At 45.1% G+C, this 57671-nt stretch carries 53 protein-coding genes and 1 tRNA gene (1 of these 54 running past the window's edge); 16 read left to right on the forward strand and 38 right to left on the reverse strand.

Annotated elements, in window-relative coordinates:
- The first annotated feature begins 116 nt into the window (after nucleotides 1-116).
- The 8 genes from BACSA_RS16860 to BACSA_RS16895 all read left to right on the forward strand — a co-directional run bounded on the left by BACSA_RS16860 (nucleotide 117) and on the right by BACSA_RS16895 (nucleotide 5358).
- Nucleotides 117-806, forward strand: a complete 690-nt coding sequence (locus tag BACSA_RS16860; RefSeq protein WP_013619224.1) for an energy transducer TonB — start codon at nucleotides 117-119, stop codon at nucleotides 804-806.
- Between the two features lie 79 nt (nucleotides 807-885).
- On the forward strand, nucleotides 886-1869 hold the full coding sequence (locus tag BACSA_RS16865) for a polyprenyl synthetase family protein (RefSeq protein WP_013619225.1): 984 nt from the start codon (nucleotides 886-888) through the stop codon (nucleotides 1867-1869).
- A gap of 16 nt (nucleotides 1870-1885) precedes the next feature.
- The gene (locus BACSA_RS16870; RefSeq protein ID WP_013619226.1) at nucleotides 1886-2677 is read left to right on the forward strand and encodes a TatD family hydrolase; all 792 of its coding nucleotides are present in this window, start codon (nucleotides 1886-1888) and stop codon (nucleotides 2675-2677) included.
- A 137-nt stretch (nucleotides 2678-2814) separates the two neighbouring features.
- Nucleotides 2815-2902: transfer RNA gene (locus tag BACSA_RS16875), tRNA-Ser, on the forward strand.
- A gap of 72 nt (nucleotides 2903-2974) precedes the next feature.
- A complete protein-coding gene (locus BACSA_RS16880) occupies nucleotides 2975-3778 on the forward strand; it encodes a MotA/TolQ/ExbB proton channel family protein (RefSeq protein WP_013619227.1) in 804 nt (267 codons plus the stop codon).
- Nucleotides 3779-3789: 11 nt separating this feature from the next.
- The gene (locus tag BACSA_RS16885; protein WP_013619228.1) at nucleotides 3790-4257 is read left to right on the forward strand and encodes a hypothetical protein; all 468 of its coding nucleotides are present in this window, start codon (nucleotides 3790-3792) and stop codon (nucleotides 4255-4257) included.
- Between the two features lie 46 nt (nucleotides 4258-4303).
- Nucleotides 4304-4891 carry an ExbD/TolR family protein gene (locus BACSA_RS16890; RefSeq protein ID WP_013619229.1) on the forward strand — a complete coding sequence of 196 codons (588 nt, stop codon included), beginning with the start codon at nucleotides 4304-4306 and terminating at the stop codon, nucleotides 4889-4891.
- A 2-nt stretch (nucleotides 4892-4893) separates the two neighbouring features.
- On the forward strand, nucleotides 4894-5358 hold the full coding sequence (locus tag BACSA_RS16895) for an ExbD/TolR family protein (protein ID WP_013619230.1): 465 nt from the start codon (nucleotides 4894-4896) through the stop codon (nucleotides 5356-5358).
- Between the two features lie 87 nt (nucleotides 5359-5445).
- Here BACSA_RS16895 and BACSA_RS16900 read toward each other — a convergent pair whose 3' ends face one another.
- Nucleotides 5446-6006 carry a GNAT family N-acetyltransferase gene (locus tag BACSA_RS16900; RefSeq protein ID WP_013619231.1) on the reverse strand — a complete coding sequence of 187 codons (561 nt, stop codon included), beginning with the start codon at nucleotides 6004-6006 and terminating at the stop codon, nucleotides 5446-5448.
- A gap of 12 nt (nucleotides 6007-6018) precedes the next feature.
- The gene (locus BACSA_RS16905; protein ID WP_013619232.1) at nucleotides 6019-7308 is read right to left on the reverse strand and encodes a M64 family metallopeptidase; all 1290 of its coding nucleotides are present in this window, start codon (nucleotides 7306-7308) and stop codon (nucleotides 6019-6021) included.
- A 131-nt stretch (nucleotides 7309-7439) separates the two neighbouring features.
- Here BACSA_RS16905 and BACSA_RS16910 point away from each other — a divergent pair, with 131 nt between their 5' ends.
- A complete protein-coding gene (locus BACSA_RS16910) occupies nucleotides 7440-7919 on the forward strand; it encodes an Lrp/AsnC family transcriptional regulator (protein WP_013619233.1) in 480 nt (159 codons plus the stop codon).
- 83 nt (nucleotides 7920-8002) lie between these two features.
- Here BACSA_RS16910 and BACSA_RS16915 read toward each other — a convergent pair whose 3' ends face one another.
- The 3 genes from BACSA_RS16915 to BACSA_RS16925 are packed head-to-tail and all read right to left on the reverse strand — an operon-like array spanning nucleotide 8003 to nucleotide 9709.
- Nucleotides 8003-8263 (reverse strand): DUF4834 family protein, encoded by a 261-nt coding sequence (locus tag BACSA_RS16915; RefSeq protein WP_013619234.1) that lies wholly within the window; start codon nucleotides 8261-8263, stop codon nucleotides 8003-8005.
- A gap of 18 nt (nucleotides 8264-8281) precedes the next feature.
- Nucleotides 8282-8989, reverse strand: a complete 708-nt coding sequence (locus BACSA_RS16920) for a CDP-alcohol phosphatidyltransferase family protein (protein WP_013619235.1) — start codon at nucleotides 8987-8989, stop codon at nucleotides 8282-8284.
- Between the two features lie 30 nt (nucleotides 8990-9019).
- A complete protein-coding gene (locus tag BACSA_RS16925; RefSeq protein WP_013619236.1) occupies nucleotides 9020-9709 on the reverse strand; it encodes a phosphatidylserine decarboxylase family protein in 690 nt (229 codons plus the stop codon).
- 198 nt (nucleotides 9710-9907) lie between these two features.
- Between BACSA_RS16925 and dnaE the strand changes: the two genes are divergently transcribed.
- The 3 genes from dnaE (at nucleotide 9908) to BACSA_RS16940 (ending at nucleotide 14547) form a co-directional block, all read left to right on the forward strand.
- On the forward strand, nucleotides 9908-13705 hold the full coding sequence (gene dnaE, locus BACSA_RS16930; RefSeq protein WP_013619237.1) for a DNA polymerase III subunit alpha: 3798 nt from the start codon (nucleotides 9908-9910) through the stop codon (nucleotides 13703-13705).
- Between the two features lie 44 nt (nucleotides 13706-13749).
- A complete protein-coding gene (gene trxA, locus BACSA_RS16935) occupies nucleotides 13750-14064 on the forward strand; it encodes a thioredoxin (protein ID WP_013619238.1) in 315 nt (104 codons plus the stop codon).
- A 147-nt stretch (nucleotides 14065-14211) separates the two neighbouring features.
- Nucleotides 14212-14547 carry a hypothetical protein gene (locus BACSA_RS16940; protein WP_013619239.1) on the forward strand — a complete coding sequence of 112 codons (336 nt, stop codon included), beginning with the start codon at nucleotides 14212-14214 and terminating at the stop codon, nucleotides 14545-14547.
- Between the two features lie 157 nt (nucleotides 14548-14704).
- On the opposite strand, the gene BACSA_RS16945 is transcribed toward BACSA_RS16940, so the two are convergent.
- The 7 genes from BACSA_RS16945 to BACSA_RS16975 all read right to left on the reverse strand — a co-directional run bounded on the left by BACSA_RS16945 (nucleotide 14705) and on the right by BACSA_RS16975 (nucleotide 20283).
- Entirely contained in the window at nucleotides 14705-15211 is a 507-nt protein-coding gene (locus tag BACSA_RS16945; protein ID WP_013619240.1) for an outer membrane beta-barrel protein, read from the reverse strand.
- A 447-nt stretch (nucleotides 15212-15658) separates the two neighbouring features.
- Nucleotides 15659-16771, reverse strand: a complete 1113-nt coding sequence (locus tag BACSA_RS16950) for an AraC family transcriptional regulator (RefSeq protein WP_013619242.1) — start codon at nucleotides 16769-16771, stop codon at nucleotides 15659-15661.
- Between the two features lie 2 nt (nucleotides 16772-16773).
- Entirely contained in the window at nucleotides 16774-16995 is a 222-nt protein-coding gene (locus BACSA_RS16955) for an immunity 17 family protein (RefSeq protein WP_013619243.1), read from the reverse strand.
- A gap of 116 nt (nucleotides 16996-17111) precedes the next feature.
- Nucleotides 17112-17537: a tRNA (adenosine(37)-N6)-threonylcarbamoyltransferase complex ATPase subunit type 1 TsaE gene (gene tsaE, locus BACSA_RS16960; RefSeq protein ID WP_013619244.1), complete on the reverse strand. Its 426-nt coding sequence runs from the start codon at nucleotides 17535-17537 to the stop codon at nucleotides 17112-17114.
- A gap of 16 nt (nucleotides 17538-17553) precedes the next feature.
- A complete protein-coding gene (locus BACSA_RS16965) occupies nucleotides 17554-18387 on the reverse strand; it encodes a metal ABC transporter permease (protein ID WP_013619245.1) in 834 nt (277 codons plus the stop codon).
- A 232-nt stretch (nucleotides 18388-18619) separates the two neighbouring features.
- On the reverse strand, nucleotides 18620-19045 hold the full coding sequence (locus BACSA_RS16970) for a hypothetical protein (RefSeq protein ID WP_013619246.1): 426 nt from the start codon (nucleotides 19043-19045) through the stop codon (nucleotides 18620-18622).
- 2 nt (nucleotides 19046-19047) lie between these two features.
- Entirely contained in the window at nucleotides 19048-20283 is a 1236-nt protein-coding gene (locus BACSA_RS16975) for a 3-phosphoshikimate 1-carboxyvinyltransferase (protein WP_041584489.1), read from the reverse strand.
- A 244-nt stretch (nucleotides 20284-20527) separates the two neighbouring features.
- Between BACSA_RS16975 and BACSA_RS16980 the strand changes: the two genes are divergently transcribed.
- Nucleotides 20528-21529 carry an aldo/keto reductase gene (locus BACSA_RS16980; RefSeq protein ID WP_013619248.1) on the forward strand — a complete coding sequence of 334 codons (1002 nt, stop codon included), beginning with the start codon at nucleotides 20528-20530 and terminating at the stop codon, nucleotides 21527-21529.
- Nucleotides 21530-21557: 28 nt separating this feature from the next.
- On the opposite strand, the gene BACSA_RS20770 is transcribed toward BACSA_RS16980, so the two are convergent.
- The 5 genes from BACSA_RS20770 to rlmH all read right to left on the reverse strand — a co-directional run bounded on the left by BACSA_RS20770 (nucleotide 21558) and on the right by rlmH (nucleotide 27383).
- Nucleotides 21558-21689 (reverse strand): hypothetical protein, encoded by a 132-nt coding sequence (locus tag BACSA_RS20770; RefSeq protein WP_262501221.1) that lies wholly within the window; start codon nucleotides 21687-21689, stop codon nucleotides 21558-21560.
- A 24-nt stretch (nucleotides 21690-21713) separates the two neighbouring features.
- Complete coding sequence (locus tag BACSA_RS16985; protein WP_013619249.1) at nucleotides 21714-22649, reverse strand: PepSY-associated TM helix domain-containing protein; 936 nt, start codon at nucleotides 22647-22649, stop codon at nucleotides 21714-21716.
- A 201-nt stretch (nucleotides 22650-22850) separates the two neighbouring features.
- Nucleotides 22851-24305 carry a DUF4374 domain-containing protein gene (locus tag BACSA_RS16990; RefSeq protein WP_013619250.1) on the reverse strand — a complete coding sequence of 485 codons (1455 nt, stop codon included), beginning with the start codon at nucleotides 24303-24305 and terminating at the stop codon, nucleotides 22851-22853.
- Nucleotides 24306-24356: 51 nt separating this feature from the next.
- On the reverse strand, nucleotides 24357-26750 hold the full coding sequence (locus BACSA_RS16995) for a TonB-dependent receptor (protein WP_013619251.1): 2394 nt from the start codon (nucleotides 26748-26750) through the stop codon (nucleotides 24357-24359).
- Nucleotides 26751-26912: 162 nt separating this feature from the next.
- Nucleotides 26913-27383 (reverse strand): 23S rRNA (pseudouridine(1915)-N(3))-methyltransferase RlmH, encoded by a 471-nt coding sequence (gene rlmH / locus BACSA_RS17000; RefSeq protein WP_013619252.1) that lies wholly within the window; start codon nucleotides 27381-27383, stop codon nucleotides 26913-26915.
- 92 nt (nucleotides 27384-27475) lie between these two features.
- Here rlmH and nadC point away from each other — a divergent pair, with 92 nt between their 5' ends.
- Entirely contained in the window at nucleotides 27476-28330 is an 855-nt protein-coding gene (gene nadC, locus BACSA_RS17005) for a carboxylating nicotinate-nucleotide diphosphorylase (protein WP_013619253.1), read from the forward strand.
- A gap of 7 nt (nucleotides 28331-28337) precedes the next feature.
- On the forward strand, nucleotides 28338-28958 hold the full coding sequence (locus tag BACSA_RS17010) for a DUF4923 family protein (RefSeq protein ID WP_013619254.1): 621 nt from the start codon (nucleotides 28338-28340) through the stop codon (nucleotides 28956-28958).
- Between the two features lie 181 nt (nucleotides 28959-29139).
- Here the strand turns inward: BACSA_RS17010 and BACSA_RS17015 are convergent, their stop codons facing one another.
- The 21 genes from BACSA_RS17015 to BACSA_RS17110 all read right to left on the reverse strand — a co-directional run bounded on the left by BACSA_RS17015 (nucleotide 29140) and on the right by BACSA_RS17110 (nucleotide 57041).
- Nucleotides 29140-29328: a DUF1016 N-terminal domain-containing protein gene (locus BACSA_RS17015; protein WP_013619255.1), complete on the reverse strand. Its 189-nt coding sequence runs from the start codon at nucleotides 29326-29328 to the stop codon at nucleotides 29140-29142.
- 130 nt (nucleotides 29329-29458) lie between these two features.
- On the reverse strand, nucleotides 29459-30379 hold the full coding sequence (locus BACSA_RS17020; protein WP_013619256.1) for a DUF2971 domain-containing protein: 921 nt from the start codon (nucleotides 30377-30379) through the stop codon (nucleotides 29459-29461).
- Entirely contained in the window at nucleotides 30369-33758 is a 3390-nt protein-coding gene (locus BACSA_RS17025) for an Eco57I restriction-modification methylase domain-containing protein (RefSeq protein ID WP_013619257.1), read from the reverse strand. The genes BACSA_RS17020 and BACSA_RS17025 overlap by 11 nt, the downstream gene beginning before the upstream one ends.
- 13 nt (nucleotides 33759-33771) lie before the next feature.
- Complete coding sequence (locus BACSA_RS17030; protein ID WP_245546558.1) at nucleotides 33772-36981, reverse strand: helicase-related protein; 3210 nt, start codon at nucleotides 36979-36981, stop codon at nucleotides 33772-33774.
- A 454-nt stretch (nucleotides 36982-37435) separates the two neighbouring features.
- Complete coding sequence (rhuM, locus tag BACSA_RS17035) at nucleotides 37436-38425, reverse strand: virulence protein RhuM/Fic/DOC family protein (protein WP_013619259.1); 990 nt, start codon at nucleotides 38423-38425, stop codon at nucleotides 37436-37438.
- Nucleotides 38426-38450: 25 nt separating this feature from the next.
- Nucleotides 38451-40460 (reverse strand): AAA family ATPase, encoded by a 2010-nt coding sequence (locus BACSA_RS17040; protein ID WP_013619260.1) that lies wholly within the window; start codon nucleotides 40458-40460, stop codon nucleotides 38451-38453.
- A 17-nt stretch (nucleotides 40461-40477) separates the two neighbouring features.
- Entirely contained in the window at nucleotides 40478-41818 is a 1341-nt protein-coding gene (locus tag BACSA_RS17045; protein ID WP_013619261.1) for a cytidylate kinase family protein, read from the reverse strand.
- A 70-nt stretch (nucleotides 41819-41888) separates the two neighbouring features.
- Nucleotides 41889-42641, reverse strand: a complete 753-nt coding sequence (locus tag BACSA_RS17050; protein WP_013619262.1) for an MBL fold metallo-hydrolase — start codon at nucleotides 42639-42641, stop codon at nucleotides 41889-41891.
- 12 nt (nucleotides 42642-42653) lie between these two features.
- The gene (locus BACSA_RS17055; protein WP_013619263.1) at nucleotides 42654-43520 is read right to left on the reverse strand and encodes an AraC family transcriptional regulator; all 867 of its coding nucleotides are present in this window, start codon (nucleotides 43518-43520) and stop codon (nucleotides 42654-42656) included.
- An 836-nt stretch (nucleotides 43521-44356) separates the two neighbouring features.
- A complete protein-coding gene (miaA, locus tag BACSA_RS17060) occupies nucleotides 44357-45256 on the reverse strand; it encodes a tRNA (adenosine(37)-N6)-dimethylallyltransferase MiaA (RefSeq protein WP_013619265.1) in 900 nt (299 codons plus the stop codon).
- A 90-nt stretch (nucleotides 45257-45346) separates the two neighbouring features.
- On the reverse strand, nucleotides 45347-45904 hold the full coding sequence (locus BACSA_RS17065; RefSeq protein WP_013619266.1) for an IS1096 element passenger TnpR family protein: 558 nt from the start codon (nucleotides 45902-45904) through the stop codon (nucleotides 45347-45349).
- A 47-nt stretch (nucleotides 45905-45951) separates the two neighbouring features.
- A complete protein-coding gene (lpxA, locus tag BACSA_RS17070) occupies nucleotides 45952-46719 on the reverse strand; it encodes an acyl-ACP--UDP-N-acetylglucosamine O-acyltransferase (RefSeq protein WP_013619267.1) in 768 nt (255 codons plus the stop codon).
- A gap of 1 nt (nucleotide 46720) precedes the next feature.
- Nucleotides 46721-48106 (reverse strand): bifunctional UDP-3-O-[3-hydroxymyristoyl] N-acetylglucosamine deacetylase/3-hydroxyacyl-ACP dehydratase, encoded by a 1386-nt coding sequence (locus tag BACSA_RS17075; RefSeq protein WP_013619268.1) that lies wholly within the window; start codon nucleotides 48104-48106, stop codon nucleotides 46721-46723.
- A 5-nt stretch (nucleotides 48107-48111) separates the two neighbouring features.
- Nucleotides 48112-49152, reverse strand: a complete 1041-nt coding sequence (gene lpxD, locus BACSA_RS17080) for a UDP-3-O-(3-hydroxymyristoyl)glucosamine N-acyltransferase (RefSeq protein ID WP_013619269.1) — start codon at nucleotides 49150-49152, stop codon at nucleotides 48112-48114.
- 305 nt (nucleotides 49153-49457) lie between these two features.
- A complete protein-coding gene (gene pyrF, locus BACSA_RS17085) occupies nucleotides 49458-50288 on the reverse strand; it encodes an orotidine-5'-phosphate decarboxylase (protein WP_013619270.1) in 831 nt (276 codons plus the stop codon).
- An 18-nt stretch (nucleotides 50289-50306) separates the two neighbouring features.
- Nucleotides 50307-52046 carry a DUF4153 domain-containing protein gene (locus BACSA_RS17090; protein WP_013619271.1) on the reverse strand — a complete coding sequence of 580 codons (1740 nt, stop codon included), beginning with the start codon at nucleotides 52044-52046 and terminating at the stop codon, nucleotides 50307-50309.
- Nucleotides 52047-52065: 19 nt separating this feature from the next.
- Nucleotides 52066-53178, reverse strand: coding sequence for a peptide chain release factor 1 (gene prfA / locus BACSA_RS17095; RefSeq protein WP_013619272.1), 1113 nt, complete (start codon nucleotides 53176-53178; stop codon nucleotides 52066-52068).
- Nucleotides 53179-53184: 6 nt separating this feature from the next.
- Nucleotides 53185-53949, reverse strand: a complete 765-nt coding sequence (locus BACSA_RS17100) for a Fic family protein (protein WP_041584101.1) — start codon at nucleotides 53947-53949, stop codon at nucleotides 53185-53187.
- A 49-nt stretch (nucleotides 53950-53998) separates the two neighbouring features.
- Nucleotides 53999-54292, reverse strand: coding sequence for a hypothetical protein (locus tag BACSA_RS19980; protein ID WP_013619274.1), 294 nt, complete (start codon nucleotides 54290-54292; stop codon nucleotides 53999-54001).
- A gap of 1 nt (nucleotide 54293) precedes the next feature.
- Entirely contained in the window at nucleotides 54294-55463 is a 1170-nt protein-coding gene (locus BACSA_RS17105; protein WP_013619275.1) for an AIR synthase-related protein, read from the reverse strand.
- A 99-nt stretch (nucleotides 55464-55562) separates the two neighbouring features.
- The gene (locus tag BACSA_RS17110) at nucleotides 55563-57041 is read right to left on the reverse strand and encodes a glycoside hydrolase family 10 protein (protein ID WP_013619276.1); all 1479 of its coding nucleotides are present in this window, start codon (nucleotides 57039-57041) and stop codon (nucleotides 55563-55565) included.
- 465 nt (nucleotides 57042-57506) lie between these two features.
- Here BACSA_RS17110 and BACSA_RS17115 point away from each other — a divergent pair, with 465 nt between their 5' ends.
- Nucleotides 57507-57671, forward strand: partial view of a DcaP family trimeric outer membrane transporter gene (locus BACSA_RS17115; RefSeq protein WP_013619278.1) — the beginning only. 1083 nt of this gene lie beyond the right edge of the window; 165 of the gene's 1248 nt are visible here — the first part of the coding sequence; its start codon is at nucleotides 57507-57509; its stop codon lies beyond the right edge, outside the window.

Genomic DNA, 57671 nt, shown 5'->3' on the forward strand with positions numbered 1-57671 from the left:
CCTTTATTGGAAAATTTAAACAGGCTCTTATTTTTTTCTTTGGAAAATAGTTGTTTATTAAAACTTTTGTTTATATTTGCCCGATATAGAGAATCATTAACCAATAAAAGTTTTTTATGGAAATTAAAAAATCACCGAAAGCCGACCTGGAAGGCAAGAAGTCTACATGGACTTTGGTCGGGTTCGTGCTGATATTGGCAGCAATGTTCGTGGCGTTCGAATGGACCGAGCGTGACGTTGTGATTACTGCCGATAGTGGCATCGTAGAAGTCGCCTTCGAAGAAGAGATGGTTCCTATTACGGAACAGGAAGAGCCTAAACAGGCTCCGCCTCCCCCTGAAGCTCCGAAGGTGGAGGAAGTGTTGCAAATCGCTGAAAATGATGCGGATATCGAGGAATCGACTATCCAGTCGAGTGAAGCGAGCGAGAATCAGGCAGTGGAAATCAAGTATGTGCCTGAAGTCGTAGAAGAAGAGGAAGTGGAAGAACAGCAAATCTTCCAGGTTGTAGAAGAAATGCCTGAGTTCCCCGGCGGTATGGCAGAGTGTCTGAAATTCTTGTCACAGAATATCCGATACCCGACCATCTCGCAGGAAAACGGTGTGCAAGGACGTGTTATCGTGCAGTTCGTTGTGAATCAGGACGGTTCTATCGTTGATCCGGTTGTAGTCCGGAGTGTAGACCCGTACTTGGACAAAGAAGCGCTCCGGGTAATCAGCATGATGCCGAAATGGAAACCGGGTAAGCAGCGCGGTAAGGCGGTACGTGTGAAATATACTGTGCCTGTAACGTTTAAGTTGCAATAATGTTTGTATAATTCAGGATGGGGTGTGTCGGAACGAATCTTGAACACACCCCTCGTTTTTTATAAAAGAATGAAGGATGATGAAACAGCAGAATGCAAAAGCATTGCAAGAGTTGTTCCAGACTTATTTGGAAAACTTGTCCTACGCGCGTGAGCCGATGGGATTGTATAAGCCGGTTGAATATGTGTTGGGCATAGGCGGAAAACGGATTCGCCCTACGCTTATGTTGTTGGCGTATAACCTGTTCAAGGAAGATGTACATGCTGTCTTGTCGCAAGCCATGGCATTGGAGACTTATCATAATTTTACGCTTTTGCATGATGACTTGATGGATAAGGCGGACCGGCGCCGCGGGAAGCCTACGGTACATAAGCAATGGGATGAAAATGCCGCCATTCTTTCAGGAGACGCGATGGTGATGCTTTCTTATCAGTTTATGATGAAGGATTGCCCGGCAATGTACGTACGTCCTGTGATGGAAGTCTTTTCGCAGACAGCTCTTGAGATATGCGAAGGGCAGCAATGGGATATGGAGTTCGAGCGCCGGCAGGATGTGACGGCAGGAGAATATATGGAGATGATACGTCTCAAGACATCGGTGTTGCTTGCCGGTGCGTTGAAAATCGGTGCTATTCTGGGAGGAGCTTCGGAGGCGGACGCGCAGAAGTTGTATGATTTGGGTATCCGCATAGGGCTGGCATTCCAGCTGCAGGACGATTATCTGGATGTGTATGGCGATCCGAAAGTCTTCGGCAAGAATATTGGCGGGGATATCCTTTGCAATAAAAAGACCTTTATGCTGATTACAGCTTTCGAGCGTGCCGGTGAGGAAACAAAAGCTGAATTGCAAGGCTGGATGACGGCAGAACAGTACGACCCTGCCCGCAAGATTGAGGCTGTAACGGCTATATATAATAAGGAGAAGATTGGGGATATTTGCTTGGCAAAAATAGAGGATTATTATAAAGAAGGCATGGGCTTGCTGGAAGAGGTAGGCGTCGCTTCTGAATATAAACGGCATCTGTCGGATTTTATACAAGGCTGGATGCACCGTAAGCTATAAGGAGGAAAAGGGTGTTATGGTTGGTTTGGTAGATACGCATACCCATTTGTTTGTGGAAGAATATGACGAAGACCGGGAGTTGGCGTTGATTCGTGCAAGGCAAGCTGGCGTAACGCGCTTTTTCATGCCCAATATTGATGATGATTCGGTAGAGCGGATGTTGGCGTTGTGTGGGGCGCATGACGATTGTTTTCCGATGATTGGTCTGCATCCCACTTCGGTAGACGCGGATTGGAAAGCCCGTTTGGAGCGGGTGGAACACTGGTTGCGTTCAGATAAAGTCTTTTATGGGATAGGCGAAGTGGGGATGGACTTGTATTGGGATGTTGCTTATCGGACTGAGCAGATGGAAGTGTTCGATAAGCAAGTGGGCTGGGCATTAGAGTTTGTCTTGCCGCTGGTCATACATTGCCGTTCGGCTTATCCGGAATTGTTGGACGTGTTAAAGCATTACCGGCATGAACCATTGACAGGGATTTTCCATAGTTTCGGAGGGACGGAAGAAGAGGCAAGCCGGTTATTGGAATATGAAGGATTTATGTTGGGCATTAACGGAATTGTGACTTTTAAGAAGAGTACCTTGCCCGAAGTCTTGAAAAAGGCTGTCCCATTGGAGCGTGTGGTTTTGGAAACCGATTCTCCTTATCTGGCACCGGTGCCTTATCGGGGAAAGCGGAACGAGAGTGCTTATATTGTAAAAGTGGCTGAAAGGTTGAGTGATGTTTATGGAAAGTCTTTTGAGGAGATTGCGGGTATAACGACCTCAAACGCTTTGAATGTTTTTAAAAAAAGCCGTGAAACCTTTTAAAATATATTAATTTTCGGCTTTGGGATGAATTTTGCGGAAAGAAATACGGCGCAAAATGAAAAAAAAGAATACATTTGTGAATAAAATCGTGTGGGGATTGCACAAAAGGATGTAATTCATCAATTAATTAAGATGAAGGAGAGATGCTCGAGTGGTTGAAGAGGCACGCCTGGAAAGCGTGTATACGCCTAAAGCGTATCACGGGTTCGAATCCCGTTCTCTCCGCAAAGTCGAAGGAAGAATATAGTGAACAATTAAAATAAATTATAACTATTAATCTTAAAAATTAAACACACAATGAAAAAGTTATTTGCAATTCTTGCGATGGTGGGAGTTCTCTCATTCGGAATGACTCAGACAATTATGGCTCAGGATTCAACGGCTGCGGCTGCACCGGAACAATCAGAACAAGTTGCTCCTGCAACGGCAGATGAAGCTGCGCCTGTAGTAGTGGAAGAAGGAAGTATGCACAAAGAACTGAAGACGAAGTTCATTGAAGGTGATGCCGGCTTCATGTCTTTGGTTGCGATTGCGTTGGTACTTGGCTTGGCTTTCTGTATCGAACGTATTATTTATTTGAGCTTGGCAGAAGTTGACGTAAAGAAGTTGATGGCTAAAATTGAAGCTGCTTTGGAAAAAGGTGATGTGGAAGGCGCAAAGACTGTATGCCGTAACACACGTGGTCCGGTCGCTTCTATTTGTTATCAGGGCTTGATGAGAATTGATGAAGGTTTGGATGTAGTAGAACGTTCTGTAGTTTCTTACGGTGGCGTTCAATCAGGTTATTTGGAAAAAGGATGTTCATGGATTACCTTGTTTATCGCAATGGCTCCGTCATTGGGATTCTTGGGAACTGTGATTGGTATGGTTATGGCGTTCGATAATATCCAACGTGCAGGTGATATCTCTCCGACAGTCGTTGCGGGTGGTATGAAAGTGGCGTTGATTACGACTATCTTCGGTTTGATCGTTGCTATGATTCTGCAGGTATTCTATAACTATATCTTGGCTAAGATTGAAGCTATAACAAGTCAGATGGAAGATTCTTCCATTACGTTGCTCGACTTGATTATGAAATATAACTTGAAGTACAAAAAATAAGATTTGAAACAATGGCTAAATTATCATATAAGGTATCTTACTACGTATTTTATGTCTGCGTCGCATTGATTGTGATTGTGCTGGCATTATTCTTCGGAGTAGGGTATGGCGAAGTAAATGCTGCAGGTCTGACTGAACCTGCCTACACCGATACATTGATTTACTTGATGTACGGGTTGTTTGCGGTAGCGGTAATCGCTACATTGGTTGCTGCTATTATGCAGTTTGGCGGTGCGCTGAAAGAGAATCCGAAAGGAGCGCTTAAGTCTTTATTTGGACTTATCTTGATGGTCGTGTTGCTTATCGTAACTTACAGCATGGGTTCTGCAGCTCCGGTTGCTATGGGCGACGGAACTATTTACGATGATGCTGTAATGTTGAGAGTGACGGATATGTTCCTTTATTCAACTTATGCCTTGTTGGTTATAGCAGCTGTGGGAACGCTGTTGAATTTGACAGGTATCTTTAAGCAAAGATGATAATATCATTCATTGAGTTTTAAATTAAAAAAGGAGATAATTAAAAATGGCAAGAAAGAAAAGAAAAGTGCCTGGAATTAATGCCAGTTCAACGGCAGATATTTCTTTTATATTGCTTATTTTCTTCCTTATTACAACATCAATGGATACCGACCGCGGATTGGCGAGACGTTTGCCACCTCCACCGGAAAACAAGGATCAGAAAGATGATATTATTGTAAAGGAAAGAAACGTTCTCCAGGTTCGTTTGAACAAGGATGACCAGTTGATGGTTGGAGGAGAATGGTCTGACATTAAGCAATTAAGAGAAAAGGCAAAAGAATTTATAGCAAATCCGACTGATGACCCGAATTTGCCGGAAAAGCACGAGAAGAACATTCCGTTCTTTGGTACGGTAATGATAACGGAGAATCATGTGATTTCTGTACAGAATGACGTAGGTACCAGTTATGATGCTTATATTCAGGTACAGAACGAATTGGTAGCCGCTTATAATGAGTTGCGTAACGAATTGGCTGAATCTAAATTCGGAAAGTCATTTGCAGAATGTTCGGAAGATGAAAAGGATGCGATAACACAATATTATCCGCAGAAGATTTCTGAAGCTGAACCTAAAAAATATGGAGGAAAATAAGTATGGGAAAATTTAATAAGACGGGTAAACGCGAAATGCCGGAGTTGAATACCTCTTCTCTGCCTGACTTGATCTTTACCATTTTGTTCTTCTTCATGATCGTAACAAGTATGCGTGAAGTTACATTAAAGGTTCAGTTCCGTGTTCCGGCTGCTACTGAATTGGAAAAACTGGAAAAGAAGTCTTTGGTTTCCTTTATTTACATAGGAAAGCCCTTGGCTGAATTTCAGAAAAAAATGGGTACTACTGACCGTATTCAGTTGAATGATAAATTTGCTGAGTCTTCAGAAGTACAGGATTATATTTATCAGGAACGTGAAAACATGAAAGAGTCTGATAAGCCTTTTATGACTGTATCGTTAAAGGTAGATGCAAAAACAAAGATGGGTATTGTGACCGAAGTTAAGCAGGCTTTGCGTCAAGCGTATGCTTTGAAGATTAATTACTCAGCAATACAGCGTCAATAACACATTTCTGATAGGTTTTATAAAAAAGGGATATTCCGCTTTGGTAATATCCCTTTTTTATTTTTATGTGTGTAATGAATGATTCTTTTATTGGAGTTTGTTTACGCCATATACGTGTCTATATATTTCATCCCTTATTTGAGAAAAGCAAGTGTCAATTTCTTCTCTTCCTGCATACATAAGGTAAAGGGGGACTTCTTTTCCTCCTTTTCTGTAGGCAGGTTGAATGTAGTCTTGCAAGCAGAGAGAAAAACCGCATCGCTGGTAGAAGCCAATCCGGCGTTTGCTCATTTCATTTTCAGGTCTTTCTACTTCTAAGACGATGGGATTGTCGGCAAACTGCTTTTTCAATTCTTCCATGATGTGTTTGCCATATCCCTTGTTGCGGACTTCAGGAGAAGTTGCCAAGTGTTCTGCATAATAAAATCCATTTAGTTTCCATAGAGTGATGAATCCGATAAGTTGATTCTCTTCTGTTTCATTTTTATTTTCTTCAATGAGATAACAAAAGAATGAAGCGTTATGGTCTGTATTGTTGCGTTGCTCCGCATCGTCTCTTCTTTCCTCTAACGGAAAGGATTGATGAAGCAGCTTTTCGACAAAAACGTATTGCGGATGTCTGGTGTTAATACGGGTAAATGTAAGCATAATGATATGTTTTTATTCGGTGTAAAAAAGAATTAATTTCTCAAGTGCTCTTTCGCATACGGGACAGAAACGAGGTGCTTCGTTTATTTTCATTCTGCACTCGCTGGCAGGACGGTAGATGCCTTTTAAGGTATAACCTCCTCCTTCGTATACGCCGACTTTTGTGTAAATGGTGGTTGAATCAGTTTCTACAGGCGTCGGTATGGGAGTGTTTTCGGGAACTAAATCTTTCCATTTGCTGTCAAAATTCACTAAAGTTGTGATGTTAGGTTCCCAAGGTTCTACGGAATACGGATAGAGTGGGCTGGGGGCTGTATCATAAGCATACTCATCGGCAAGGCCGCCAAAACTGTGCCCAAACTCGTGTACAACCACAGGCTTGAACATTTGGTGGTGAGCTGTTGTCAATAAGTAGGCATTGAATATGCCTCCGCCTCCGTATGTATCGGTATTTGCCAATATAATGATGTGTTCGTAAGGAATGCCAGCCAGCCAATTATGCATGGCTTTCACTGAGCGGGTTGTCAGGTAGCGGTCGGAGTAAAACGTGTCGAAATGGGAATTTACAGCTGTGTTTTTCCAGTCTTTGTTTCTTGGGATGCTCACTCCGCTATCTTGTGATACGGACTCTACTGCTACGATATTAAATCGGTTTTTCATGTGCTTAAATGGTTCATGATTGAAAATTGCGTCACAAGCATCTTGGGCATCTTGGTAAAAAAGAGGCATTTCATTGGCGGTGTATCCCTCTGCCATGATGGCTATGTCGATGCATTCTTCGGGTGTGCCGCTCCGTAGCAGGTATTTGTGCGGCGTTATTCGGGTTATTCCCCGTTGGTGGATCAAGATATCTTGTGGGTCAATTTCGTGAGTAAGCGAAGCGCACGGCTTATGGTACGCATTCATCAATTGGATAGTGACAACGGCTGTTTTTTTCGGGTAAGGCAATAAGAATGTATTCTCGAAGCCGCGTGTTACGTGTTGCGCTTCTTTTTCTCCTAACCATTCCTGAAATAAGCTGGAAAAGCTGGTACGGTAAATTACCTTGCCGCTTGCTTTGTCTTTCATTACAATGTTCCCGTTTCCGGCTAAAGGGAACTGGTCAAGTGAATGCCTGCGTCCTGCCCAGCCTGGAAGCGAAACCAATTCGTCTAAACTGACTGTTTGTTGCTGCGCGTTTCCGTTGAATAAATAATCAATCCGAAGTGTCTGGTCCATGAAGTAATCATCGAAGTTTTGTGCATTTGCACTTCCGGAAATAAAGATGAAAGCCAATAGGGTTGTTATAATTGTTTTTTTCATAATAGAGTATATTTTTCCTGCAAAGATAAGATTATCTATCAAATTAATGGTATGTGGACGATAAAAGTTCTATTTTCTATGTGAGTATGGAATAAATATTACTATATTTGTATCAAATAAAAATGAAATAAATGGGACATCATCAATTAGACAAATTAGACGAACAGATTCTGCGTTTGATAGCAGACAATGCGCGTATTCCGTTTTTGGAAGTTGCACGTGCTTGTAATGTATCGGGGGCTGCGATTCATCAGCGCATTCAAAAGCTGACAAATTTAGGCATATTGAAAGGTTCTGAATTTATTGTCGACCCTGAAAAAATCGGTTATGAGACATGTGCTTATATTGGCTTGTATTTGAAGGACCCAGAACAATTTGATTCTGTTACGGAAGCTTTAAAGGGTATACCGGAAGTCGTGGAATGTCATTTTACAACCGGACAATACGATTTGTTTATTAAGATTTATGCTAAAAACAATCATCATTTGCTGAATATTATTCATGATAAACTTCAGCCATTGGGACTTTCTCGCTCAGAAACAATTATCTCATTCCGTGAGGCAATAAAGCGTCAAATGCCGATACAAGATTTGGTGGATGCCGATGACTGATTTATAGCATGCAGATGACACAGGTTAAACGGGTTTTATATCTGTGTCATTTGTGTGCAATTTTATATCTTGATAAGCCCTTTTTATTCATTGATTTCTTCAAAGTCAACGTACTCTCCTTCGTCTTTATCGAAAATTTTTTTCTTTTTTTGAGATGCACGAGGCTGGTTTTGGAAATCTTCGGAATAGGCAGAATTTTGTGATTGGGTTTCAGAAGTGGTTGTATGGTTTGTCATTTTGCGTCCGAATCCGAAGATGGAGCGGGCTATTTTAGCCAATAACGCAAAGCCGATAATCAGGATTATCAGAATGAAGAAAAGTAAGAATCCCAGAATGTGAAACATAGTGTTTGGCTTTTGGAGTTATGCTTTTTTTCGGGTTATAAACGACAGTAAGATATACCATATTATTACAGCTGCAAATCCGCTTAACCGGAAAATCAGGAACAAGGGGATGCAGACGATTAAAAATATATAGGTAATCCGGTTATGTTTCCATGACAAATCTTTGAATTTTAATGAAAACATAGGAAATTCCGCCACTAATAACAAGGACATGATAATTACCAGAACGAGCAGATAAAGTGCATTGAAATAGGAAGAGGTCAGGAATGCATGTCCGCCTGTTACCAACGAACCCCAAAATAAGGCATTCGCCGGAGTAGGCATTCCGATAAAAGAACTGGTTTGTCGTTCGTCAAGGTTGAATTTAGCCAAACGTAATCCGGAGAATACAGCGATAAGGAAGGCTGAATAGGGCAATATCGGGCGCAGGCTTTCCATAAACTCCGGGTAATGCACTTCTTTAAACAAAGCGAATGCGATGGCAGACGGGGCAAGCCCGAATGTAATGTCGTCTGCCAATGAGTCTAATTCTTTGCCGATAGGTGAAGATACATGGAGCATTCTCGCAGTCATGCCATCAAAAAAATCAAAGATGGCACCGATTATAATAAAAGTTAAAGCCCATTCGTATTTCCCTTGAAATGCCATGTATGAGGCGATGCAGCCTGAAAATAGGTTGCAACAAGTAAGTGTGTTCGGAATATTCCGGATAATTGCGTTTGCCATTTGCCTATCCTCCTTTTTCTTCCCTGATTGTTATTTCAATTTGGCTATAATGGTCTGGTTGCCAACGGTCTTCTGTCCCATACGTACACATACTTCTGTACCTAAAGGCAGATATACGTCAACGCGTGAACCGAATTTAATGAAACCCATGTGTTCGTCAATGTAGCATTCTTCGCCTGCTTCGGCATAAGTCACGATTCGCCGTGCAACGGCGCCTGCTATTTGACGTGCCATGACGGTATGTCCTTCCGGAGTTTCAATTACGATGGTAGAACGTTCGTTTTCAGTGCTGGCTTTCGGAAGCCATGCTTTCAGAAAACGTCCGTTTTGGTGCGATACGTGTTTTATTTCTCCGTCTACGGGATACCAGTTGGCATGCACATTGGTTATGCTCATAAAAATGGAAATCATTAATCGGCGGTCGTGGAAGTATTCGTGTTCGTCTACTTCCTCAATTACTACAATCTTACCGTCTGCCGGCGCTACGACTATTTTTTCGGTGTCTTTATTGAATAACCGGATGGGGCAGCGGAAAAAATTGACCATGAGCGAATACAAAATGATACTGCCAAGTGCTATGATGTAAAAAGGTATTTTGCATTCTACTCCCCAATACAATGCCGTATTAATAATAAGGAGTAAAATCGCAGCGGTAATCAAGATATGCGTGCCCTCTTGATGCAGTCTTATCTTTTTTATTTTCTTTCTTATTTTATTCATCTTGCCAATAATGTAGTCCGCATTTTTTTATCATGCAAAAATATAGTTAATTTGTCTACCCTGCAAGTAAACAGGGTTCAGAAATTAAGGTCTCCAATCTTTTTTATGAAAAAAACAACTTTTCTTTTGCTTAAAAGCCTTGTTTCTTCCCGTAAACCTCGGTATCTTTGATGCCTGATTAAAAATCATAACCGAATTATGCAAGATTTTGTTCATTTACATGTTCATACGCAATATTCCATTTTGGATGGTCAGGCTTCCATATCCCGCTTGGTAGACAAAGCCATGGCAAACGGGATGAAGGGGATAGCCATAACCGACCATGGAGATATGTTTGGCATTAAGGAATTCTTCAATTATGTGAATAAGAAGAATGGAGGTACAAACGGCGAAATTAAAGATTTGAAGAAAAAGGTTGCTGCTTTGGAAAGTGGCAAGGTAGAATCAGAAAATCCGGAAGCGGACATCGCTGCTTGTAAGGAGCAAATAGAAGTTGCCAAAAAGAAATTGTTTAAGCCGATTATAGGATGCGAAATGTACGTTGCCCGTAATCGTTTGACAGATAAAAACGGGAAACCGGACCAAGGCGGATACCATTTAATTGTGTTGGCTAAAAACCTGAAGGGATATCACAACCTGATAAAGTTGGTTTCAAAAGCTTGGACACAAGGATTCTATATGCGTCCGCGTACCGATCGGGCAGAGTTGGAAAAATATCATGAAGGCTTGATTGTCTGTTCGGCATGTTTGGGAGGAGAGGTGCCGAGACGCATTACGGCAGGGCAGTTTGCTGAGGCGGAAGAAGCGATTCAATGGTATAAGAATTTGTTTGGCGAAGATTATTATCTGGAGCTTCAACGCCATAAGGCTACGGTGCCGCGTGCGAATCACGAGACATATAAGTTGCAGGAAGTGGTGAATAAGAAGTTGATTGAATATGCGCGGAAATATGATATCAAGCTGGTTTGCACGAACGATGTACATTTTGTAGACGAAGAAAATGCGGAAGCGCATGACCGTCTGATTTGTTTGAGTACAAGTAAGGATTTGGATGATCCGAACCGTATGTTGTACACAAAGCAAGAATGGATGAAGACGCGTGAGGAAATGAACGCCATATTCAGTGATGTGCCCGAAGCGTTGGTGAATACGTGCGAAGTCTGCGATAAGGTTGAGTTTTATTCCATAGACCATGCGCCGATTATGCCTACGTTCTCTATTCCGGAAGAATTTGGGACAGAGGAGGAATACCGCAAGCGATATTCCGAAAAAGACTTGTTTGATGAGTTTACACAAGATGAAAACGGGAACGTGGTGATGAGTGAAGCCGATGCGAAGGCGAAAATAGAGCGTCTGGGCGGTTACGAAAAATTATACCGTATTAAGTTGGAGGCCGATTATTTGGCTAAACTGGCTTATGAAGGTGCCCGTCGGAGATATGGAGCCGATTTGACCGACGAGGTAAAAGAACGCATAAAGTTCGAGTTGCATATCATGAAGACCATGGGTTTCCCGGGTTATTTTTTGATTGTGCAGGATTTTATAGCTGCAGCCCGTAACCAATTGGATGTGTCTGTCGGTCCCGGACGTGGTTCGGCGGCAGGGTCGGCTGTAGCTTATTGTTTGGGAATTACACAGATAGACCCTATTAAATACGATTTGCTTTTTGAGCGTTTTTTGAATCCTGACCGTATTTCTTTGCCGGATATTGACGTCGATTTTGATGATGACGGACGTGGAAGGGTGCTGAACTGGGTAACCGAAAAATACGGGCAAGAGAAAGTCGCGCACATCATTACTTACGGTACGATGGCTACCAAATTGGCGATTAAAGATGTAGCGCGTGTCCAAAAGCTGCCTCTCTCAGAGTCGGATCGCTTGTGTAAGCTGATTCCGGATAAGATACCTGATAAAAAGTTGAATTTGCCTAATGCCATAGCTTATGTGCCGGAACTGCAGGCGGCAGAAGTTTCTTCCGATCCGGTATTGCGCGATACGATTAAGTATGCGAAGATGTTGGAAGGGAATGTCCGTAATACCGGTGTGCATGCCTGCGGAACGATTATTTGCCGGGATGACATTACCGATTGGGTGCCTGTCAGCACCGCGGATGATAAGGAAACCGGCGAAAAGATGCTGGTTACCCAGTACGAAGGTTCGGTTATCGAGGAGACCGGTTTGATAAAGATGGACTTTTTAGGGTTGAAAACCTTGTCCATTATTAAAGAGGCGATTGAAAATATCCGCCATAGCAAAGGCATTGAATTGAATATTGACGAGATTCCCATTGACGACCCGGCTACGTACCAGTTGTATGGGGAAGGGCAGACCATTGGTACGTTCCAGTTCGAATCGGCAGGTATGCAGAAATACCTGCGCGAACTTGAGCCTTCTACTTTCGAGGACTTGATTGCCATGAATGCCCTTTATCGTCCGGGGCCTATGGACTATATACCGGATTTCATTGACCGTAAACATGGCCGTAAGCCGATTGAATATGACATTCCGATTATGGAAAAATATTTGAAGGATACGTATGGGATTACGGTTTATCAGGAGCAAGTGATGTTGCTCTCTCGTTTGCTTGCAGACTTTACCCGAGGCGAATCAGACGCCTTGCGTAAAGCGATGGGTAAGAAGTTGCGGGATAAATTGGACCACATGAAGCCGAAATTTATTGAAGGCGGGAAGAAGAACGGACACGATCCGAAAACGCTTGAGAAGATTTGGGCGGATTGGGAGAAATTTGCATCGTATGCTTTTAATAAGTCACATGCTACATGCTATTCATGGGTGGCTTATCAAACAGCTTACCTGAAGGCGAACTATCCTTCGGAATACATGGCGGCTACCATGAGCCGGAACGTTTCCAATATCACTGAAATCACGAAGTTGATGGATGAATGCAAGGCAATGGGAATAAGGGTGTTAGGACCGGATGTGAACGAGAGTAGCATGAAATTCTCGGTAAACTACCATGGGGATATCCGTTTTGGGTTAGGTGCCATTAAAGGTGTGGGCGAGTCGGCTGTGCAAAGTATTTTGGTGGAACGGGAAAAGAACGGAGTTTTCAAGAACATCTTTGACTTTGTGCAACGGGTGAATCTGTCTGCATGCAATCGGAAGAACATTGAAAATTTGGCACTGGCTGGCGGATTTGATAGCTTTTCCGGCATCAAGCGGGAGGATTTCTTTGTAAAAAATGCAAAAGACGAGACCTTTGTCGAGATATTGGTGCGGTATGGAAACCGTTATCAGGTAGATAAAGCCGCTGCGGTTAATTCGTTGTTTGGCGGAGAACAGGCGGTAGAGATTGCAACTCCGGAAATCGTCCATGCTCCGGCTTGGAGTGATTTGGAACGTCTGAATAAGGAACGTGAATTGGTCGGCATTTATCTTTCTGCCCATCCGCTGGACGAATACGCCGTTATATTAGAAAATGTATGTAATGCGCGGATGAGTCAGTTGGCGGATTTGACACCCTTGCAGAATCATGATTTGACTTTGGGAGGGGTTGTTACAGGGGTGCGCGAAGGATACACACGTACCGGAAAGCCATACGGTGTCGCCAAGCTGGAAGATTATTCCGGTACAGCCGACTTTGCTTTCTTTGGAAATGATTGGGTGGACAAGAAGAATTTCTTTAGCGAAGGCATGTTCTTGTTTATGAAAGGGAAATGTCAGCCTAAGCAATGGAAACCCGATGAATGGGAAGTAAAAATCAATACGATTGAACTTTTGCCTGAGGTGAAAGACCGGTTGATAGAAAAGATTACGGTCACTATGCCGCTTTCTGTAATTAACGATGAAATGATAATGGAGTTGGGCTCCATGGTGAAAGATAATCCGGGAAACACAGAACTGTTTTTCCTGATTCGGGATGAAGACGGGCAGATGTATGTCAACCTGATGTCGCGTACATTAAAGATTTCAGTTCACAAAGATTTGGTAAATTATTTAAAAAACCAGCCATTGTTGGACTATAAAATAAATTAGTATTATATTTGCGATTATAATTTGTAAACGAAAAATGCAAGATTATGGCACTGACTATTAAAGATGACAATTTTGAAGCTATTGTAGCTGAAGGAAAACCTGTAGTATTGGACTTTTGGGCAACTTGGTGCGGTCCTTGTCGGCAAATCGCTCCTTATATTGAAGACCTGGCGGAAGAATATAAGGATAAAGTGAATATCGGGAAATGCGATGTGGACGAAAATGCCGACCTGCCCGCTCAGTTCGGAGTACGCAATATCCCGACTGTACTTTTCATTAAAAACGGAGAAGTGGTTGACAAACAGGTCGGAGCTACTACAAAAGCGGCTTTGCAGGCGAAAATTGAAGCTTTACTGTAAATATCAGGTAACTTCATAATTAGCTTATGATGATGAAAACTCACCACAGAGGCGCACAGAGTCTTTAAAAATTCCCGTAGTGATACTCTGTGGTGAAATATCATTAATTTTGTAACACATAATCATTAATCTTAAAGTGACTGAACTATGGGAATGGATGACGATTTCTTATTGGAAGATGAAGACGATGAAAAGACCATCGAATTCATTAAAAATTATTTGCCTCAAGATTTGAAAGGCAGATTTTCAGATGATGAACTGTATTATATGCTTGATTTGATAGTAGATTATTATACAACCAGCGGTTGTCTTGATGCTCAGCCCGATGAGGAAGGATACATTAACATCGACCAGGATGAAATTGTAAATTACATAGTCGGCGAAGCAAAGAAAGATGGTATGGGACCTTTCGACCCTGATGATGTCTTTTTCGTTGTGCAGGGCGAAATGGAATATGGCAATTCGTTGGGCGAAGTTGAGTAGTCTTTGATACTTGAAGCATATCGGCATGATAAATCCGAGGCGTTCCTGATGAGGGGAAGCCTCGGATTTTTTTGCGTTCAATCACCCGGGATTTATATTAACTGTTTTTTTGAGAAAGATGAGGTTGGATGATTGAAGTTGCAAAAGAGAGAATTTATCAGAATCGGTACATTACGGAAAGTGAGGGCACAAATTGTCCTCCATCTCTGATTTGGTATTTGGCTTCGATGGCAGCTCCCCAATTTTCTGAGAAATTATATTGTCCGCCAACACCGATATTCACTCCAAATTTGCCGTCAGAATTACTTATTTTCTCTCCGCCTCCTTCAGCAGTTGCTTTGCCGTGCAGGTAGGTAAGTCCGATAAGGGGGTATACATTGTAGCTTTCGCCGCGCAATACATTCCAGTGAAAATCTAAATTGAGGTCCCAATATTTTACATCAGTATTGACAAATCCGTCATCATAACTATCTTTGAAGTAACGGTTAAACCCTGCTGCTACAGAAAATGGTTCGATGATATCCCATACGACTCTACCTCCTAAAGAAGCTTTTGAGATATCTGTACCATAACCAATAACTAAGCCGGCATTCCATTTGTTTTCTTGTGCGAAGCCGATGGTAGCAACAAGTGACATTGCAATAATAAAAAGACTTTTTTTCATAATTTCTGTTTTTTAAGTTTGTACTTATGTAGTTTACCTCATCGTTGATGTTAAAATGCATAAAAGCTGTTTACCTTTTTTTGCTTTTACTGAAACAAATGTATGTAATTTTTCAACATGTGGAAGAAAAAAAGTGTCCCGTTTCTGAAAATGGGACACTTTTATGCTATTTATAGGGGCAATATGATACGTTTGGAAATGTGGATGCAACAGATGAGATGCTTAATTAACTGTATTGCGAGCAGCGTGTTTTAGTCATCATGCCGGAAGATTATTAATCTTGTAGCGTGAAGATTATTAATCTTACAGCATGAAGATTATTAATCTTGCAAGCAACGCAGCTATATGTATCCGTAGGGCAAAGGAAATCTGCGAGGAGAAAATCTTTGAAATTCTCCTTTATGATGCTCTGTGTCCTCCTGCGGCATATAAGTGCATATGTGAATGTCATTTTTCCAAATTGCTTGTTCCTTTTTGCAAGTTCTCGATGAATTGGGTAGGGGAGATACCGAATTTGTCTGCAAAATTCCGATAGAAAGTGGTTCGTGAGGTGAAACCGCAGAGGTACATCAATTCTTTGATGTTTTTATTGGGATCTTCGCTCGCTAATTGTTTGAAATATTCTAACCGCAAGCAGTTGATGTATTCCCTGAATCCGGTGAAGCCTCCGCTTTTGATAGCTTGTGAAACGGCTTTGTCTTTTTCGTTCAGGGCTTCGGCAAGATTTTGTAAGGTATAGCTCTTGTCTGTATACGTAGGGTGCTGTTTCAGATAATTGTCTACAGAAACGAAAAGCGGGGAAGTGGGTAAGGCGCTTTCTTCCTCCTCTTCTTCCTTATTTATAGGAATCATTTGTATATGGTCTGAAAACGGGTTCTCGCGGAATAGATAGAGTGTGGAAAACAGGAGGGTGAACACAAGGGCGGCAATGCCAAACAGATTGAATACAAATTCATTGATATTCAACGTAAATGCGATATAGATGCTTAAGAACAGAAACATAAACCCGATAAATGCGTACATGTTCCGGTTGATGCGTCTGAAAGCGTGTTTGGAGGCAAGAGGCAAGATAAAGAAAGCAAGAGGCAGCAAAATGGAAACCAGAAACAGCCCGAGGCGAAGCTGGATATCTTTTTCCTGTATGTGGGACCATATCTCGTTCAGGGAATAAACCGGTGTGAGGTGACCGTTGAAAAACAGGTAGCAGATGCCTGTAGTAATGATGATGACCGGAGGAAGCAAGAACACCAATAGCCGCAAATGGTTGAAGTAACCCGGATAAAGGGAAGCCATCGGGAAGAGGGACACTACACTTGCCAGTGCATACCATTTCAGCATTTTGTCGATACTGAGCAGGGAGGTGAACCGGTATTCAGGCGTATCGGTCACAATCATGAGCCATCCTATGTTTTCCCAGATAAAGAATAATCCGATGCAGGAGGCGATGATGCCCCAATAGAGTTTCAGATAGTTGTCCTTGGCTTGCAGGATGAGGATGCCTCCCATGAGGAATGCAATGAAATCAAAAGCAAGTTCGATGGATAAATGTATGATTCCCATGATTAGATGATGCCTCTTACTGATAAGAAAAAGAATACTCCCGTAGCAATCATTAAGATTCCGATGAAGGCGTAAAACAAGCGTGCACGGTTCCTTCCGGCATTGGCGACAATGAACTGTGTGTTTTGTGCCGTAAAGAACCATTCCCAATTGAATAGGGCTGCCAGCAATGCGAGCAACCCTATAAGTACGAATAATGCCTGTATGATGTAATGCATTACCATAAATAACTGCTCATAATTTACTCTCTGTACTATTTTTCGATTTGCGAAGTACGGTTTCTATATCTGTCGTGGATGTGGCGGAATGGTAAATCGTAAATTGTCAAATCGTAAATAAATTATTCTTCCGCTTCGAAGCTGAGCGTGCGGCTTCCGTTTTCCTGTTCTTCTATGGTTACTTTTACCGTATTTCCCGGAAGCAGGTCTTCCACCAGTTCGGGCCATTCGATGAAGCATAAGGCTCCGCTATAGAAGTAGTCTTCGTAGCCCATGTCATACACTTCTTCTATCTTTTTTATCCGGTAGAAATCAAAATGGTAGATAAGTTCTCCCGTTGTGTCCGAACGGTATTCGTTTACAATGGCGAAAGTCGGCGAGTTAATCACATCCGTTACGCCTAATTCTTCACATACGGCTTTGATGAATGTCGTTTTTCCTGCACCCATTTTCCCGTAAAATGCAAATACGGTGTTGTCTCCTATGGCGTTGATGAATATTTTCGCCGCTTCATGGATATTGTCAAGATTGTCGATGCTTATTTTCATAACACTTCTTTTGGTTTTAACTTTCTGCAAAGTTATAATTTTTTTTCTTTTTATACCCTATACGGCTTATCTTTGCGATGATATAAAACAAAATAGACACAAAAATGATAGAGGCTCCCGATGGAATCTGGTATTTGTAAGAGATGAACAGCCCTCCCAGGCAACTGATGTAGCCGATGGCGATGGATAGCCAGATAATGTATTTGAACTTGAAGGTAAAAAGGTTTGCTGTCATTTGCGGGAGGGTCAGCAAGGAAATGGCGAGCACGATGCCTACCATGCGGAGGCATGCCACGATAGTCAGGGCGATGAACACCATCAGGGCATATTCGAAAAAAGTGACGGGAAGCTTTTGCGAACGTGCGAATTCAGGGTCGAAAGCGATGGCGACGATAGGGCGCAGGAACAGGGCAAAAAACAGGGCGAGCATCAGGCTGAGTATGCCGAGCAGAAGGATATCGCCCCGGGTGATGGTCAGGATGTTCCCGAATAAGAAGGAAGAGAGGTCGGGGGTGAATCCCGGAGCCAGAAAGCTGAATATGATGCCGATAGCCATGCCGAAAGTCCAGAACACGGCGATAGCGGAATCTTCGCGCATGTCGCTCCGTTTGCTGAGCCATTCCACTCCGAAAGCCGACAACACCGAAAAGACGGCAGCGCTCAGTATGGGAGAGATGCCCGTATACAGTCCGATGCCGATTCCTCCAAATGAGGCATGGGTTATCCCGCCGCTGATGAATACCAGCCTTCGCGTGACAATGTAAGTGCCGATAATTCCGCATGCTATGCTGGCGAAAAGGCTTCCCAGCAAGGCATGTTGGAAAAATGTATAGTGCAATAAATCCATCATAATCGTTAATTCTCAATTATTATAGTCAATCAAAAATGAAATCAGTAGAGACGCCACAATGTGACGTCTCTACAACATGCCGTATTTTTCGCAAATCTATTTTGTTCTGCTATAAAGAATCGGATTTGTAATCCGAAACCGTTTGTTGATGATGCGGATTGCAATTGACTTCATCGGTCTATGGTTCCGCAGACATCCATCTTCTTAATTATTATTTGTTAATTGTTAATTGTCAATTGCTTCCCCCTCTTCTTTCTCCTACGATAAGGAACAATTCGTCTTTCAGTTCGTCCGGAAGTCCGATACCTCTTAATTGGAGGCTTCTGCTCCATCCCGCTACATCGGCTTCCTGCATCGAGTAGAGGATATCGCGGAATTCTTCTATTTCTTCTTCCGTATACGTGTCGGATGCGTGCCCTTTGAACCGGTCCAGCTCTTCGTCATCGTAATATTCGATTTCTTTGCTGACGGCTGCCAGAAGGCTTTCTTTCTCGCATACAGCATGTTGTCCGCAGCACTCGCTGTCTACGGTAATGACAGGAGGCGCTTCTTTGAGTTCTCCGCTTGCCAGCTTCTTCCGTATGTTCCGGTTGTATAGATATCCGGCTCCCATACCGAAAAGCACGACACCTGCTAATATAATAAGGAGTATTTCCATGGTTAAGGCTCCGCTTCGATGTTGAACCCTGCCTGGCGCAAGTCGTCCCAATAGTGCGGGTAAGATTTGCTGACCACTTGAGGATTGTTTATGAATAGATTGTCTACAATGATGCAAGCCGGCGCGAAAGCCATGGCCATTCGGTGGTCTTCGTAGGTATCGATGGCAGGGCGGGCATCCGGTATGCACCGTTCACCGTTCCAAGAAAGGATAGAGCCGTCTGTTTCGTTCAGTACATATCCCAATTTCTTCATTTCCTTAATCAATGCCGCCATGCGGTCTGTTTCTTTTATTTTCAGGCTTTGCAGGCCGCTGAAGCGGAAAGGTACATCCAACAATGCGCAGGTGACTACAAATGTTTGTGCCAGATCGGGCTGGTTGATGAAGTCGTATTCCATTCGGGAGGTTTTTATGTCCGATTTCGTTAACAGGACTTTATCGTTTTCATACCGTGTCTCTACGCCTAATGCAGAGAAAAGGCGGGCAACCCGGGCGTCGCCTTGCAGGCTTTTCCGGAACAAGCCGGGCAATTCGATTTCGGCTTCCGGCATCAGCGCACAGATTTCATACCAATACGATGCCGCGCTCCAATCGCTTTCTATGTAATAAGAGGCGGGTGCCTGATAGGGATGTGGTTCTACGTATAATTGATGTTCATCGCTCCATTGGGCGTGTGCTCCGAATGCCTGCATCAGTTCCAGTGTCAGGTCGATGTACGGGCGGGAGATGACGGTGCCCGTCAGCGTAAGTTTCAAGCCATCGGGCAAGGCAGGGCCAATCATAAGCAATGCCGAAATGTATTGCGAACTGACATTGCCGGGCAAAGTGATTTCGTTGTGGGTTAAACGGCTTCCGGTAATGCGTAAGGGGGGATATCCTTCTTTGCCGGCATATTCGATGTGTGCGCCGGCTTCGCGCAATGCGTTGGCTAATATGCCGATAGGGCGTTGCTGCATCCGTGGAGTGCCCGTCAGGAGGTGAGTCCCTTCGTTTACGGATAAATAAGCGGTGAGGAAGCGCATCGCCGTGCCTGCGGCTCCGATATCAATCGTGTCCGGCATGTCTTGTAAGGCACTGATTAAGACACGCGTGTCATCGCAGTCCGATAAGTTCCTGAGTTGCGCATGATTTTGCGACAATGCGTTGATAATCAAGGCGCGGTTGCAAATGCTTTTCGAGGAAGGCAGTTGTATGGTTGCATGAATCGATGCGGGTGGAACTAATGATATAGGTTTCATGATGGTATAAATCGTCTTGTTGGTGTGCAAAGATAATGTATTCCTTTGTATAAAAGACTATAAATACTTAAGTTTTTAAAGAAATATGGGTGCAAGGGTGGAGGAAGATAGTTGAGCGGATTCGCGCATATAAGTGCGTAGGCGGATGAGCTTAGGTGCGTTTCGTTAGGAAATCTGCATGAAGTTTTATATCTTTGTCTCTGTCTATGGATGATAAGTTTATGATTCTTTAAATTTGAAGTTTATGATAGAACCTGTTTATTCTCCGGCGAATGACCGCTATACGTGTGGCATGAAATACCGCCGTGCCGGGAAAAGCGGCATTTGCTTGCCCGAAATCTCTCTTGGATTGTGGCATAATTTCGGTGATGTAGATACGTTAGCGAATGGCAAGCGTATCTTGTTCTGCGCTTTCGACCGCGGAATCACGCATTTTGATTTGGCTAACAATTACGGGCCTTCGTATGGTTCGGCGGAAGAAACGTTCGGGCAAGTGATGAAATCTTCTTTCCTGCCTTATCGGGACGAATTGTTTATTTCCACTAAGGCCGGGCATGATATGTGGGAAGGCCCTTACGGGAACTGGGGGTCGCGGAAACATCTGATGGCAAGCTTGGATCAAAGCCTGAAACGGATGAATTTGGATTATGTCGATATCTTTTATTCGCATCGGTACGACCCCGAAACGCCGCTTGAGGAAACCATGCAGGCACTGGTGGATATCGTAAGGCAAGGGAAAGCGTTGTATGTGGGGCTTTCCAAGTATCCGGAAGAGGTGGCTGGCAAAGCCTATTCCTACCTGAGGGCACACGATGTGCCTTGCCTGTTGTATCAGGGCCGGTATAGCCTGTTGGTCCGCGAGCCTGAAAGACAGGGGATATTGGCTCAGGCGAAAGCGAACGGTGCCGGGTTTATTGCTTTTTCTCCCTTGGCGGAGGGGTTGCTCACCAACCGTTATCTGAACGGCATACCGGAAGATTCGCGCATTGCAAGGGGCGGGCATCTGAAGAAAGAGGCATTGACCGATGAAATGTTGCATAAGCTTTGGTCATTGAATGCAGTTGCCGGCAAGCGTGGGCAGAGTTTGGCGGAAATGGCATTGGCATGGCTCTTGAAAGATGATAGTGTTACTTCGGTGATTATCGGCGCAAGTTCGGTAAAGCAGTTGGAGGATAACTTGAAAGCGTTAGACAATACACATTTTTCGGAAGAGGAATTGCGGGAGATTGAAGAGGTTTTGAAATAATGAAGAATGAAGAATTGAATATCCGCAATTAGCCAATGTAGGGGCGTATCGCATACGCCCAGATGCGCCAACTTATCCACGTGGACGCTTTCGGGCGTATGCGATACGCCCCTACAGGCAATTTGGTAAAATGCAGACATTCATAATGAAGAATTTTCATACGGGCAACGTGATTCTTCATTCTTCATTTATAATGTTTCCGCTTCCACCATAAGTAATATCCGCTCAGGGGCAAGATGCCTCCGGACAAGGCAGCTAAGAAATACAGCACTTTGGTGGGCATTCCTCCCCAGCTTCCGGTATGGAAAGCATAAAACCAGCCTTTCATGCTTTGCGGAGCAGAAGCCTGAGCGTCTTTCCACGTGATTTTTATTTCTTCTTTGCGGGGCTTTTCCTTACCCTTGTCTGTACGGTGTGCCGATGCCGTTGGATTTTCGCCAAAGAGCGAATAAGCTGCCGTGCGATACCAACTGAATGACCAGGTCAGTCCGGTCAGTGCCATAACCAGCAGGAATATCGTGCAATAAAAGCCGACGGAGACATGCATGTCGTACCAAAAACGCCTCCAGCCCTTGGTGCACGATACGCTCAGGCGGTTCTTCAATGCTTTTCGGGTGCGGGGTATCCAAATAATCAGGCCGCTAATCAGGATGAATACCATGAGCAGGGTAGCAACTCCTACGATGACCTTTCCTGCTGACTTTTCACCTTTCGATGCCGGAGGGTCCATGAGCCAGCGGTGCAGTTTGCGCATGGTTTGGAAAAAAGGATATGACTTTGTCCAGCCTAATGTCTCGCCGGTGTATGGATTGACGCTAAGCCGTTTTTTTCCGGTCTCGCGAAAAGATGCGAAGGCTGCTTCTTCGGGGTTGTGTGAGAGCTGGAGTGCGGTAAGGTGCAAGGAGTCTGAAACCTGCTCTTGGATGTTTTCTATCAGCTGGGCAGGCGGAAGGGCTTTCGCGTCTTTGGCAGGAGGGGTTATGCAATAAAGCTCGCCTTGAAGGGCTTTCGTAATGTCCTGTTCGAATACCAAAGCGGCTCCCGAAAAGCAGATAATGCTGATGAGGATGCCCAAGGGAAGCGAAAGCCAAAGGTGGATGTTACGGAATAGTTTTTTCATTGCGTGTATGTTTAATTCACTACATCTATTAATCCGTGTGATTTCTTTTAGATTGAACACAGAGGCACAGAGACACGGAGAAATAAATCATGGAGAAGGCAAAATCCACAGAGCTAAACCTTTCTCCGTAAACGCAGTGTCTTCGTGCCTCTGTGTTCTATTCTATTTTTTGCAAATCAATATTATTCTACTGTAATTGAATCAATTGCTGGTTGCGGATAACTTGCCCAATGCCGTTACAGAGTCAGCCCCGTCTATTACAAGCCCGGCTTTGGCTTCGCCTGTAGCAGGGTCGATGCGGTAGATGGTCGGTTTGTCTCCGGTTGTTGTCACTACGGGAATATAAGCATAGCCGTTGTCGCTGCACGGAGTGCCAAAGCTGGACAAGGTAGAAGCGTCGGGCAGGCCGGTCACTACGGTCAGCGTACCTTCTTCGCCGTTGAATACAGCCAGTTCATTGCGCGGCGCACTGGTTCCGCTCATGTTTTCTGCCCCTTCACTATACATTTGAAGCAGGAAATTGTCTTCGGCGATGTGCCAGCATCGGAACATCGGATTCTTGTTTCCCAATTCTTCCAGATTGACATAATAAGAAGCGTCGAAGTCGGTTTCGCCCGCTTTGATGCGTACTACACCCGAAGGAAGTTTCCCTTGTACGCGCTCGAATTGGGTACCGTCGGGGTTTACAACCGGAGTGGTAGTGGTACGTCCATAGCCCGGAGAGAATACATAGAGGTCGCCGTTGTCTGCAGCCCAAATGGTCTGATAGTATTGCGAGCGCATGCGTCCGCTGGCAAATCCGATTTTACCGGTACGTGCAATGACGGGAGTCTCGTCGAAATCGTCTCCGCTATAGATGGCTACGAAAGCACTGTCGGGATATTGGGTAGAAGGAATCATTCCTGCGGTATATTGTCCCGAGCCGCTTCCTCCGTCGGCATTCGCTACGTATTCTTGCTTCTGGATGGCCCAAGGGAACGTGTTTACTCCATAATGGCTCATGCCCATGGGGACAACCGAAGTATAAAGCTTTCCGTTGGCTTCTACGAAACCGGCAAAGCTCACACGCTCGCCATTGCCCAAAAAGTTTTCGGCAATATGGTTTCCTGTGGTGGTGTTTCCGTCCAATACGCTCAGATAATTGAATTGCAGGTAGTAGGCGTAATTCCCTTCTTCGTCTTGTTCGGCTGTTCCCGCATTGGTAGAAGCGGTAATGACATTATCGCCCCACGTGCCGTAAGTTGTGGTACGGTTGAATGTATATTGGCGGTCTTCGGTCACTGTTCCGTTATTGCTTAATTTGAAAGAGAATCCGGTTCCGTTATTCCCGTCGTTGTATTGGAAGCCGAACAGGTAACGTTCGCCATAGAAAATCCAGTTGGAAGCCGATTCGGTTTCCCATCCGTTGCCTTTTGCGGTCACTTGTCCTTCATCGAGCGATTCGGAGGTCACCAGATAAGTCGCTCCATTGTCGTTCCCGGATTGTGTCACTATGACAAAACGGGCTAACGTTTCCGAAGGTGTGTCTGGAGTGGGGTCGGGATCAGGAGTGGGCTCTTCTGTTTGTACCGGATTGTCGTCACTGCATGCTGTTGTAAACGTACAACTCAAAGAGAGGGCAGCGATAAATGCCCAAGAGAAATGTTTTTTCTTCATATATTCTTTAATTTAATGATTAGCGTTTGATATATATTGTTCTTTTGCGTTTCAACTTCCAAAATACACTCGGAACTTGCCGTAGAAGGCACGTCCGGCTTTCTGAAGGCTGAAGTTGTCGTACAGCTTTTCGTTTGTAAAGTTGCGGCATTCGAAGGAGATGTTATACCGTCCGTTTTTCATTGAATACCCCAAACTTAAGTTGTGTGAGAACTGTTCGGGCACGCGGCTTTTCGAGCGCGGGTCGCCCAAGTGTTCCCAATACAGGGAAAACTCATGCTGATAATATCCGTCATAGGTAAGCGTCAGCACATTTCCTTCTGCAAAAAGGTCGTGCCAGGTGAACGTGGCATCGAAGTTGGCGAATGTATAGGGCTGGTTTGGAATGCGTTGCCCGTAAGTGGTGCTTTCTTGTTGGGTATTCCCGGCACGGTACCGTTCGTCGTCGCGCACATTGATATTATTAAATGTGCCGCCCAGCGAGAACCATTTTGAATAGGCATAGCGTGCCGAAACGTTGAATCCCTTTGTTTTCACCCGTCCGTGATTCTCGTATATCCCATAGCTCATGCCTCCGATGGCATCCAGCCCGCGTTTGATGTAGTCTTTCGTGTCGCGGTAAATCAATGTTCCTTCTACATAAAGGGCATGTTTGCCGAACTGGCGGTTATAACTCAGATTGAAGTTTATGTTGTCACTCTTTTCCGGCTTCAAGTCGGTTTTGCCGGCTTCCAGGTCTTCGTCTCCGAAAAGTTCGTCGGTTGTAGGCAGACGGTAGGCTTTTTCATACGATAATTTTGCCTGAAGCCCTTCGATAATGAAATAGGTGCCTGCGGCTCCGTATCCGAAAGAGCTGGTCTTGCGTGTCATGTCTACATAGTTGCCCACTCCGTCTTCGCTTTGCGATACGGGACCTTGATTGTACTGGTTATAATATTTCCCGAATGCCGACAGGTTCCACTTGTCTGTCGGCATCAGGCGGTACGAAAGTCCGGTGATGTTCTTGCGGGTGATTTTGGGGATGCTGAAGTCTGATAACTTTGAACTTCCGTCTACCTTCGAGCGGGTAGTACGCTTGAAGGTGCTTAAAACATGATTCAGGGTAAACGAATGAATCGTCCCGATGCGGTAGTTTGCCGTAAACGTGGCGTTCCAGTTGGTATTTTTCGATTCGTTGTCCTGATACGATTGCTCGCCCTTGCTTCCGGTATATTTCCGGTCGCCCAGCCAATTGTATTTATAAGACGCGGTATCAATGTTCATTGTCAGGTTATGGTTGTAGTTGGCGGTCAGCATCACGTCCAGCCCTTTGGTGAACAGGTCACGTTTGTTGTATTCCAGCGAAGGGACAAAAGAATGTCCTTTGCGGTGTTTTTCTCCGAATACGATGTATTGGTATACGCCGGTCTGTATTTCCTTATAGAAATGCGAATAGTTGAATCCCACCATCAGGCGGTCTGCCCAAGGCTTGTCTACCAAACCGATTTTTCCGATAACCGCTTCATTGTGGAACTGGTCATTAAAACGCTTTACGTGGTATATCTTGTTGCGGTCGGTATTTTCCGTAATTCCGTCTTCTCCGAACTCGGTGATGTAATTATCGATGTAATAATCGTTGTCCGAAAAGTTCTGGAAAGCGTTTATTTCGTACATCAGTCCGTTTCGGAACGTTTGCCCGAAGTTGACATACGATTTATGGGTGTTGAATGAACCGTAAGAATAGGAGGCGTCCAAATGCCAGCTCCGGCGGCGTTTGTTGGTCACAATGTTGATGACACCGCCCAAGGCATCTGTGCCGAAACCTACGGGAACTACACCTTTATATACTTCGATGCGTTCTGCAAAATTGACGGGGATGTTGTTGATATCGAAGGCGGTTCCCGCTCCTTCTTGCGGTACGCCGTCGATAAATATTTTCACATGTTTGCCCGAAAAACCGTCTAACATCAATTGCATATCCGAACCTACGCCGCCCGATTCACGCAATTTCAGTCCTGGAAGTTGCATCAAGGCTTCGCTCAGGCTCTTGGTGGAGTTGTGCAATTCTTTTGTATCGACCGCTACGGCATTGAATGCCGACCTTTTGACCCGGCTTACTCCGTTGGATACGACAACCACTTCGTCCAGCTCTTGTGCCTCCGGTTTCAGGACAATGTTTCTCCGGATGCGTTCTTGGGCGGGAATCGTGATTTGTTCTTCATGTGTGCTGTATCCGATGGCTGATATTGCCAAGGTATAGGTCCCGGCAGGAGCTTTCAGGTGATAAAGCCCTTCTTCGTTCGTAGTGCATCCATATTGGGTGCCTTTTAAGTAAACTGTAGCGAAATCAATGATGCTTTTGTCTGTAGAAAGGACTTTCCCGGATACGAGTCCCTGGCTTTGTGCTGAAACAGAGAGGGTGCATATTATATAGAACAATAATGTGCAGGCGCAGTGTTTTACCATATTCGTTTTGCGTTATTTTTGTTTTGTTTAAATTCAGGCGCAAAGTTAGGGAAGAGGCGGACTGAAGTCAATCACCAAAAATAGGTATTTACGAACAGGTATTTGGGCTTTTAATCCCTATTTATAGGTAGAAGCATCTGCGTTCAATAGAAAAAAGGGAGGTTATTCGTGATGATAAGGGCTGTTGTTCAGGATGCTCATGGCACGGTAGAGCTGTTCTGTAAAAATCAGTCGTATCATCTGATGCGAGAACGTCATTTTTGATAAGGATATTTTTTCTTGTGCTGCCTGGTAGACGGCTTGCGAGAATCCGTATGCACCGCCTATGATAAATACCAGACGCTTGGCGGTATGCATTTTCCGTTCGATCCATGCGGCGAACTCGATGGAGCGGAATTCCTTTCCGTGCTCGTCAAGCAATACGGGGACATCGCCCGGCTGGAGGGCTTTTACTATCAGTTCGCCTTCTTTTTCCTTTATTTGTCCGGTGCTGAGGCTTTTCGTGTTCTTCAGTTCCGGAATCACTTCTATGTCGAAGGAGATGTAATGTCTGATGCGTTGCAGATAGTCTTCGATGGCGGCAATATAATGTTTTTCTACAGTCTTGCCCACAACCAATAACATAAATTTCATGCTCTTTAATCAGGTTTTAATTTTTTCTTTTTGCAAAGATATGAATTAATCCGTACCTTTGCTTGCGATTGGTATTAAAAATAAAGAACACTATGGATGAGAAAATAGTAAAAGACTTGATCGACCGTTTGATAGATCTGTCGTTTGCCGAAGATATAGGTGACGGCGACCATACTACGTTGTCGTGTATTCCGGCAGATGCTATGGGAAAATCGAAATTGCTGATTAAAGAAGAAGGTATTCTGGCAGGCATTGAAGTGGCAAAAGAAGTGTTCCGCCGTTTCGACCCGACACTTCAGGTAGAAGTGTTCATCAACGACGGTACCCATGTAAAGCCGGGTGATGTGCCGATGGTCGTTTCGGGTAAAGTACAGTCGCTTTTGCAGACCGAACGGCTGATGCTGAACATTATGCAGCGTATGAGTGGCATCGCCACCATGACGCATAAGTACGTAGAGCGTCTGGCTGGTACAAAAACACGGGTGCTGGACACGCGCAAGACTACTCCGGGCATGCGTATCCTTGAGAAGATGGCTGTAAAGATAGGAGGTGGCGTAAATCACCGTATCGGTTTGTTTGACATGATTCTGCTGAAAGACAATCATGTGGATTTTGCCGGAGGAATCGATAAAGCGATATTGCGCGCGAAGGAATATTGTAAGGTAAAAGGAAAAGACCTGAAGATTGAAATTGAGGTCCGTAATTTAGACGAGCTTCAGCAAGTGCTTGATTTAGGAGGAGTAGACCGCATTATGCTGGACAATTTCACGCCGGCTGATACACGTAAGGCAGTAGAAATGGTAGGCGGGCGTTACGAAATAGAATCATCGGGAGGCATTACCTTTGATACGCTCCGCGATTATGCTGAATGCGGAGTTGATTTCATTTCGGTAGGTGCTTTGACCCATTCGGTAAAAGGACTTGATATGAGCTTTAAAGCGTGTTGAATGGCTTATGAATAGAAATGTTATTGTAAAAGGAGCGTTGCTGGTCGCTTTGTGTTTCGCTTTTTGCGGAATGGCTCAGGCACAAGACTGGAAATCGATTCTTTCGGGTGTCGCCAATGCGATAACGGATGGCAAAGCAGGGGCGGCGGCATTTTCGATAGAAGGTTCGTGGCGTTATGCCAGTCCCGATTGCAAGTTTACCAGCGATAACCTGTTGGCGAAAGCCGGAGGTGAGGTTGCTTCCAAAAAGGTGGAAGAGAAGATGACCGATATTTTGGATAAACTGGGGTTTACCGAAGGATGCACTTATACCTTTAATGAAGACGGAACATATACTTCTACAGTCAAAGGGCGTACGACCAGTGGCACTTATACATACGATTCCGAGACGAACGAGTTGCAATTGAAAACCAAATTGGGCTTGAAGTTTAATGCTACGGTGTCGCATAATGTATTGGAACCTAAAAAGATGAGCTTGCTTTTCAAGGCGGACAAAGTGATGTCGTTGATTCAGACGATAGGCGGTGCTTTAGGAAGTAATTCATCAAATTCGGTGCTGAGTACAGCCAACTCGTTATTGAACGAATACGACGGTTTGCAATTAGGTTTCGCATTGGAAAAACAATAGTTTCAGAAGTGGAAATCTTTATAAAAGAGGCTGTTTCAAATTGAGACAGCTTTTTTTATATTCAATCGGAGATGAAATGCGAAACATCATTCGTCTTGCTGAGTGCCTTGTCACACAGGAATTTCACCCCCAACTTGGGGGTGAATTGGTGAAATACTCATTGTAAGGCATATATCGTCTTTTAGTATATCTCATCTCCCCAACGGCTTTTCGCATGAAGCGTCACAATATCACGTCCCAGCGACCAATAGAATTGCAGCATCTCACTATTGACATGGGTTGCCGCTTTAATCTGGCTCTTTCTATATCTCTGACTAAGCTCTTCAATCCATGAGGCGTAGTCTTTATCGGTTTTGATTAATCGGGTCATAATATTTATCTAATGTGGATTTTGCTTAATATTCAAATAAATTCATTTTCCAATTCATCTGCTTTTTCAAGATTTTCATTTACTGAAAGTCCTTCTTTACAGAGGAATTTCATTACTTTATATAATTCATTTAATTGTGTAAGTTATACTCTATTTTTGTGAGGTCTGCATCTGGGTTATTTTTGAGTGATTCATAATAATTTTTAGCCTGTTCGGAAATAGGTAACAAGCAATTGTTTGGATTATTTAGAGCTGAATTTACGCTCTCTTTATATTTCCTTGCATCCGATGAAAATAAAACCCCACTATCTTTATCAACATGTACGTATCCAAATTTCACATTCGTATCTTTTAGTAATTCATCAACTATTTCAAATGTTAGTCCGTCAAGCTCTGCTACGTAAACAGAAGTTATGGCATCTGTAATATCCAAATACTCATCAGCATCACTAATTATTCGGTATTCGTTTTCATGCTCCCAACATTTGTCTTTCATAAAAAATAGTTCTTTTTGATGCAACCGAATGAAAGATTTTAAAGAATTGATAGATACGACATCTTTTGGTATTTCAATTTGATGTTTAGTTCTATTTTCATATTCAACAATACCGTGAAAACAATTTGTCGGCAGATTGAGCTTATTATAATCCAATTCTATACAAACGCCCTTATTTTTATCACCATATACGCCCCAAAGTAAAGGTGAAGCGTATCCTTTAATTGAAGAATTGAAGTCCATCGTAAAGCTTATTTGCTTATATGCTTTTCTTACATCTTGCATGGCAAATAACATTGGTAATCGTTGCGGACTTTCATCACTTATGGATAAGGTGATCTCTTTCATATCATTCACACCTGTCAAAGGAGCAAATCTCAATCTCTTCTTTGCCCAGATTAACATAAATGAATTTAGTGATGTTGTATGATAGAGCTTTGAATATTTGTTCTTTCCAACTAATAGTCTCCCTGGAAGTAGAAGTGCTGCACAATCTTCGGGAAAGTATTTATCAAAATCTTTAAGATTTGTAAGAAAAGAATTTTTATTTTTCATATTCATCTTGAGTTATAGGCGTTTGAGGGTCGACAATTAATACTTCATCGTAAGTTAGACCATAAAGATGATAGACCATTAAATCTATATTATTTTCTAATGTTGAGGTATCAGCATCAACATTGACCATCTTGATTGTCAATATTTCCTTCACAATATCGACAAGTTCTAGTTCATATGAGGATTGTTTAATTCTTAATTTCTCAACTATTTCTTTCTTAACTTCAGCTAATGTTTCTCCCGTTTCAGGATTCAAATATCTAAAATAGTAATTAATGAGCTTAGAATTCAAAAGTCCTAATACATAATATAAATTTGTACCTTGTTTACCATTAATAACATGAGTATTTTTAAAGCAAACAAATTTTTCAGCATCATATGTTGCTATAATTGAATCTCCTGTCTGTCTTACAATTATTTTATCATTATCAAATATATTACTTTTACGAGGAGCAGCTAGATTATTCCCATATTTTAGCCATCTCTTACCATTCCATAAATTGACATATCTATTAATATCAGTACCACGTATTGCTTTTCGATAAGAATCATCTATTTTATAAGTAGAATTATAAATTTTAGCTTTCATCATTTCTCGTGTTTGAGGAGGATTTCCTTTGCCTTCTTCATAAGGAACAAGTCCAGCGTATACATTAGCTATTTCACTCAAGCATATACTTTCATTCATTATTTTGTCTATAATTTGTTCATCTTGTTCAGAAATAAATATGTTTACGGGATTTCCATTCTCTTTAGCCCATCGTCTTTGGTTTTGTGATAAAACACTTGTTTCTTTGACTGTATGATTATTTATGTAGACTGTATTGTCTATTGTTCTCATATTCTTAATAATTACAACTTCTGTATCTACTATTGCATCAAAAACAGATTTATGGTAATGGGAAATTGAAAGTATTGTTTTGAAATTAAATATATATTGCCGTATTTTTACACATTTCAAATTAATTAGCCATGTATTAGGTATGATAAAAGAAAGTATTCCTGCTGTTTTAGTAAGCTCAATTCCTTTTTCCAAAAAGAATAAATAGCTTTCAGGTTGATAATTCTGATGTTGATAAATCGATTTTAACAATTGCTTTTCATTTTTTGAAAATTTCGCACCATATGGCGGATTACCAATCACAATATCAAATCCATCCTTTACCCCAAACATCCATTCTGCATCAAAGAATGAGGCAGAAGCATTTTGGTCGAACATATCCCACGAAGCCAACTGATTAGCCGAATCAGCCGATAAAAATCCATCGTTTACTAATTGGGTAGCCAAATCTTTGCGCAATTCTTTCAAGCGGTCTTTCCAACGGCGTTTTGTTTTGACAGACTTTGCACGGAATATCTTGTGATTTGCTTCTTTTAAGTTATCCTCTATTGCAATGACGGCAGGTGTTCTGCCCAATTCGCCTTCATGTTTAGTCAAAGGAATCAACGTATTGGCAGCTACAAACTTTGCTTCCAGATTAGGCAGCGGACGGATACCAAAATTATCGGCTGGATTATTATTCGTTTTTTGGTCAACGATTAACGAAATGAAGAAACGGAGTTTACTAATCTGAATGGCAATAGACTGAATATCGACACCATAAATGCAATTCTCAATCAGGTAAAGTTTACGAGCATAGTCCGGACGGTTGATATTCTCATCAAAACTTCTGATAATATCAGCTTTGATTTCCAGATATTCTGAAGAGCCCGTGCGATCAACCTCTGACGTTTTGTTAGCAGCCATATCAAGCATCATTTCTCTCCATTGAGTATTGCCTGGATCTATGCGGCTAAGGATATGCACCATCTGTTGCAGCATACCCATAGGAAAAGCACCCGAACCACAAGCGGGGTCAAGAATCTTGCAGTTATAGAGCGACTGCATAATCCGCTTCCGTTGTTCATCTGTTAAGTTTACTTCATCGTCTGTGTATTGCATCAGTTGACGGAATTGAGATTCAAGCTCTTCGCCAACAGTCCGTTTCAAATGTGCCACCAGACTTTCGTCTACCATATATTGTACAATCTCACGAGGCGTGTAGAACGAACCGGTCTGCTTGCGTGCCGTGGTCTGGGTTTCCGGATTATAAGAGGCAAGCAGGTTTTCAAACACTTTACCCAACAATTCCGGGTCGAGCGATACTTCTTGGTCGAATGGTGTATTTTCTTCAATGGTAAAGTTATAGCGTTTCAATATGTTCAGTATGCCACTGACCTTTACCTTTTTCTTCTTTTTATCCTCATACCAGTGCGACAAATCCACGATTACTTCCTTCGCAAAGAAAATATAGTCTGGAACAAACAAGGATTCCTGCACTTCTTTCCGGTCTGAGAAACCGTCAATGTAATTGTCTGCGTCTTTATCGTCCAAGCAATCAAACAGGCCTCCATTCAAAAAAGGAACAGTACGGTTTGCCAAGTCCACAAACAGTTGAGGATTGGCGAAAAGCGATTCATATCGCATCAGTTTGTTGTTGTCGTAATCTCCTCTGTTTTTGCGGAAATGCCGTTCACTCAATTCTGTTTCCCCCTCTTTGGTAATAGGGCTGTTCAGCATGGCAAAGAAGAGGTTCTGCAAAATGGCTTTATAATATTTGCTTTCGCCTGCATTGTAAAACAAACTAGGGTTGTATTCCGGATTAAAATCCTCCAACAGATTGTCCTTGATATAATCCCTGTCAAAAAACTCATTCGGTATCAAACTCTTCTGCTTTAAGAACCATACGAATATCAGACGGGTTACCAGCCGAATGGTACTTTCAGCATTGAATTTGTCATCATCTGTCGGGTCATTCAGTTTATTGGGGAAACGTATAATCTTCACCACCCATGCATACCAATCCGACAATTCCTGATAGAACGATTTGGTCAATACCTCTACCGAGAATCGATTACGCAAATCTTCTATGGAAGTAACACGTCCTGCTTCGTTCAGATACTTATTGGGAGTATACCAAGCGATGCCTTTGCCTAAATAATAGGAGTAACGACGGGGATTGGAATAAGTTTTCTTTACCCGACTGGAATCTTCGTCTTGATGAAGTGTTATTTCTATGAAAGATAAACGGTAATTGTCCGTGTTATCTTCGGGTATAAAAATGACTAATGCTTTATCTTCAAACTCATTTGCCAATAGACGGAATGCTTCTTTAGACATCCCGACACGTGCATCTGATTTAGAGTGATGACGGATTTCATATATCACCAAATCAAGCGATTGGCAAGTCCCTAACTTTGTCGCTATATCACAACAATATTGTGTTTGGATAGGAAAAGCAACAGGTGTTTCTTCCTGTACGAAATCTAGGTTTGGCAGAAAGTCGTGTCTTAAAAAACTGACAAATTCATGGCGGTTATAGGGTTGGTCAAAATACATGGGTTATCTTTCTTTAGGGGTTTACAATTTCTTCTGATAATATAAGGGTTTCTTCGCCTTCCATGACACGTGCACTTGTTTCCAAGATACGTATCAGATAGTCGGATGTTATTACGGTGGGGAGTTTGGTGTACTCCTTAGGCAATAATTTGTTGATGTAACGGAGTTCATAACCGGACAGTCCGTCGTTTTCTGCTACTGCCTTCAAGTCTTGCAGATAGTCTGCGTCTATCGCTTTCCGGTCTATCATTACCTTGATTTTAGACAAGGCTTTCAATACTTCCGGATTATGCCGTACAGGTGTGTTCCGATTGAAAAGCGTTCTTTTGACACGCTGGTATATGCGGTCGAAATCGGCTGAAACGGCAAAAGGCTCTTCAGTATCCATGGCTTCGAACAAGGCGATTGCCTCTTCGGCAGACAACTGTTCAGTGCCATTGTCTGCGCCTATCTTGAAAATAAAATCATTGCCTTTCTTGCCGAACAATAAGACACCTTGGTCCGGTTTCTGTACATGACGGGCGATGCGGCTACGGTGTGGTATAGCCAGAGCAGCCCGATATTCGTCTGTTCCCTTCAGTTGATCCAACAACGTGCGGTAACGGTTGTCCCACGAAGCTGTTTCACTTTTAGCCAGTTCCTTCCTGTAGCGTTCGGCAAAGTAGGAGCGTAGTTCCTCATTTTTAGTCAGCACTTTGGTATCTTCGCCCATAATGGCATGAATCATTGCCATTTTCAATGTAGAGATTTCTTTGGTACGCACTTCCGTTTCCCCTACATCCGTCGGGAAATAGTTATATATATAAAGGTGGTCGAATACCTTTTTATTGATTCGGTTGATACGTCCTATCCGCTGGATGACCCGTGTCGGGTTGTAGGGGATGTCATAATTGAATATCGCCCCTGCCCGGTGCAGATTGTAACCTTCGGATATGGCATCGGTGGCTATCAATACCTGATAGGTATTCTGTTGCAACTCTATCTTTAGTCCGGCATCAAAATTGGTGCGGATAAGCTCCTTGTTCTTTGCGGACGAATCGGCAGAGGTATATTTCAGGATACGATAGGGATTGCCTTGGGCGGAAAGGACTTTGCCCAAATAGTCCACCGTATCCGCAAAGGCGGAAAAGACTATCAGTTTTCGTTCCGGTTCTTCCTCCAGTTTCTGGCAAAGCACTTTCTTAAACGATTCCAGTTTAGGGTCGAAACGGATTTCATTCTTTTTGCCAAACCATTTTTCCTGAATGGATTTCAATACGGAAATATCCGACTTGACATCTTCTACAAAAGACGGTTGGATGTATTTCATGTCTATTTCGAAAAAACCACGTTTGGTGTATCGTTCAAACGCTTCTTCAATCTCTTCCATACCGTCATCCGTCGATTCATAAAAATCTGTCACATCGGGCAAGTTCCCTTTTTTGAATACCGGAATCTTGTGTACTTTTTCTATCCAAGCCAATATATTCTCGTTGGAACGAATCATAAAGTCAAGTGAGCGCTGGAAGGCTGCAACCGAACTTTCAAACCGCTGGACAAGCAGTTTGCGCATGAAACTCGAAACGTTGATTTGCCGTCCTACTAACAGGTTGTATTTCACTCCTGTCTTGTCTTCCAGTTCTTTCGCCAGTTTCTTTTCCATTTCAGGGATGACATAGGTTACAGGCATATAACGTGCCGACTTGAAACGTGTTTTCTCGTCTTTCTTCTTTTCTGTGGAATCTATCAGGTCAAGTGTGTCAAGATACAGTTCTTTATATGCGCTTAAATCGTATTCCAATTCCACAGGGTCATCCGGAATCAACGGTTCGATATGTTGCAGCTTTAAGTCTTCCCTGTAACTTGGAATCTCCTGCAAGTCAATGCGTGAACGACGGATTACCAACGGGCTGATAATGGAACGGATACGTTTCGATATCAATTCTGCATCGCGCTTCACTTCCTCATCAGACAGTTTGCCTTCGCGCTGGTTGACGGTCAGTTGCTTATAGGCAGCAATTAATTCCCTGAAAGACGCACCCAAGTTTTCCACGGTTTTCAATGTAGACTTAGAAGGTATCTGGAAGAGTTTTAACATCGAGTAAATATCTTCCGGTCGGTTGTTGAAGGGGGTTGCGGTCAACAATAAGACTTTATTGCCACTGCATAAATTGTGCAGGTTCGTATAATCTTGTGTGTATTCATTGCGAAAGCGGTGTGCTTCGTCAATAATTATCAGATAGGTCTCTCCTTCTTTTACGATTTCCCGATAATAGGTGAGCGCATGTTCTATCTGTCCGCTGCTGAACACGGATGCTGTAAATCCGAACTCGTCCCGATAGGCTTCCCATTGAGACTTGAGGTGTGGAGGAGCTACAATGATGCAGCGCATGCTTAAATTGCGGGCTATGGTGGAAGCAATAATGCTCTTGCCCAAGCCGACCACATCGGCAATAATCGCTCCGTTATGGTTTTCAATGGCATGGAGTGCAAGCTGTACGGCATCTGTCTGATATTTCAGGTTGGAATATCTGCCCCCGGTGATGTCATACGGCATCAATATATTGTCTTTAGAAGGTATGGAAAAGTATTCATGCAGCACCCGGATATACATCAGATAAGGTCTGTGCAATTTCTCATACCAAATATGCTTGATTACTTTTTCATTAAAGGTCTCTAAATTATTGGCATCGACAATCACTACAGAGGTATTCCATAGTTCATTGAAAATCTTTTGGGCATCTATATAAGACTGCTTGTCATTGAAACGTGCATTGATTTCTACCCTACCCGCTAAGCCTTGATAAGAAAGATTGCTTGAACCGGTAATGACACATCCGGGTTGCTCACCGCCTTCATTGATTTCGTCTCTATATTCAAACAAATACATCTTGGCATGACAAGGATCTTCCGTTTTTCGGATTTCTAACGAGCCGTCTTTTATCTTATGGAGAAAAATGGCAAATGACTCCAATTGTTCTGCTCCATCCAAAAAGTCCGTATCGTTGAACAATCGTATAAACTGGTTAAAGAAGTCTTCCCTGATTTGTCCACGCGATTGTATTGTCCGTGCGAATGAATCGACTTCGCGGACATACTTCGTGATTTGTGTATCTATATCAAGTCCTACCAGAATACGAATCTGTTTATCTGCCAAATTCTCAGCCAGCAACTTATAGCCGGAAAAATAGAAATATCCCACTAAAATGTCTGTTGAGGCTGTTTTAGGTAATATTCCATTCATTATATCCGACAACAGTTTTTCCTGATTGGTTATAAAGCTGTTTTGTTCAACCGTCATTGATGTTTGCTAATTATCCGTTTCTTAAATCTATACTTGACACTTAGCTGTGTCCCCTACAAAAGTAAGCATAATAAACGGAAAAATACAGCTTTCTTGAAAAAGAAATACAGTTAATCGTTCTTGTTCATTAGGTGCATCACGGCTTTCTCTATTATGTCTCTTTTCTTCTACAGACGGATAAACGTTTTAGAAGTGGTCATGAAGAAGCGTATAAGCTGGGATATGATTTCGATAAAGCTATCTGAGTTGATGAACACATATAGCTGCGTTGTATGCACGATTAGTAATCGTCAGCCTGTACGATTAGTAATCGTAACGCTGTACGATTAGTAATCGTAATTTGAGCGGAGTAATGTGAATGAAGCGTATCAGCTATCTTTTATGCCTGAAGCAGTTAATTGTTTTTGTTTATCAGGTTTACTACGACCTTTACCATTACATCCTTTTCTTCCGTACGGCTTTCGGCAATCATCAGCGTAAGAGCAACAAGGGTGTTGTCGGCGATGCGCTTTGTGCCGTCCGTATTGTAAAGAATGCCGTTTCCTGACATAAACCATAAGAAGAGCGTTGCGGCAATGCGCTTGTTGCCATCGCTGAACGAATGATTCTTTGTGACGAGGTAGAGCAACATGGCGGCTTTTTCTTCTACCGACGGATAGAGGTCTTGTCCGCCGAATGTCTGGTATATCTGCCCGATGGAACTCTTGAACGAATCGTCTTTCTCATGGGCGAACCATTGGCTTCCGCCGAACTTTGCCTTCAGTTCTTCGATAGCTTGCATGGCACCTTCATACGTTGCACGGAACTTGGCTTCGTTCGTAGTCTGCTCTACCGCCAACTGCTGATAATCGTACTTGTCCAGTGTATCGAGGGCATAAGCATAATCGGAAACCACTTCTACCAGATTGAGGGCATCATCGGAAGTCAATGCCTCTTGTGCCTTGACCGTCCTGCCCAAGACGGCGACCAGCTGTTTCAATTCCGTGTAGCGTTGTTCCGTCAAAGCTTTATTGACGGCATAACCTTTCACCAGATATTCTTTTAATACTTTATTTGCCCAAATGCGGAATTGCGTGCCGCGTAAAGAGTTTACTCGATAACCGACCGAAATAATCATGTCTAAGTTATAATAAGGTATTTGTCGAGTAACAGTTCTTTTGCCTTCTGTGCGAACTTGTGCAAAAAATGCACAAGTTGGATTTTCCTCCAATTCTCCAGTTTTATAAATGTTCTTTATATGTCTTAAAATGGAAGTTCTGTCTGTTTGAAACAGTTCTGCCATTTGCGCTTGTGAAAGCCACACCGTATCCCCATCCATTCTGACATCTACGGTGGTCTGCCCATCAGCAGTACGGTAAATTACAATTTTATCACTCAGGTTCATAATATTATCCTTTGGGTTAATCCTTTTATTTCTTCTTCTTTTTCCGTATTTCTTCCGCCAGCCGGTAATGTATCGCCGCTTCTATCTCTTTGCTGGCTTGCGAAAGGGCATCGGCGAAACATTCTTGAGCGCCGGCGTGCTGGGGCTTTAGCGAGGTTGCTTTGTCCAGGTCGGTCATGGCACCCTCGATGTCGCCTGTGTGCAGGAGCAGTTTGCCCCGATTGTATACGGCTTTGAACTCGTTGGGGCGCAGGTTTACGGCTTGGTTCAGACATTCGCGTGCTTCGTTTATCCGGTTGGCATTGAAAAGCGTGACGCCTTTGCGCACCCAGGCATCGACGTATTCGGGGTACAGTTCGATGGCTTTGTCGTAGTTTGCCAGGGCGGCACGCGTGTCGTGGGCTTGGGTGATGCATTCGTTTCCCATCAGGTAATATTCTTCGGCATATTTCTGCAGGCTTTTCTTCGATTCCCGCATTTCTTCTTTCAGGCGGAGGTTTTCTGCCTTTAGCCGGTTGATGATGCCTAACTTTTTGCGGATAAAGCGTTGTTGCAAGGGCTTTTCGATGTCGTATCGGGCATGGATGGCCTTGAAGAAATGGTCGAGGCAAGTTTCGAAGTCACCTTTGTCGAATGCCTTGACGGCAGCGGTATATTCGATGTCGGCTTGCGCCTGCTTCATGGCACGCTCGATAGCCTGCTGGTCGTTGAAATGGTGGGCGAAGGAAACGATTTCGGGACGTACGAAGATGTCGGCACGACTTATCTCCCGCTTCAGGCAGATGCCGTCCAGTGAGGTACACCGGCTTAATGCCACGTAGGTTTGTCCTCCGGCAAATACTCCTCCGGTAAAGTCTATGATGGCGCGGCTGAAGGTAAGTCCCTGGCTTTTGTGTACCGTTATTGCCCAGGCAAGTCGGATGGGATATTGCGTGAAGGTGCCCAGTTCTTCCTCTTCTATCTTATTCTCTTCTTCGTTATACCGGTAGCGGATGTTGCTCCAGCTTTCGCGGCGCACGTCGAGTTCTTTTCCTTCTTCGGTGGTTACGTAAAGGATACCTTCGGCATCGATGCCTGAAAGGATGCCGATGGTGCCGTTTACCCATCGTTTCTCCGGGTCGTTCTTGATGAAGATGATTTGTGCACCGGGTTTCACGGTCAGTTCCATCAGTGTGGGGAGGCTGCTTTCGGGAAATTCGCCATGGATTTCACCTTTCAGCGTGACAGCATCGCCGGGCAGGGCGGCAAGGCGTTGTTCATTGATGAAGTCTACGTTGTCGCGCCGGGTAGCCAATGTGATGTAAAGGTCGTTCTCGCCCGAGCCCAGTGGTGCCTGATAACGGGTGTTGAGCAGTTGTAAGTCGGCAGAGCCGACGGTATTGGTGCGGATGTGGTCGAGCACGTTGACAAATATGCGGTCGGTCTGCCTGTACACCTTGGTCAGCTCTACCGATACCAGTTCCATTTGCTGGAACACCCGTGCCGAGAAGAAATAGGGGTTGGGGTAGAAACGGTTGATGATTTCGCGCTCGTCGTTTTTCACTACCGGTTCCAGCTGGTACACATCGCCCACCAGCAGCAGCTGTTTGCCTCCGAAAGGTTCGCGCATGTTTTGTGAGTATACACGCAATACTTTGTCGATGAAGTCGATGATGTCGGCGCGCACCATCGAAATCTCGTCGATGATGACCAGTTCGATGTTCTTTATCAGCTTGCGCCGGTCGGCGGTATATTTCAGGAAGCTTTGCAGTTTGTTTCCTCTTAGGCTGAAGTTGGGGTCATCGGGCAGCAACGGATGGAAAGGCAGCTTGAAGAAACTGTGCAGGGTGCTGCCTCCGGCATTGATGGCGGCGATGCCCGTAGGAGCCAGCACTACGTATTTCTTTTTGGTGGTCTGGCAGATGTATTTCAGGAAGGTAGACTTACCTGTTCCTGCTTTTCCCGTAAGGAATACGGATTGGCGGGTATACTGGATGAGCTTCAATGCATTCTGGAACTCGGCGTTGGCGGTATCTATTTCAATCGGATGTGTCATTCGGAACGCTTTTTTATTCATTTCAGATTCTTGGCTGCGCGTAGAATCATGTCTACAGCCCCGTCGATGCCTGTATAGTCTGTATTGATTATCAGGTCATATTCGTTGATGTCGGTCCATTGCTTTCCGGTATAGTGACGGTAATGGTTGGCTCTACCGGTATTTACGCGCTCGATTTTTCTGGTTGCCTCCTCTTTCGAAATGTGAAATCTTCCGGTAAGCTGATTTACGGCAAAGTCTAAACCGGACCGGATGAAGACCCGGAGTATGTGTGGGTTATCCCGCAGAATCCAGTTGCCCAACCTGCCGATAATGACACACGGCCCGTTGTGAGCCAATCCGCGGATGGTGCGGCTTTGGCTTACGAAAATGGCGTCTTCTTTCGAAGGATTCAGGGATGCCGGAATGCCGCTATCGGTGAATATCAGTTCCCATAAACGGGCGGTAGGAATGTTTTGCTCGTTTTCTGCTACAAATTCCGTGGAGTATCCCATCTGCCGGGCGGTTTGGTCGATAATCTGCCGGTTATAACACGGGCATCCTAACTTGTGTGCCACTGCTTCGCCCACGGCGTTTCCGCCACTTCCATACATCCGGGCAATGGTGATGATGCAATGGCCTTCCCATTCATCGCCGGGGATAGCCTTTGCGGAAGCGGAACGTTCACTTTGGGGAATGAATATCTTGTCGAGCCATGCGATGTGCGGTGAGAATACACGGACCATTATGCCGACATAGAACATCGAAATCAGGGTACCTACGCCAATTAGTTTCCAGCTCCATTCACCAAAGTAAATGAACATGAATATCGTGCCGATAAGTACCAGAGACGTATCGGAGCAGATTTTCACTTTTCCGAAATCACGTTTTAAAAATCTGGAGATGGCCAGCGGAAGCCCTTCACCTGCCAGCATCAACGAATCGCAACGTACCTCGCATGCGATGCCGAAAGCTAAAACCGCTCCTCCGATGAGCAACTCGATAAGCCTTAACGGATAACCAATCATCGGATTCATATCGAACGGAATCTGCAGGAATCCGGTCATCCACATCGTCAGGTCGGTATAAAATCCGAAAAGGAAGGATACCAGAATCTGTGCATACTGGCGCTTTTCGAAATCCTTGCGCAATAATAGCATCTGAATGGAGATGAAAAATACGTGCATGCAGATAGTGAGTTGCCCCATGGTGAGATTCATGCCCGGAATAAGCGACAGGATATAAGGAGGGGCGGATATGGGCGATGAACCAAGGTTGGCCCGAATGGACAATGAAGTGCCGAAAGCGATGATAAATAGAATGGCGATAAAGCTGATGTAGCGGCGTGTCCACTCTTCTTTGCTTCTCTTGATATTCATAGGCTTGCATATTAGAAAACGCTGGCGAAGTTACATAAAATCCGGCATACTGAATAGATATTTTGCGGCTTTAACGTTCGATGCTCTCTCCTTCTTTTTTGATGCACCAGAATTCAACGCCTTTGGCATCGGCAAATTCTTTCATCCGGCTTGCCGATTGGAATCCGCTGGCAACGAAGTGCATGGGGACAAGCAATCCTACCCGGAAGCGGTCGATGAACTGGCGGGCTCCGCGTGTATAGCCATTTCCGATACGTCCGTCTATGGGAAACATTACGAGGTCGAAGCCGGCGGTAAGCTTGCGGATGTCTTTCAGTTCGCCTAAATAGCGTTTTTCTTCTTTCTCGGGGTCGATTTCCATACCGAATTCGGGGCTGTATATGGTTCCGCCTGTATAGTCATCGGTCAGGAAGCGGGCGTACCAGTTATTCAGGTCGCCTGCGTGAAAGAGGGTTTTGCCTTCGGTCTGCACCACCCACGACACGCCGCTATCGTTGCTTCCGGCAGCGGTGGCATGGATGTGCCGGTCTTGCCAGCTTCCTCCTTTGGCAAGCCATGCATCGGCTTCGTCACGTCTGGCTCTACGGTGTTTCAAGATATCTTTCGAAAGGAGATAAGTGATGTCCGGTTTAATTGATTTCCAAGTGAAGATGTCACGGTTGAAATGGTCTTCGTGGAAGTGGCTGGCAAACACGTACATCGGTTTGTCGCATTTCAGCAATCCGTCGATAACATGTGCCGGATCCAGCCAATAGTCGAAGACCAGCATGCAATTTTCGGTTTCTAAGGCAAAGCCGCTATGGAAGATGTAGGTCAGTTTCATATATATCTTTGGTTATCTTTTATATTTACTTCGGTATTCGGCTGGCGAGATGCCGTATTCTTTCTTGAAACAGCGGTTGAAGTAGGGGATGTCGGCAAAGCCTACCGCATAAGCAATTTCGGATATGTTTTGGTCGGTGCGGTTGAGCAATGTAACCGCCATTTGCAGGCGGAAACGGTTGAGGTATACCGTAAAAGGCTCGTTGACTGACTTTTTGAAGAAAAGGCAAAAAGCGTTTTTGTTCATGGCAATGTGGTCTGCCACTTCGCCCAGCGTGATTTTCCGATGGTAGTTTTCGATGATGTATTTGTAGACGGCCTGCAGGCGTTGTTTGTTTTTATGAATGGGTATGCCGTTGAATGCATGATGGCCGATGTATCTGCTGTTGCCGGAACAGGATGCGAGCATGAGGATTTGCAAAAAACCAATGAGCCGTTGTTGTTCATTGTAGTTTTCGAACTCCAGCAGGATGTGACGTATTTCTTCCGCTCCTTCCCCTTGTACCGACAAGCATTGTTTCAGGTTGGTATAGAACGAAGCGGTTTCTTGAAATTCTTTGGCAAAGCGGGAAAGGCGGTCAAGAAAAGCTTGCGGAAACTGGATGAATGCTTCTTCTATCCTTTCGTCTGCCGGACACGCCAGTTTGTCGTATATCCAGCAATGGGGGATGTTGGCAGGTATGATGATGATGTCACCTTCCCGAAAGTTTTCGATGAAATCGTCCGTAATGCGTTGTCCTCCGCCTTTGATGACGAATCCGATTTCCAGTTCCGGATGCTGGTGATAGCCTATCGCGCTTTTGTACCACGATGTACAACGGCGGTAGAAGAATGAGTTTTCTGTATTTTGCGCTACTTGTTCGTAAATGACATTGTTCATGGTTTTCTCCCGTTAGCTTTGCGAATATATACAATATTATGGGCAGGTGTATGCTAAAGGGGGGAAAATTTAGATACTTTTGTGAATATACGACAATAGTGCGTGTGTTTTGTTCAATTTTTTTGTAAAAATATCCATTACCTTTGCTATCATAAATTAATAGTTAAGGTTACGTTGTCGGCCGGGATGTAGAGAGTACATGTACCGGCCGTTTTTATTGCGTGGCTATAAACGGAAAAAAGCGATTGCACAATGGTGTAACCGCTTTTTTGATTATTTACAAAAAGCCTTTCGGCATTTATCAGATTCTTTACTAAAAGCTACTGCTTTTTGGGCTTTAGCTTACTTTTTGTTGTTTACTTGCTGAGTCTGTCGTTCAGCATTACATAACCCCAGATCATCGGATCTGCATTGGCAATCTTGTGAAAAATGTTTTTTACCTTTTTCATAATGTTATCCTTTCTTTTTTAGTTAATAATACCTGAAAACTTAAATCTAACTTTTGTTTAACTTTCAATATTGGTTTTGTTATCCTTTAAATCTCCGGCGAACCTCACGGCTGGCCTTTGATGTTTTTCTTTTCAATCTTTTTTTACCTTAAATCTTATAGTTTAGTTAAGTTCTAGAACTTGTTGTTCTTTAATTACACTGCAAATATACTGCCTTTTTGCTTTCAAAATATGTTTTATAGCATATATTTTGGCTTTTCCCTTGTTTTATTGACCTAAGTCAAAAAATGCGGAAGTATTTGAGGGCTTTATCGTAGAAGAGGGGATATTTTGTCAGTCAGGGGCTGACAAATGGGCAGGATGTATGGATATTCCGCCATATTGGCATTATTGGGCGGTATGTTGGCTGATAAAGTTCAGGATTTCTTCTTTTTGGTCGGGATGAAACCATGTGATGTCGGTGTCTCGCTTGAACCACGTCATTTGTTTGCGTGAGTAGATGCGGGAGTTTTGCTTGATTTTTTCGATGGCGAAAGGAAGGTCCCATTCTCCGTCAAAGTATTTGAAGAGTTCTTTATAGCCTACGGTGTTCAGTGAATTGAGATGCCGGAAGGGGTAAACCTTGCGGGCTTCTTCCAATAATCCTTCTTCCATCATCTGGTCTACCCGAAGGTTGATGCGGGCATATAGTTCTTCTCGTTCGCGCTTCAATCCGATTTTCAGGAGGTGAAAAGGGCGTTGTTTTTGTGTGCGGGTTCGGAAAGAAGTATAGGTCTTTCCCGTCATATAGCAGATTTCGAGGGCATGGATAACCCGTTTGGGGTTCTTCAAGTCAACGGTCTGATAATATTCCGGATCCAGAAGCTTCAGTTCGCTGCAGAGGCGTTCCAACCCTTCTTGTTCATATCTTTCCATCATCAGCCGGCGTGTTTCGGCATCTACCGTGGGGATATCGTCAATGCCTTTGCATACGGCATCGACGTACATCATCGAGCCTCCGGTCAGCACCACCACATCGTGTGCTTTAAAAAGTTCGTCCAGCTTTTTGAGTGCGTCTGCCTCGTATTGTGCTGCGCTGTAATAATCGGTGAGTTGTAATGTGCCTACAAAATAATGGGGAACCCGTGCCAGTTGGCTGGGAGTAGGAGCTGCCGTACCTATTTTCAAATCGGCATAAAGCTGGCGGGAATCCGCCGAGAGGATGGAAGTGTGGTAGGTTTCGGCGATGGACAGGCTTAATTCGGTTTTGCCTACGCCTGTAGCGCCAATGAGGACGATGAGGGTCATAAAAATGAAGAATTAAAGAATGAAGAATGAAGAATGAGTAAGGTGTTCAACCGATTCTTCATTCTTATTTCTTCATTCTTCATTAAAAAATTAGTATTTATCTTCGTCATACGGATTTCCTCCGCTCCCAATGTCGTATCCGTCGGGGTCGAAGTCGTCCATATCGTATTCCTGGTCTCCGTAGAAGTTCTCGTCTAAGTCCAGTGATGAATCCATTTTCTTCATTTGCTCGTCGAAGTCGATGACTTGTTGGGGCGGATTTCCTTCTTTCCGTGAGCAAGTGGCATGTTGGAGGTCTTTCCCGGTGATGATTTCCGACAGTTCGATGAAGAATACGCGTTCAGCCAAGGGGTCGAATACATAGAGCAGCTTTTGCTTTTCATCTTCCAGCAGTTCACTCAGGCGGGTATCTTTCATGACGAATGTATCTTCTTCCGAGCTTCCTGCTCCCATATCTTCCAGCGTGATTTCAATTTCTTTTTCCCAGTCATCGTCGCAGATGAAGAAAGAAGTCATCTGGTCATCCTTATAGCCTGTACATTTCAGGATAGCTTCATGCAAGTCGTAGAATGAAGCATCCGAATCGATTTTGATTTCTCTTATGAAATCATCCACTTCGTCTGATATGATTCTAAATTTGTATACCATAATCTTTCGTTAAACTTGAATTGATGCGGTAAAGGTACAAAAATTTTTTATCGGATGATGCCTCTTTCCGAATTTTCGATAAAAGAAACGATGTATTCGATTTCGGGACTCATCGGTATTTCTTCTCTTACTTGTTGCAGGGCATCGGTCACGTTCTTTCCGTTATTGTAGATGATGCGGTAGGCGTTGTGGATATTCTCTATCAGTTCGTTCGAGAATCCGCGCCGGCGCAGGCCTACAATGTTGATGCCGCTATAGGCAATGGGTTCGCGCCCTGCGATAATATAAGGAGGGATGTCTTTGCTGAACCGGCATCCGCCTTGTATCATGACGTATCCTCCCACCCGGCAGAACTGGTGCATCAGTACGTTGGCGCTTACAATGGCGTTGTCGTCGATGATGACTTCACCTGCCATTTTCGTGGAGTTTCCGATGATGCATCCGCTTCCGACATGGGTGTCGTGTGCCACATGTACGCCTTCCATGAGGAGGTTGTTGTTTCCTACGATGGTTTTCCCTTTGGCTGCGGTGCCCCGGTTGATAGTCACATTCTCGCGTATGGTGTTGTTGTCGCCTATTTCGGCTGTGGTCTCTTCTCCCCGGAACTTCAGGTCTTGCGGAATGGCTCCGATGACGGCTCCCGGAAAGATACGGTTGTTGTTGCCTATGCGTGAACCGTATAAGATGTTCGCATTAGGCATAATGGTATTGTTGTCGCCAATGACCACGTTCTTGTCGATGAATACAAAGGGACCGATTTCGACGTTTTCCCCTATGATTGCTTCCGGATGTACGTATGCTAATGGACTTATCATTTTATTTGTTTTTTACTATTTGTGCCATAAATTCAGCTTCGCAAACGATTTTTTCTCCTACGAAGATGTATCCTTTCATCGTAGAGATGCCGCGGCGAATCGGTGCCATCAGTTCTACACGGAACACGAGTGTATCGCCGGGCACTACTTTTTGGCGGAATTTTACATTGTCTATTTTCAAGAAGTAAGTAGAATATCTTTCAGGTTCGGCCAATGAGTTAAGCACCAGCAGGCCTCCTACCTGTGCCATGGCTTCTACCTGAAGAACGCCCGGCATGACCGGTTCTTGCGGGAAATGCCCTTGGAAGAACGGTTCGTTCGAAGTGACGTTCTTTACGCCCACGATGTAATTTGCTCCGATGGCGATGACTTTGTCTACCAGTTGGAACGGGTAACGGTGGGGAAGGAGTTCGCGGATGCGGTTCACGTCCATTAAAGGAGGTTCGTTGCAATTATAAATAGGAGCCTGAATCTCGTGCAGGCGGATTTCCTTACGCAACTGGCGGGCGAATTTATTGTTGATGGTATGTCCCGGGCGGGTGGCGATGATGCGTCCTTTGATGGGTTTCCCAATCAGGGCAAGGTCGCCGATGATGTCAAGCAGCTTGTGGCGTGCCGGTTCGTTGGACCATACCAAAGGAATGTGGTTGATGTATCCCAGGTGGCTGGCATCCATGTGCGGGACTCCCATTACATCGGCAAGCTTGTCGAAGTTTTCCTGCGTCATCTGTTTCTCGTAGATGACGATGGCATTGTCCAAATCTCCTCCCTTGATAAGCCCGGCATTCAGCAGAGGTTCGATTTCCCTCACGAATACGAAGGTGCGTGCCGATGCGATTTCGGTAGGGAATTCATCCATGTTCTCCAATGTGGCGTATTGGTTGGTCAGAATCTTGGAATCGTAAGAGATTAATACGTTTAAGCTGAATTTATCATCCGGCAAGACGATGATGGAAGACCCTGTTTCTTCATCGCGCACTTCGATTTTCGATTTGATGATGTAATAATCTTTCGGAGCGGTTTGTTCCTCAATGCCTACCCGCTGGATGCATTCTACGTATGCTTTCGAGCTTCCGTCTAAAATCGGAAGTTCGGGACCGTTTACCTGAATCAGGCAATTATCGATACCGGCTGCATAGAGGGCAGCCATGGCGTGCTCTACGGTACTTACTTTTACCCCGTTCTTAGCCAAAACAGTACCCCGTGTGGTGTCTACCACATTATCCGCTATGGCATCGATGATGGGCTGGTCGTCCAGGTCGATGCGTTGGATTTTATATCCGTGGTGTTCGGGGGCAGGATTGAATGTCACGGTCAGCTTGACTCCGGTATGGAGTCCCTTGCCGTTCAGTGTAAAACTGCCTTTTAGTGTTTTTTGTTTTAACATGGGTTTTATTTATTAAGTTGTTTCTTTAATTCTTCCAGTTCCTTCTGCATGCGTCTCATGTCTTCGTACATATCGGGCAGCTTCTTGTATATGACCGCCGAGCGCGCAAAAAGCTTCGGGTCGATGGCGGGATATCCCATCAGGGTGCTGCCCGACTTGGTATTGCCCGGTATGCCCGATTGGGCTCCGATAGTCACGCGGTCGCCCACTTTGATATGTCCGGCTACACCTACTTGTCCGGCAAATACGCACCATTCGCCTATCTTGGCGGAACCTGCCACGCCTCCTTGCGAAGCCATCACCGTGTGGCTTCCTATCTCTACATTGTGGGCAATCTGAATCAGGTTGTCCAGCTTTACGCCCTTATGGATGATGGTGGCGCCCATCGTGGCACGGTCTACGCACGTATTGGCACCGATTTCCACATTGTCCTCAATAACGACGATACCGATTTGGGGAATCTTGTCATAGCCTTCGGCGGAGGGGGCAAACCCGAATCCGTCCGCACCGATGACACATCCGGCATGCAGGATGCAATTATTCCCTATGCGGCAATCCTGGTAAATGGTGACATGGGGATATAGCGTGGTGTTGGAGCCGATTTTAACATGGCTTCCTACGGTGACATGCGGATGGATGCAGGCGTTGTCGCCTATTTCTGCGCCTGCTTCGATGCAGGCAAAGGGGCCGATATAGACATCTTTTCCGATTTTGGCGGTTGGAGCAATGGATGCCAGCGGGTCGATGCCCGTCTTTTTCGGCTTGTTTTGTTCGTATAAAGTCAGGAGTTGAGCCAGGCTTTCGTATGCGTTGTCTACTTTAATCAAGGTGGCACTGACCGGTTGTTCCGGTTCGAAATCTTTATTGACCAATACAATCGTTGATTGGGTCGTATATATATAATGTGTATATTTCGGGTTTGAAAGGAAAGAAATGGCACCCGGTACGCCTTCTTCTATCTTTGCGAATGTGTGTACGGTAGCATGCTCGTTCCCTACTATTTCTCCGTGGATATATTCCGCAATTTGTTTGGCTGAAAACTCCATAACTTATCGTGTCTTTTTTGTTTTTCTATTAGTGTCTTTAGTACGCTCCTTGTTTAATTATGCAAATTACGTATTTTTTTTTATATATCCGTGCAAAACGTCAATTATTTATCTTTTTAGTGGTCTAAAACACGTTAATCGATGTTTTTTTAACTTTAGCTCCCCCGGATGCACATAGCTTCGTGGGGGAATGCAGATGCTTGCGCAGGGCGATGAAGCTATATCCATAGGAAGATGCAGGCAATATGGATTCCGTAAATTGCCTGCAGGGGCGTATGCGGCACGTCCCTGCAGGCGGTTGGGGATTATACGATACGGGCGGCTTTCAATTGTTCCGCCATTTGTTTCTGGACTTTTCCGGCTTCATCTTTAGCGGCCTGGGCAAAGTTCTCGCTCTTGTCGGCATAGATGATGGCACGGCTGGAGTTGACGATAAGTCCGCATTCGGGAGTCATGCCATAGCGGCACACTTCTTCCAGCGAGCCTCCTTGTGCGCCGATGCCCGGCACGAGCAGGAAATGGTTGGGCACGATGCGGCGGATATCCTCGAACATGCGTCCTTGGGTGGCACCTACTACGTACATCATGTTCTGGTCGTTTGCCCATTCTTGTGACTTGCGCAAGACTTTTTCGAAAAGCCGTTCACCTTCCTTGTCCTCCGTCAGCTGGAAATCGTGCGAACCTTTGTTCGAGGTCAGCGCCAGCAGGATGACCCATTTCCCTTCGTAGGAGAGGAAGGGCGTTACGCTGTCCTCGCCCATGTAGGGAGCCACGGTCAGCGAGTCGATGTCAAGCTCTTCGAAGAAGGTGCGGGCATACATGGCGGAGGTGTTTCCGATATCCCCGCGTTTGGCATCGGCGATGATGAACTGGTCGGGATAGTTTTTCTTGATGTATTCCACGGTCTTTTCGAAAGCTATCCAGCCTTTTACGCCCATGCTTTCATAAAAAGCCAGGTTCGGCTTATAGGCGATGCAATAAGGGGCGGTTGCGTCTATAATGGCTTTGTTGAATGCAAAGATAGGGTCTTCTTCCTTCAGCAGGTGTCCGGGGATTTTCTTGATGTCGGTATCCAGCCCTACACACAGGAAGGATTGTTTGCGCTTGATGTTTTCAAAGAGTTCTTGTTTGTTCATATTGGTCTGTTTTTGAATTTATTTTTGATAAAAGAGATATCCCTTGAAAGACAAGTGTGTATCTTCTATGTTTGTTTTGTTATAGTTTAAACTGAATCGGGTGAGCACGAAGCTCTTGTCGGGTGAATTGCACCGCAGGGCCGTAGGGGGCATCGCGGCGGTTTCGGGGAATGTGCCTCCGGAAGTATGCGCCTGCAGCTTCCAAATGGTATCCAAATCGAAATAGACGGTGTCTCCCGTAAGCTCGAGCGGTACAGGCAATGACCCGTTTTCCCACCATTTATCGGGCAGGGAACCGTCTGCCCCCGACATGTATTGGTCGATTTCTATCACCTGGTTATGCCCTTCGGGGATAGGGAGAGGCTCAGAAGGTTCGGTTTCTCCCTGGTAGGAGAAGTGGGGCGATTCGGCTTCGGGAAGCGAGTATAGCAAAATGTCTTGGTCTACCAGGTCGCTTATGCTTTCCCATCCGAACCAGTTCCGCATGTATCTCACTCGGTCGTTGATGTTCGCGGCATGGGCGTACGGGAGCGATGCGAGCCACTTCTCGTACCCTTCCCGGGATAAGGGGAGGGAAGAGATGCCCGATGCCTTTAACTCGTTTTCGATATCGGCATGAATCTTATTCCGGGTGATGCCGGCATAGTTTACCGGAAGCACGGAAGTCAGCAGGAATATCACGGAGAACGAGACCGGTATCCAGTTGATGCGCCTTGCCTTGTTGAGAATCAGCCCGATGCAGACGATGTAGCACCAGGCGTTGAAGGTGATGAGGTAAAGGCGGTTGATGCTGATGCCGTAATCCTGGAACCGGCGCATGATGCTGACGGTCATCAGGACCAGCAAGGGCAATGCCACGAGCGGAAGCCCGTATGCAATACGTTTGTCCGTTTGCCTTTCTCTTCCGATGCGGGAGGGGTAGATGCCGAACTCAATCGCGATGCATCCGGCCATCATGAGGGTGACCAGCCAGGAGACCCAGCCCGTGGGTAGTTCCCAGGTAATGAGTATCTTGGCGGCGTAGATGTAAAGCACAAGGATATAGCCCATTTCCAAAGGCAGGAAAAGGTAGCGGATAATCCCGTTCAGGAATGGGCTGGCGTGAGGGGATTCGTTATGCTTTTCGCGTCCTTGCGGGAGCATTCCGAGGAATAAGAGCAAGGAGAGGAATACGTTGCATACGGTCACGATATAGCCGTAGGCCTTATGATTGACTTCGATGTTGAACAGGGCTTGCAGGGAATAGGCAAGCAGGCAGGTTCCGAGGCTCATGACGCTCCCGATGAGTATGGAGGTGATAAACGCTCCAAAGCTTGCGGAAGCGAAGTTCCAGTTAGGCATATCGTTCTTGGTGCGTGAGAAGGAAAGGAAAAAGACGGATATGCCGATGGCAAAGATTGCGGCTCCGTGCGCGATTCCGATTTCGGTCAGCGACTCGCCGGGCGAAAGGGAATACAGGAACAGGGCATCTGCTATCAATAGCCCGTGAGGGAGTACATGGGCTATGGCTTTGCGTACCGGATGCTCCATTTCCTCACTCCAGAGATGAAGGGTGAGCGAAAGGAGCGTGCCTGCCGAGAGGTAATATCCGATGATGACAATCAGCTTGTTCTCTGTTTCATAATCTGTGGCGATTAGGTGAATCAGATAGACGCTCAGGGCAATGCCGAACAATACCGTGACGGGGAAACGTCTCAAAGTGGTTTGCAACGTTCCGGCAAGGATACTGGCTATTTGTTGATACCATGGCCTGTTCATGACGCTGGTCGGTTAAAGGTTATAGTTCGCTTTCTTTCAGTCTCTCGGCGTTCTCCGCCACTATCAGGTGGTCGATACAATCCTGTATGTCGCCGTCCATAAAGGCGGCAAGGTTGTAGATGGTATAATTGATGCGGTGGTCGGTGATGCGTCCCTGCGGGTAATTGTAGGTACGGATTTTTGCCGAACGGTCGCCGGTGCTTACCATGGTCTTGCGCTTCGAGGCGATATCGTCGATGTATTTCTGGTGTTCCTTGTCATATATAAAGGTACGCAGGCGTGCGAGCGCGCGCTCCTTATTTTTAGGCTGGTCGCGTGTCTCGGTACATTCTATCAGGATTTCTTCTACCACGCCCGTATTGGGGTTTTTCCAGTTATAGCGCAGGCGTACGCCCGATTCCACTTTGTTCACGTTCTGGCCTCCGGCACCGCTGCTTCGGAACGTATCCCATTTGATTTCGCCTTCATTGATTTCCACATCAAAGGGTTCGGCTTCGGGCAATACGGCTACAGATGCCGCCGAGGTATGTACACGCCCCTGGGTTTCGGTGGCGGGTACGCGTTGCACCCGGTGCACGCCCGATTCGTATTTCAGTGTCCCGTATACCTTATCACCTGTCACGGAACAGATGATTTCCTTGAATCCGCCCGATGCGCCTTCGCTGGCACTCGATACTTCCAGCTTCCAGCCTTTGCGCTCGCAGTATTTCGAGTACATGCGGAAGAGGTCTCCGGCAAAGATAGCCGCTTCGTCCCCTCCGGTTCCCCCTCGGATTTCGAGGATGGCATTACGGTCGTCCTGCGGGTCGGCAGGGATGAGCAGAAGCTTGATTTCTTCTTCCAGTTCCGGTATGCGTGCTTCGCATGCGGCGGCTTCCTCGCGTGCCATTTCCTTCAGTTCCGGGTCGTTTTCGCCCATCATCATTTTTGCCTCTTCCAGTCCGTTCAGGCATTGCAGGTATTCCCCGCGTGCCTTCATGATGTCGCTCAGCTCTTTGTATTCTTTCGTGAGCTTCACGTACCGCTTCTGGTCGGCGATGACGGAAGGGTCGGTAATCAGGGTCGAAACTTCTTCAAAGCGTGCCACCAGCCCGTCTAATTTCTCTAATAATGTGTTGTTGTTTTCTGACATATAAGTTTAACCTTCAATCAATTTGATGTATGTTTGTAACGCTTCTATCTCTTTTTCTTCTACCAGTTGGCGGAAAGGTATCGGATTTTTGTCCACGTGCGATGCTTCCAGTGCTTGGTAATAGGTTAGTTTGCTTTCGGCATCTCCTTTTAGTACGATGAATACATATCCATGACGCAACAGGTAAAGGTTCATCAGCAGGCGCGAAGTCCGTCCGTTTCCGTCTATAAACGGATGAATGCGCACCAGCTCATCGTGCAGGTAGGCGGCAATGTTTACCGGATGAACGCCTTGGGTTTCCATTTCGCGGAAACGGATCAGGAAGTCTTCCATTTGCTTTTCTATCAGATAAGGTTGGGGAGGAACGTGCCTGCTTCCCGAAATCAGTATAGGCACCGTACGGTAACGCCCGGCATTTTCCCGGTCGATGCCTCGCAGGATAAGTGCATGAATCTGGAGGATGACGCGTTCGGTCAGAGGCTCTTCACTTTGCGCCAGCTCTTTGATGAACGCAATGGCTTCCTGATGATTGATAGCCTCCAAGTGTTCGCGCATGCTTTTTCCGCTTATCGTGAGTCCTTCTTCTACCACCAAAGCGGTTTCCTGCAAGGTCAATGTATTGCCTTCTATCCGGTTGCTTTCGTATGTATATTCTATGTCGAGAGCTTCCCTTATTTTGTCCAATGCTTCTTTGGGAAGGGGGCGTAACGAACCCAGACGCGATTTCATCGCATCCAGCTTCGCTAATAATGTATTGTTCTCTGACATCATAATCGGATTTTATCTCTGTTTCTTTTTTCGGGTTGGCACGTGTCGTGCATTATTCCCAAAGCTTTCTTGAAAAGTCTATTTGCCGAAAGACGATACCCCAACAAATGAACCACCATACTATGCAGAACAGCAGCTCTTGGAACATCTTTCCCGAGAACGTGTGGTTCATGATGAGGGCAATGCAGGTCAGGGTAGAATCTATGGCTACGATGGCACACGCTACGCTGATTAAAATAAAATAGCCTCTCCGCACACATTGGTTTACACTGGTTAAACCTTTCCAACGGCTGACAAGGAATGCGGAGAGTATGATAATCAAACAGACTAACCGGATGTATGCCATATCAATACTTGAACTCCCCGAACTCACTCCGGATAATCAGTTCCTTATGGTCGCTTTCCTCGATGCGTCCTACTACTTGCGCGTCGATGTTGAACGATTTCGAGATGGCGATGACTTCTTCGGCGTGTTCGGGCGAGAGGTAAACCTCCAGACGGTGTCCCATGTTGAATACCTTGTACATTTCGTCCCAATCTGTTCCGCTCTGTTCCTTGATGGTACGGAAGAGGGGAGGAACGGGGAAGAGGTTGTCTTTGATTACCCGGCAATTGTCGCCTACGAAGTGGAGCACCTTCGTCTGTGCGCCTCCCGAGCAATGCACCATGCCGTGTATTTCCGGACGGAGTGCATCGAGCAGCTTCTTGACCACCGGCGCATACGTGCGGGTAGGAGAGAGCACCAGCTTGCCGGCATCGATGGGCGAGCCTTCTACCGGGTCGGTCAGCTTCAGGTTTCCGCTGTATACCAGGTCTTCGGGCACGGCGTGGTCGTAGCTTTCGGGATATTTCTCCGCCAGGTATTTGGCGAACACATCGTGGCGTGCCGAGGTCAGCCCGTTGCTTCCCATGCCGCCGTTGTATTCTTTTTCATACGTGGCTTGTCCGTAGGAGGCAAGTCCTACGATGACATCGCCCGGGCGGATATTGGCATTGTCTATCACGTCGGCACGCTTCATGCGGCAGGTCACGGTAGAGTCTACGATGATGGTGCGCACCAGGTCGCCCACATCGGCGGTTTCGCCTCCCGTGGCATATACGCCTACACCCATGCCGCGCAGTTCGGCAAGCAGTTCATCCGTACCGTTGATGATGGCGGAGATTACCTCGCCCGGTACCAGCAGTTTGTTGCGTCCGATAGTGGACGAGACCAATATGTTGTCGACCGCTCCCACGCAGAGCAGGTCGTCGATGTTCATAATCAGCGCGTCTTGTGCGATGCCTTTCCATACCGACAGGTCGCCGGTCTCTTTCCAGTACAGGTATGCCAATGACGATTTGGTGCCTGCTCCGTCGGCGTGCATGATGTTGCAATATTCAGGGTCACCGCCCAAGATGTCGGGTATGATTTTGCAGAATGCTTTCGGGAAGATACCTTTATCGATGTTCTTGATGGCGTTGTGCACATCTTCTTTCGATGCCGACACGCCGCGTTGCATATATCGTTGGTTGCTCATAAGAATTTATGTTATAATATTGATTTATTGATTTGCAAAAATAGTGAATATTTCGGAGAATAGGAAACGCAAAGGCGTAAAAACGATGCCGGTAAGCAACTATTCATAATTTGTCAATTGGAAAAATTCCAGCGGTTCGCTTTCGTTCCCGCACCGGTCTACGGCGGTCACCGCCCAATAGAGGTATTCTTGCCAAGGCACTTCGGGCACATAGGTGTAGCGGGTGTCCTCGATGCGTGGGGCAATCAGGTTGAGGGGGTTCCGCGTGTCTACCGGATAAGTGTCCGACGCATAGAGGCGGTAATATACCGGCGAGAGGTTATCGGTAGAGGCTTCCCAGCGGAAACGGATGCCTCGGTCTAAAAGCGTGAAAGACGGCTCTTGGGGCTTGGCAGGTGCGATGCTGTCCGTCCATGTCATGGGCGGGACGAGTGCCGGAAGCGGGTAGAAATGTTGCCTCAGCTCGTCGAATACGCTTTTGGTATTGTCGAGCAGGAAGCGGGTACGGAAGTAAGCCTGTCCGTCCAGCCCGATGGAACGGATGAAATAGATTTGCCGGATGACTTCGTCCAGTTGCCAGTCCTGTTCTTTGGGGTGCAGGAAGTAGATGCCCAGTCCGGGCACAATCCACCGCCCGTATGCATTCTCTTTCCAGTCGAGGGCAAACGGGTAAAAGTGGTTTCCTTGGAAATACATCATGGGGAAAAGTGCGTCGTGGATGCCTTCTTTCAGCCATTGCTGGGCGTCCTGATACACCTCTTCATAGGCGTTCCAGCCGTGCGAAGAATAGCGTTCCGTATCGCGGTATTTGCCGATGGGCGAGCTGCTTACCTTTACCCACGGTTTCATCGACTTGACTTCGGTATATATCCGGCGCACGATACGTGTGATGTTGTCCCGCCGCCATTGTGTCAGGCCTTGCCGTTTCCCATACTTGCGGTATGTGCTTTGGTCGGGGAAGCGTTCCCCCTGCTCGGGGTACCGGATGTAATCGAGATGGATGCCGTCCACATCGTATCCGGATACGATTTCGCGCACGATGTTTGCCAGATATTCATCCGTTCCGGGATTGCCCGGGTCTAGGTACCAGCTTCCCTTGAATTGCCTGCAGAGCGAGGGGTGTTTGCGGGTCAGGGCGTTTTTCCCAAGCATCCGTATCTGGCGGGTGTTCCCGATGGGGATAGCCACGAGCCAGGCATGCAGTTCCATGCCCCGCCGGTGGCATTCTTCTATGGCGAATTTCAATGGGTCGTAGCCGGGATGCTTGCCTTCGGTACCCGTCAGCGATTCGGCGAAAGGCTCGAATGCCGAGGGGTAGATTACGTCTCCCCGCAGGCGGGTTTGGAAAAGTACCGTATTGAAGTTGGCTTGTTTCAGCTGGTCAAGGATATGGCATAGTTCGGCCTTCTGGCGTTCGATGCCTTGGGGGGAGACGGCTTTATGGCTGGGCCAGTCCATACCGCCCAGCGTAGTGAGCCACGTGGCGCGTATCTCGTATTTCGGGGCTGTTTGCGCGAAAGCGGTGAGGAAGGGGAAGAGCAGCAGGGCGAGAATCGTATATCGTAGCTTTTGTCTCATGTCGTGATGTTTTTAGGCGGGCAAAGATACAAACATTTTTCTTTTTTATTACTTTTGCGGGCGATGTTTATAAATGTGTTTTTGTTTGAAACGCAGATTAGCGCAGATTAACACAGATTTTATATTTATAGTCAATTAGAAATGTATAGCGAAAAATGATTTGTCATGCTTCACTACGTTACCAATGACGGATTATCCTTAACCCTCTTGTCATTCTGACGACCGTAGGGAGGAAGAATCTCACATCCACGTGGATGTTTACGAGATCCTTCACGTTCGTTCAGGATGACAATAGCTTTGAAAAATCCCCGTCATAATCGAATGGGTTTTCCACAGGAAATGGGCACTCAGGATGACAAAATGAAAGCTAATTTCTGTTTTGATACACTCTCAAAACAAAACACGCCTTTAAAAGGATTATGATAATCTGCGCTAATCTGCGTTTCAAAAACGATAAAGAATAGTATGAAAAAGCAAGTTGTATTATTGGCAGCCCTGCTGGGAGGTACACTGGCAGGCAATGCGCAGAAGAAAGAATTCGACTATAAATTTTATGGTCAGGTGCGTACCGATTTGTTCTATAACAGCCGGTCGAATTCGGAAACGGTGGACGGACTGTTCTATATGTAT

Source organism: Phocaeicola salanitronis DSM 18170 (genome assembly GCF_000190575.1).
In the GTDB taxonomy this organism is placed as follows: domain Bacteria; phylum Bacteroidota; class Bacteroidia; order Bacteroidales; family Bacteroidaceae; genus Phocaeicola; species Phocaeicola salanitronis.

Bases quoted from the DNA above. Each gene is read 5' to 3' on its own strand.
- BACSA_RS16980 (WP_013619248.1), top strand. From the start codon at position 20,528: ATGATAGAACCTGTTTATTCTCCGGCGAATGACCGCTATACGTGTGGC.
- dnaE (WP_013619237.1), top strand. From the start codon at position 9,908: ATGCAAGATTTTGTTCATTTACATGTTCATACGCAATATTCCATTTTG.
- BACSA_RS16860 (WP_013619224.1), top strand. From the start codon at position 117: ATGGAAATTAAAAAATCACCGAAAGCCGACCTGGAAGGCAAGAAGTCT.
- lpxA (WP_013619267.1), bottom strand. From the start codon at position 46,719: ATGATAAGTCCATTAGCATACGTACATCCGGAAGCAATCATAGGGGAA.
- BACSA_RS16905 (WP_013619232.1), bottom strand. From the start codon at position 7,308: ATGAAAAAAACAATTATAACAACCCTATTGGCTTTCATCTTTATTTCC.
- BACSA_RS16945 (WP_013619240.1), bottom strand. From the start codon at position 15,211: ATGAAAAAAAGTCTTTTTATTATTGCAATGTCACTTGTTGCTACCATC.
- rhuM (WP_013619259.1), bottom strand. From the start codon at position 38,425: ATGAACCTGAGTGATAAAATTGTAATTTACCGTACTGCTGATGGGCAG.
- BACSA_RS16915 (WP_013619234.1), bottom strand. From the start codon at position 8,263: ATGTTTCACATTCTGGGATTCTTACTTTTCTTCATTCTGATAATCCTG.
- BACSA_RS17045 (WP_013619261.1), bottom strand. From the start codon at position 41,818: ATGAATATCAAGAGAAGCAAAGAAGAGTGGACACGCCGCTACATCAGC.
- BACSA_RS16895 (WP_013619230.1), top strand. From the start codon at position 4,894: ATGGGAAAATTTAATAAGACGGGTAAACGCGAAATGCCGGAGTTGAAT.
- BACSA_RS17055 (WP_013619263.1), bottom strand. From the start codon at position 43,520: ATGAACAATGTCATTTACGAACAAGTAGCGCAAAATACAGAAAACTCA.
- BACSA_RS16985 (WP_013619249.1), bottom strand. From the start codon at position 22,649: ATGAAAAAACTATTCCGTAACATCCACCTTTGGCTTTCGCTTCCCTTG.
- BACSA_RS17075 (WP_013619268.1), bottom strand. From the start codon at position 48,106: ATGTTAAAACAAAAAACACTAAAAGGCAGTTTTACACTGAACGGCAAG.
- BACSA_RS17030 (WP_245546558.1), bottom strand. From the start codon at position 36,981: ATGAATGGAATATTACCTAAAACAGCCTCAACAGACATTTTAGTGGGA.
- nadC (WP_013619253.1), top strand. From the start codon at position 27,476: ATGGATGAGAAAATAGTAAAAGACTTGATCGACCGTTTGATAGATCTG.
- BACSA_RS17090 (WP_013619271.1), bottom strand. From the start codon at position 52,046: ATGAACAGGCCATGGTATCAACAAATAGCCAGTATCCTTGCCGGAACG.
- BACSA_RS16910 (WP_013619233.1), top strand. From the start codon at position 7,440: ATGGGACATCATCAATTAGACAAATTAGACGAACAGATTCTGCGTTTG.
- BACSA_RS19980 (WP_013619274.1), bottom strand. From the start codon at position 54,292: ATGGCATACATCCGGTTAGTCTGTTTGATTATCATACTCTCCGCATTC.
- BACSA_RS16970 (WP_013619246.1), bottom strand. From the start codon at position 19,045: ATGGAAATACTCCTTATTATATTAGCAGGTGTCGTGCTTTTCGGTATG.
- rlmH (WP_013619252.1), bottom strand. From the start codon at position 27,383: ATGAAATTTATGTTATTGGTTGTGGGCAAGACTGTAGAAAAACATTAT.
- BACSA_RS16885 (WP_013619228.1), top strand. From the start codon at position 3,790: ATGGCTAAATTATCATATAAGGTATCTTACTACGTATTTTATGTCTGC.
- BACSA_RS16975 (WP_041584489.1), bottom strand. From the start codon at position 20,283: ATGAAACCTATATCATTAGTTCCACCCGCATCGATTCATGCAACCATA.
- BACSA_RS16940 (WP_013619239.1), top strand. From the start codon at position 14,212: ATGGGAATGGATGACGATTTCTTATTGGAAGATGAAGACGATGAAAAG.
- miaA (WP_013619265.1), bottom strand. From the start codon at position 45,256: ATGACCCTCATCGTCCTCATTGGCGCTACAGGCGTAGGCAAAACCGAA.
- pyrF (WP_013619270.1), bottom strand. From the start codon at position 50,288: ATGAACAAACAAGAACTCTTTGAAAACATCAAGCGCAAACAATCCTTC.
- BACSA_RS17105 (WP_013619275.1), bottom strand. From the start codon at position 55,463: ATGAGCAACCAACGATATATGCAACGCGGCGTGTCGGCATCGAAAGAA.
- BACSA_RS16900 (WP_013619231.1), bottom strand. From the start codon at position 6,006: ATGCTTACATTTACCCGTATTAACACCAGACATCCGCAATACGTTTTT.
- prfA (WP_013619272.1), bottom strand. From the start codon at position 53,178: ATGTCAGAAAACAACAACACATTATTAGAGAAATTAGACGGGCTGGTG.
- BACSA_RS17100 (WP_041584101.1), bottom strand. From the start codon at position 53,949: ATGATGTCAGAGAACAATACATTATTAGCGAAGCTGGATGCGATGAAA.
- BACSA_RS17015 (WP_013619255.1), bottom strand. From the start codon at position 29,328: ATGACCCGATTAATCAAAACCGATAAAGACTACGCCTCATGGATTGAA.
- BACSA_RS17110 (WP_013619276.1), bottom strand. From the start codon at position 57,041: ATGAGACAAAAGCTACGATATACGATTCTCGCCCTGCTGCTCTTCCCC.
- BACSA_RS17040 (WP_013619260.1), bottom strand. From the start codon at position 40,460: ATGACACATCCGATTGAAATAGATACCGCCAACGCCGAGTTCCAGAAT.
- tsaE (WP_013619244.1), bottom strand. From the start codon at position 17,537: ATGAAAATAAGCATCGACAATCTTGACAATATCCATGAAGCGGCGAAA.
- BACSA_RS16865 (WP_013619225.1), top strand. From the start codon at position 886: ATGAAACAGCAGAATGCAAAAGCATTGCAAGAGTTGTTCCAGACTTAT.
- BACSA_RS16950 (WP_013619242.1), bottom strand. From the start codon at position 16,771: ATGGGAATCATACATTTATCCATCGAACTTGCTTTTGATTTCATTGCA.
- BACSA_RS17065 (WP_013619266.1), bottom strand. From the start codon at position 45,904: ATGGTATACAAATTTAGAATCATATCAGACGAAGTGGATGATTTCATA.
- BACSA_RS16890 (WP_013619229.1), top strand. From the start codon at position 4,304: ATGGCAAGAAAGAAAAGAAAAGTGCCTGGAATTAATGCCAGTTCAACG.
- BACSA_RS16995 (WP_013619251.1), bottom strand. From the start codon at position 26,750: ATGGTAAAACACTGCGCCTGCACATTATTGTTCTATATAATATGCACC.
- BACSA_RS16925 (WP_013619236.1), bottom strand. From the start codon at position 9,709: ATGAATAAAATAAGAAAGAAAATAAAAAAGATAAGACTGCATCAAGAG.
- BACSA_RS16870 (WP_013619226.1), top strand. From the start codon at position 1,886: ATGGTTGGTTTGGTAGATACGCATACCCATTTGTTTGTGGAAGAATAT.
- BACSA_RS16990 (WP_013619250.1), bottom strand. From the start codon at position 24,305: ATGAAGAAAAAACATTTCTCTTGGGCATTTATCGCTGCCCTCTCTTTG.
- lpxD (WP_013619269.1), bottom strand. From the start codon at position 49,152: ATGGAGTTTTCAGCCAAACAAATTGCGGAATATATCCACGGAGAAATA.
- trxA (WP_013619238.1), top strand. From the start codon at position 13,750: ATGGCACTGACTATTAAAGATGACAATTTTGAAGCTATTGTAGCTGAA.
- BACSA_RS17020 (WP_013619256.1), bottom strand. From the start codon at position 30,379: ATGAAAAATAAAAATTCTTTTCTTACAAATCTTAAAGATTTTGATAAA.
- BACSA_RS17025 (WP_013619257.1), bottom strand. From the start codon at position 33,758: ATGTATTTTGACCAACCCTATAACCGCCATGAATTTGTCAGTTTTTTA.
- BACSA_RS16880 (WP_013619227.1), top strand. From the start codon at position 2,975: ATGAAAAAGTTATTTGCAATTCTTGCGATGGTGGGAGTTCTCTCATTC.
- BACSA_RS16920 (WP_013619235.1), bottom strand. From the start codon at position 8,989: ATGGCAAACGCAATTATCCGGAATATTCCGAACACACTTACTTGTTGC.
- BACSA_RS16955 (WP_013619243.1), bottom strand. From the start codon at position 16,995: ATGGTAATGCATTACATCATACAGGCATTATTCGTACTTATAGGGTTG.
- BACSA_RS20770 (WP_262501221.1), bottom strand. From the start codon at position 21,689: ATGAAAATTCTTCATTATGAATGTCTGCATTTTACCAAATTGCCTGTA.
- BACSA_RS16965 (WP_013619245.1), bottom strand. From the start codon at position 18,387: ATGATGGATTTATTGCACTATACATTTTTCCAACATGCCTTGCTGGGA.
- BACSA_RS17050 (WP_013619262.1), bottom strand. From the start codon at position 42,641: ATGAAACTGACCTACATCTTCCATAGCGGCTTTGCCTTAGAAACCGAA.
- BACSA_RS17010 (WP_013619254.1), top strand. From the start codon at position 28,338: ATGAATAGAAATGTTATTGTAAAAGGAGCGTTGCTGGTCGCTTTGTGT.